This is a genomic window from Knoellia aerolata DSM 18566 (genome assembly GCF_000768695.1).
Classification (GTDB): Bacteria; Actinomycetota; Actinomycetes; order Actinomycetales; family Dermatophilaceae; genus Knoellia; species Knoellia aerolata.
On sequence record NZ_AVPL01000034.1, the window covers coordinates 1 to 40,824 of the forward strand.

The 40,824-nt window shown below is 71.4% G+C and carries 41 protein-coding genes and 1 tRNA gene; 19 read left to right on the top strand and 23 right to left on the bottom strand.

The window, feature by feature from the left end; all coding sequences use genetic code 11:
* Window positions 1-5: 5 nt before the first annotated feature.
* The 7 genes from N801_RS12215 to N801_RS12240 all read right to left on the bottom strand — a co-directional run bounded on the left by N801_RS12215 (window position 6) and on the right by N801_RS12240 (window position 5,933).
* Window positions 6-389 (bottom strand): hypothetical protein, encoded by a 384-nt coding sequence (locus N801_RS12215; RefSeq protein ID WP_035938170.1) that lies wholly within the window; start codon window positions 387-389, stop codon window positions 6-8.
* 446 nt (window positions 390-835) lie between these two features.
* On the bottom strand, window positions 836-1,036 hold the full coding sequence (locus tag N801_RS21780) for an excisionase family DNA-binding protein (RefSeq protein WP_084108849.1): 201 nt from the start codon (window positions 1,034-1,036) through the stop codon (window positions 836-838).
* 662 nt (window positions 1,037-1,698) lie between these two features.
* On the bottom strand, window positions 1,699-2,805 hold the full coding sequence (locus N801_RS12220) for an IS110 family RNA-guided transposase (protein WP_035938171.1): 1,107 nt from the start codon (window positions 2,803-2,805) through the stop codon (window positions 1,699-1,701).
* A 613-nt stretch (window positions 2,806-3,418) separates the two neighbouring features.
* A tRNA-Val gene (locus tag N801_RS12225) sits at window positions 3,419-3,492 on the bottom strand.
* An 80-nt stretch (window positions 3,493-3,572) separates the two neighbouring features.
* Window positions 3,573-4,007, bottom strand: a complete 435-nt coding sequence (locus N801_RS12230; protein WP_035938173.1) for a TIGR02611 family protein — start codon at window positions 4,005-4,007, stop codon at window positions 3,573-3,575.
* Window positions 4,004-4,849, bottom strand: a complete 846-nt coding sequence (locus N801_RS12235) for an aminotransferase class IV (RefSeq protein ID WP_211254727.1) — start codon at window positions 4,847-4,849, stop codon at window positions 4,004-4,006. Before N801_RS12235 ends, N801_RS12230 begins: the two co-directional genes overlap by 4 nt.
* A 52-nt stretch (window positions 4,850-4,901) precedes the next feature.
* On the bottom strand, window positions 4,902-5,933 hold the full coding sequence (locus tag N801_RS12240) for a chorismate-binding protein (RefSeq protein WP_084108851.1): 1,032 nt from the start codon (window positions 5,931-5,933) through the stop codon (window positions 4,902-4,904).
* A 47-nt stretch (window positions 5,934-5,980) separates the two neighbouring features.
* Here N801_RS12240 and N801_RS12245 point away from each other — a divergent pair, with 47 nt between their 5' ends.
* The 7 genes from N801_RS12245 (at window position 5,981) to N801_RS12275 (ending at window position 12,845) form a co-directional block, all read left to right on the top strand.
* Window positions 5,981-7,015, top strand: a complete 1,035-nt coding sequence (locus N801_RS12245) for a class I adenylate-forming enzyme family protein (protein WP_052112938.1) — start codon at window positions 5,981-5,983, stop codon at window positions 7,013-7,015.
* Window positions 7,012-8,151 (top strand): thiolase family protein, encoded by a 1,140-nt coding sequence (locus N801_RS12250; RefSeq protein ID WP_035938175.1) that lies wholly within the window; start codon window positions 7,012-7,014, stop codon window positions 8,149-8,151. Before N801_RS12245 ends, N801_RS12250 begins: the two co-directional genes overlap by 4 nt.
* Before the next feature lie 39 nt (window positions 8,152-8,190).
* Complete coding sequence (locus N801_RS12255) at window positions 8,191-8,682, top strand: DUF6328 family protein (RefSeq protein WP_035938177.1); 492 nt, start codon at window positions 8,191-8,193, stop codon at window positions 8,680-8,682.
* Between the two features lie 118 nt (window positions 8,683-8,800).
* Complete coding sequence (locus N801_RS12260; protein ID WP_211254728.1) at window positions 8,801-10,399, top strand: M28 family metallopeptidase; 1,599 nt, start codon at window positions 8,801-8,803, stop codon at window positions 10,397-10,399.
* Between the two features lie 123 nt (window positions 10,400-10,522).
* The gene (locus N801_RS12265) at window positions 10,523-10,972 is read left to right on the top strand and encodes a pyridoxamine 5'-phosphate oxidase family protein (protein WP_035938179.1); all 450 of its coding nucleotides are present in this window, start codon (window positions 10,523-10,525) and stop codon (window positions 10,970-10,972) included.
* Window positions 10,969-12,279, top strand: a complete 1,311-nt coding sequence (locus N801_RS12270) for an acetyl-CoA hydrolase/transferase family protein (protein ID WP_084108856.1) — start codon at window positions 10,969-10,971, stop codon at window positions 12,277-12,279. Before N801_RS12265 ends, N801_RS12270 begins: the two co-directional genes overlap by 4 nt.
* Window positions 12,258-12,845 (top strand): CBS domain-containing protein, encoded by a 588-nt coding sequence (locus N801_RS12275; RefSeq protein WP_035938181.1) that lies wholly within the window; start codon window positions 12,258-12,260, stop codon window positions 12,843-12,845. The genes N801_RS12270 and N801_RS12275 overlap by 22 nt, the downstream gene beginning before the upstream one ends.
* A gap of 91 nt (window positions 12,846-12,936) precedes the next feature.
* On the opposite strand, the gene N801_RS12280 is transcribed toward N801_RS12275, so the two are convergent.
* The 5 genes from N801_RS12280 to N801_RS12300 form a co-directional block, all read right to left on the bottom strand.
* The gene (locus N801_RS12280; protein ID WP_035938183.1) at window positions 12,937-13,368 is read right to left on the bottom strand and encodes a pyridoxamine 5'-phosphate oxidase family protein; all 432 of its coding nucleotides are present in this window, start codon (window positions 13,366-13,368) and stop codon (window positions 12,937-12,939) included.
* Window positions 13,365-14,258 (bottom strand): universal stress protein, encoded by an 894-nt coding sequence (locus tag N801_RS12285; protein WP_035938185.1) that lies wholly within the window; start codon window positions 14,256-14,258, stop codon window positions 13,365-13,367. The genes N801_RS12280 and N801_RS12285 overlap by 4 nt, the downstream gene beginning before the upstream one ends.
* Window positions 14,259-14,336: 78 nt before the next feature.
* The gene (locus tag N801_RS12290; protein WP_035938187.1) at window positions 14,337-14,981 is read right to left on the bottom strand and encodes a response regulator; all 645 of its coding nucleotides are present in this window, start codon (window positions 14,979-14,981) and stop codon (window positions 14,337-14,339) included.
* A gap of 43 nt (window positions 14,982-15,024) precedes the next feature.
* Window positions 15,025-15,975: a universal stress protein gene (locus tag N801_RS12295; RefSeq protein WP_084108859.1), complete on the bottom strand. Its 951-nt coding sequence runs from the start codon at window positions 15,973-15,975 to the stop codon at window positions 15,025-15,027.
* A gap of 32 nt (window positions 15,976-16,007) precedes the next feature.
* Window positions 16,008-17,720, bottom strand: a complete 1,713-nt coding sequence (locus N801_RS12300; RefSeq protein WP_084108862.1) for a GAF domain-containing sensor histidine kinase — start codon at window positions 17,718-17,720, stop codon at window positions 16,008-16,010.
* A gap of 207 nt (window positions 17,721-17,927) precedes the next feature.
* Here N801_RS12300 and N801_RS12305 point away from each other — a divergent pair, with 207 nt between their 5' ends.
* Together N801_RS12305 and N801_RS12310 are read left to right on the top strand one after the other, a co-directional pair.
* Window positions 17,928-18,968: a zinc-dependent alcohol dehydrogenase family protein gene (locus N801_RS12305; RefSeq protein ID WP_035938194.1), complete on the top strand. Its 1,041-nt coding sequence runs from the start codon at window positions 17,928-17,930 to the stop codon at window positions 18,966-18,968.
* Window positions 18,965-19,285, top strand: coding sequence for a hypothetical protein (locus N801_RS12310; protein ID WP_035938196.1), 321 nt, complete (start codon window positions 18,965-18,967; stop codon window positions 19,283-19,285). Before N801_RS12305 ends, N801_RS12310 begins: the two co-directional genes overlap by 4 nt.
* Before the next feature lie 9 nt (window positions 19,286-19,294).
* Here N801_RS12310 and N801_RS12315 read toward each other — a convergent pair whose 3' ends face one another.
* From N801_RS12315 to N801_RS12325, 3 genes are read right to left on the bottom strand one after another with little or no spacing between them, the layout of a single operon-like run.
* Entirely contained in the window at window positions 19,295-19,930 is a 636-nt protein-coding gene (locus N801_RS12315; protein WP_035938234.1) for a hypothetical protein, read from the bottom strand.
* Window positions 19,927-21,660 carry a SulP family inorganic anion transporter gene (locus tag N801_RS12320; protein ID WP_052112940.1) on the bottom strand — a complete coding sequence of 578 codons (1,734 nt, stop codon included), beginning with the start codon at window positions 21,658-21,660 and terminating at the stop codon, window positions 19,927-19,929. The genes N801_RS12315 and N801_RS12320 overlap by 4 nt, the downstream gene beginning before the upstream one ends.
* A 27-nt stretch (window positions 21,661-21,687) precedes the next feature.
* Window positions 21,688-23,394, bottom strand: coding sequence for a formate--tetrahydrofolate ligase (locus N801_RS12325; RefSeq protein ID WP_035938197.1), 1,707 nt, complete (start codon window positions 23,392-23,394; stop codon window positions 21,688-21,690).
* Between the two features lie 206 nt (window positions 23,395-23,600).
* Between N801_RS12325 and N801_RS12330 the strand changes: the two genes are divergently transcribed.
* The 4 genes from N801_RS12330 (at window position 23,601) to N801_RS12345 (ending at window position 26,797) form a co-directional block, all read left to right on the top strand.
* Window positions 23,601-24,500, top strand: coding sequence for an SDR family oxidoreductase (locus tag N801_RS12330; RefSeq protein ID WP_035938198.1), 900 nt, complete (start codon window positions 23,601-23,603; stop codon window positions 24,498-24,500).
* 142 nt (window positions 24,501-24,642) lie between these two features.
* Window positions 24,643-25,920, top strand: coding sequence for a type III sulfide quinone reductase, selenoprotein subtype (sqr, locus tag N801_RS12335; RefSeq protein WP_052112942.1), 1,278 nt, complete (start codon window positions 24,643-24,645; stop codon window positions 25,918-25,920).
* A 5-nt stretch (window positions 25,921-25,925) separates the two neighbouring features.
* Entirely contained in the window at window positions 25,926-26,240 is a 315-nt protein-coding gene (locus tag N801_RS12340) for a TusE/DsrC/DsvC family sulfur relay protein (RefSeq protein ID WP_035938199.1), read from the top strand.
* 41 nt (window positions 26,241-26,281) lie between these two features.
* Entirely contained in the window at window positions 26,282-26,797 is a 516-nt protein-coding gene (locus N801_RS12345) for a DsrE/DsrF/DrsH-like family protein (RefSeq protein WP_035938200.1), read from the top strand.
* Between the two features lie 20 nt (window positions 26,798-26,817).
* On the opposite strand, the gene ppk2 is transcribed toward N801_RS12345, so the two are convergent.
* Both ppk2 and N801_RS12355 read right to left on the bottom strand, forming a co-directional pair.
* The gene (ppk2, locus tag N801_RS12350; RefSeq protein WP_035938203.1) at window positions 26,818-27,630 is read right to left on the bottom strand and encodes a polyphosphate kinase 2; all 813 of its coding nucleotides are present in this window, start codon (window positions 27,628-27,630) and stop codon (window positions 26,818-26,820) included.
* 20 nt (window positions 27,631-27,650) lie between these two features.
* Entirely contained in the window at window positions 27,651-28,112 is a 462-nt protein-coding gene (locus tag N801_RS12355) for an SRPBCC family protein (RefSeq protein WP_035938205.1), read from the bottom strand.
* Window positions 28,113-28,295: 183 nt separating this feature from the next.
* On the opposite strand from N801_RS12355, the gene N801_RS12360 reads away from it, so the two are divergent.
* The 4 genes from N801_RS12360 (at window position 28,296) to N801_RS12375 (ending at window position 35,295) form a co-directional block, all read left to right on the top strand.
* On the top strand, window positions 28,296-29,933 hold the full coding sequence (locus tag N801_RS12360; protein WP_211254729.1) for a M28 family metallopeptidase: 1,638 nt from the start codon (window positions 28,296-28,298) through the stop codon (window positions 29,931-29,933).
* Between the two features lie 135 nt (window positions 29,934-30,068).
* Complete coding sequence (locus tag N801_RS12365; protein WP_035938208.1) at window positions 30,069-30,428, top strand: hypothetical protein; 360 nt, start codon at window positions 30,069-30,071, stop codon at window positions 30,426-30,428.
* A 5-nt stretch (window positions 30,429-30,433) separates the two neighbouring features.
* Window positions 30,434-33,043 carry a PEP/pyruvate-binding domain-containing protein gene (locus tag N801_RS12370; RefSeq protein ID WP_035938211.1) on the top strand — a complete coding sequence of 870 codons (2,610 nt, stop codon included), beginning with the start codon at window positions 30,434-30,436 and terminating at the stop codon, window positions 33,041-33,043.
* Window positions 33,040-35,295 (top strand): alkaline phosphatase D family protein, encoded by a 2,256-nt coding sequence (locus N801_RS12375; protein ID WP_035938213.1) that lies wholly within the window; start codon window positions 33,040-33,042, stop codon window positions 35,293-35,295. Before N801_RS12370 ends, N801_RS12375 begins: the two co-directional genes overlap by 4 nt.
* A gap of 75 nt (window positions 35,296-35,370) precedes the next feature.
* Here N801_RS12375 and N801_RS12380 read toward each other — a convergent pair whose 3' ends face one another.
* Window positions 35,371-36,369, bottom strand: coding sequence for a zinc-dependent alcohol dehydrogenase family protein (locus N801_RS12380; RefSeq protein WP_035938215.1), 999 nt, complete (start codon window positions 36,367-36,369; stop codon window positions 35,371-35,373).
* A 152-nt stretch (window positions 36,370-36,521) separates the two neighbouring features.
* Window positions 36,522-36,938: an ANTAR domain-containing protein gene (locus N801_RS19830; protein WP_052112944.1), complete on the bottom strand. Its 417-nt coding sequence runs from the start codon at window positions 36,936-36,938 to the stop codon at window positions 36,522-36,524.
* Between the two features lie 468 nt (window positions 36,939-37,406).
* Here N801_RS19830 and N801_RS12390 point away from each other — a divergent pair, with 468 nt between their 5' ends.
* Window positions 37,407-37,733 carry a hypothetical protein gene (locus tag N801_RS12390; RefSeq protein WP_035938216.1) on the top strand — a complete coding sequence of 109 codons (327 nt, stop codon included), beginning with the start codon at window positions 37,407-37,409 and terminating at the stop codon, window positions 37,731-37,733.
* Between the two features lie 96 nt (window positions 37,734-37,829).
* Window positions 37,830-38,270 carry a hypothetical protein gene (locus N801_RS12395; RefSeq protein ID WP_035938217.1) on the top strand — a complete coding sequence of 147 codons (441 nt, stop codon included), beginning with the start codon at window positions 37,830-37,832 and terminating at the stop codon, window positions 38,268-38,270.
* A 98-nt stretch (window positions 38,271-38,368) separates the two neighbouring features.
* Here N801_RS12395 and N801_RS21895 read toward each other — a convergent pair whose 3' ends face one another.
* The 4 genes from N801_RS21895 to N801_RS12410 form a co-directional block, all read right to left on the bottom strand.
* Entirely contained in the window at window positions 38,369-38,479 is a 111-nt protein-coding gene (locus tag N801_RS21895; RefSeq protein ID WP_156996746.1) for a PLDc N-terminal domain-containing protein, read from the bottom strand.
* A gap of 395 nt (window positions 38,480-38,874) precedes the next feature.
* Entirely contained in the window at window positions 38,875-39,633 is a 759-nt protein-coding gene (locus N801_RS12400) for a F510_1955 family glycosylhydrolase (RefSeq protein WP_245618427.1), read from the bottom strand.
* Window positions 39,634-39,806: 173 nt separating this feature from the next.
* Window positions 39,807-40,418: a DUF305 domain-containing protein gene (locus tag N801_RS12405; protein WP_035938219.1), complete on the bottom strand. Its 612-nt coding sequence runs from the start codon at window positions 40,416-40,418 to the stop codon at window positions 39,807-39,809.
* Window positions 40,419-40,624: 206 nt separating this feature from the next.
* On the bottom strand, window positions 40,625-40,824 hold a 200-nt coding region (locus N801_RS12410; RefSeq protein ID WP_035938221.1), incomplete at its 5' end, for an SHOCT domain-containing protein.

Consider the following 40,824-nt stretch of genomic DNA (forward strand, 5'->3'; position numbering starts at 1 on the left):
GGTTGTCACCTATTGGTGCAGCAGTCCCGCTTGCCCTCAAGCGTGTCTTCAGTCACGAAGAAGTTGGAGTCAGTCTTGACGACTTTGTAGGTGAAGCGCTGTCTGTCCCGACGGCCCGGAGCAACCTGCGAATCTCCGTTCTCATCCACGAAGTTGATAGCGCTGACATCCACGCACGCCGTCACCACATAGGTCGTGGCGGCCGTTGAGCTCGCCGACACGTCACTTACTGCAGCCGTGCCCGTCTGGGTCCAACCCTTGGCCGCATATGTGCTCAACGCAATCTGCCGTTGGGACCTCGCCTGATCACGGGCCACTGGATCGAGAAGGTTGGGGCTTTTCTCCGGGTGCGCAGCGAGGTCGTCGAACACAGCCCAGTACTTCACCACCACCTCTCCAGCGAGGCGTTCGTCCCGCGCCTGTGGAGTCTCGCTCCGGGCCGGCGAGGGCGAAAGACTGCCCGCGGTGCTTGAGGATGCTGTCGACGGCGAAGCCCCGGAAGGGGAAGAGTCCGCCGGGGTCTGCTCGGCGCTGCAGGCCGTCACGCACGCGACGGCCAGAAAAGCAGCAATGGCGGCAGCCGGCACCCGCCTTACCGTGCGAACAACATGACCCGTCATCGGGGCCTCCCCAAACGATCCCGCCAGCCTGGTGTCACCCCAGGTGCATCTACCGTGGCACACGATCTCGCGATCGTCACGCCTTGATCTGGCCTGTGGAGAGCTGACGACGCCGGAGTCGACCTGTGGACAGAACGATCCGCGCGGCCTTAGCGGTTCACGAGACGGTCTCCGCACGTGGCACTGCAGATCCGCGCTACGCCGGCCGCTATCGATCACCGTCGCGAGAACCCGGTCGGGATGGGGACCAGCAACCGATCGACATCACCGGGATCAACGCGGATCAGGCGCCCGGTCCGGTAAGCGGCCAGCTGCCCCCCTGCGATTCGTCGGCGCAGCGTCCGGATGCTGACGCCAGTTCGGTCCGAAGCATGGGCTAGGGATTCGTACGAGCGGTGCTGGGTTGTCTGGTTCATGTGGCACCTCCTACACACCTACGCCACTGCGGAACGGTTTGCGGGCCACTCCTGGCGCTTGGACTCGCAACTCGCGCTTTTCGTGCCTGTGGCAAGAGCACCCCATGGTCCCTTGCGAGGCGCCTCCGTTCTCCGGCCGAGCCGCTCCGATGTACAGCACTCGTTGTGAAGGCCTTCGTCAGGCACGGCAGCCCGGGTGCCAAGCGAGTCATTCGAGCAACGAAACTGGCGAGGCTGCTCCCCGCTCATCACCCGAAACGGACAGCCCGGCTAACCTCACGGGGCCATTCGACGCCTGCCCGCTTGGAGCCTTGAACCAGCACCTGGGTCCTGTGAAGGATAGGCGAATGGGCCGGGGCCACCACGCCTGATATGTAGCGGTTCCTGTCAAGTGGGCAGGGTGAAGCGGGGTCCTTCCTGGCCGGGAAGGACCCCGCTTCTCGTTCACGGGTGGTGTGCCGGGAGAGAGCGTGTCAGGCGACGCGCGGTCAGTCTGATATTCGCGGGTTGGGTACCGCAGGGCCCTGGTTTCGGCTGGAGAGGCTGAGCTGGTCTGAGGTCGAGCGTGCCCCCGGGTGGGGGTGCTCACAGGCGATTCGCGGGTCCTCTCCTCGCGCTGCTGCTCGGACACCGTGGGTGTCTCGTGAACGGGCTTGGGTGGGTCAGTGGTCCATGACGGCCAGGGACCAGCACCAGCCGGCGAGCTCGCGGGCGATGGCGGTGTTGGCGACGGTGTGCCGCTTCTTGTGGGCGGTCAGGATGTCCCAGCGCCGGTGCAGCCGCCGGTTCCCGGCGTCGCCGCGCGCGGCTGCTGTGGCCGGGGCCAGAGCCCACCGGTCCTGCATGGTCTTGCCGGGCTGGTAGAGCGGCTTGTGGTGCCAGGCGGCTTCGATCAGCAGCCGCCGGGCGTGGCTGTTGCCGGTCTTGGTGATCCCACCCTGCATCCGGGAGGCGCCGGAGGACGACTCGGACGGGACGAGCCCAAGGTAGGACCCGATCGTGGCGCCGGTCAGCCGCTGCAAGTCACCGATCTCCACGGCCAGGGCGAACCCGGTGGTGGTCGAGATCCCGCGCAGGCACCCCAGCCGTCGGGTCACGGCCGTGAACTCGCTGTCCGCGGCCTGTTCGGTGATCATCGCGTCGAGCCGGTCCCGGCGGGCCAGGGCGTGACCCACGGCGTCGTAGGCGTCGTCGAACGCCGCCAACGTCCCGGACCCGGCGAGCGGGAGGTGGTCCTTGCGGGTCCGTCGCAGCCACGCGTCGTGCTTGCCGGTCCACGCCTGGCCGCCGTCGTACACGTGCCCGTGCCGCAGCAGCAGCTTGGACAGTCGGTGCCGCCCGGCCATCAGCACCATCCGGGCGTCTTCCCGGGCCCGGACCAGGTCCCGCGCCGACTCGGCCGCCACGGTCGGGATCGTGACCGCGACGATGTCGTCGTTGCGGGCCAACCGGGCCAACAACAGCGCGTCGCGCCGGTCGGTCTTGACCCGGTCCCCGGCCGGCCGCAGCAGCTTCGAGGGCGCCGCGACCTGGCAGCGATGCCCGGCCGCGAGCACCGCCCGCGCCAGCCCGTACCCCGTCGGGCCCGCCTCGTAGGTCACCAGGACCGGGCCATGGTCAACGGCGAGCTCGTCGACGAACGCGACAATCTGCTCGGTCACCGGCGAGATCGACCGCTCAATCAACTCACCCGTGACCGAGTCGATCGCCGCCGCCCGCACCGATCGTGCGTGAACATCCAAGCCAACACTCGTACGATCTATGAACACCGGGGCCTCCTATGCATGTCGGCACCGGCCAGCCACTCTGGTCGGTGATCCACGAATCACTGCATACGCGAGGCCCCGGCCTCAAGACCCGGACCCGCGACCCTCATAGGGTCTGAGGCAGCCGGGCTGAGGGAGGCCAGCCCATCTGTGTGTGTCCCCTGCCGCGCCAACCACACAGGGTGACGTCAGGTGCGCGAGGGCGCCGCGCACCTGACGTCGCCGTCGGTCCGCTCGCGAGAAGAGACAGACGCGTTCGGGATCACGCGCCACGGCGACACCCTTGGCGCCTGACGCCGTCATGCCGCTGGCCGGGGGCGTCCCCTCGGCTGGGACGTCGCTCCGGACGTTCCTGACCCAGACCTCGACCCGGCTTCTCGCGCCACAAGGCACCAGACCGGTTCCGGGTCGTGCCAGCTCCCGATCGCTCCCTAACAGGGGATGCTCCCCGGTGGGCCATTGGGCCCTCGGCGGCTCCCAACAGCCGGTTGTCGGCCTTCCAGGGAGCCCGTTTCACGGTCAAAACGAGCCAGCGATCCGACACGTATCCGACACGTTTGGGATCCGACACGACGCAAAAACCGCGTCTCCGCAGGTCAGAGGATGTTTCTGCTAGTGGACGTGAAGGGACTCGAACCCCTGACCTCTCGCGTGTGAGGCGAGCGCTCTAACCAGCTGAGCTACACGTCCGTGCCCGCTCGTGAGCGGGCGGACCGAGGATACCCGGCGGGTCTCCCGGGAGCGAAATCCGGTCCCGCCGACCCCCCGGGTCAGATCCGCGCGGTGTTGCGCATCCAGCTCTCGAGACCGTCCGGGAAGAAGCCGGGGATGCCCGAGAAGTGGAACGTCAGCCACAGCACGGTGGCGATGAAGGCGATGCCGACAACGCCGACGAGCGCCTTGACCACGGGGTTCTGTCGCTTGACCCACTCCTCCCAGAGGCGAAGGTGCCGCTTGACGAACTCCAGAACGCGCTGCGCCCGCTCGAACTCGGTGGACCAGATGGCGAGGCCGGCGATGACGATGAGCCAACCCGGCCCGGGGAAGGGGATGAGCAGCAACCCGCCGCACACGACGACGAGACCGACGACGAAGACGCCGATGCGGTACACCCTGGCGGTCGCGGGGTTCGCCCGGATCCGACGACGCCACGCCCAGTCGTCCTTGGTGGCCACGGCCGCCTCCCGGTCGAGGTTCTGGCTCACGGGTCCATCCCGAGGTCGGCCTCGGCCGTGCGCCAGATCTCGACCATGCGTGCGGTGACCGGGCCGACGGCGAGCTGCCGGTCGTCGACGAGGTGAACTCCCTGGACGTCGCGCGACGAGTTCGTGATGATGACCTCGTCGGCGGTGCTCAGCACCTCGAACGGCATCGCCTCCTCGACGACCTCGAGCCCCGCCTCGCGGCACCACTCGATGGCCAGCTCGCGGGTGATGCCGGCGAGGCAGCCGCTGTCGAGGGGCGGCGTGCGCAGGACACCATCGGTGACGACGAACACGTTGGACGCCGTGCCCTCGCAGAGCTCACCGCGGGTGTTGGCGAGCAGGGCCTCCTCCGCCCCGTGGGAGCGCGCATAGGTCACGGCGATGACGTTCTCGGCGTAGGACGTGGTCTTGAGACCGACGGTGGCCGCGCGTTCGTTGCGCACCCACGGCACCGTGACGACCGCCGCGGACGGCGCGTGGGCCGCCGACGGCGTGGCGGCGACGATGACCGTCGCGGGCGAGTCGTGCCGGTCGGAGCCCAGCGGGCCCGCACCACCGGTGACGGTGATCCGCACCCGACCGAACCCGATCGGCTCCCCGGAGGACAGCACCTCCTTGACCCCCTGGCTCACCCACGCGTCGTCGACCGGCGGAAGGCCCAGCCCCGCCAGCGTGCGTCCGAGCCGGCGCAGGTGCCGCGTCAGGGCAAAGGCCTCACCGTCCACCACCTTGCAGGTCTCGAAGGCCCCGTCGCCCACGGTCAGCCCGTGGTCCAGCGCCCGCACCGACGGCACGTCGGGTCCGACGAGCTGACCATCCACCCACAACCGGATCGCGTTCATGGGTCCACCATCCCAGATGCACCTCCGTGGCCCCATGAGGACATCCCCTGAGTCAGCCCCGAGCCGTCCCGCGCGCGAGCGAGAGGAGGCGGCTGGCCTTGAGCTCGGTCTCGGCCAGCTCACCCTGCGGGTCGGACGCCCACGTGATCGCCGCCCCCGTGCCGAACCTCAGCATCCGCCGCCCGGCGCCGTCCCGCTCCACCCAGAAGGTCCGGATGCCCACCGCCAGCAGCGCCTCGTCCCGGTCGGCGTCGATCCACCCGATCGCCCCGCAGTACGGTCCGCGCGCCTCCGGCTCGAGGTCGGCGATCGCCTGCAGCGCCGTGTGTTTGGGCGTGCCCGACACCGACCCGGGCGGGAAGGACGCGTCGAGCAGCTCGCGCCAGCCCATCCCGTCGCGCAGCACCCCGGTCACGTCCGACACGAGGTGGACGAGCCCGGGGTGCGCCTCCAACCGGCACAGGTGGTCGACGCGGACGGTGCCCGGACGACACACGTGCTGGAGGTCGTTGCGGACGAGGTCGACGATCATGACGTTCTCCGCGTAGTCCTTGGGCAGCAGCCGGTCGGCCGTCACGGCCGTGCCCTTGATCGGGCTCGACGTGACCGTCCGCCCCCGCCGCACGAGGTAGACCTCGGGGGACGCGCAGGCGATCTCCAGCCCCGCCTCGGGGATCTCGATCGTCGCGGCGTACGGCGCCGGGTTGCCCCGGGCCAGGACGTCGCCGAGGTCCCGCACCGACAGGCCCTCCGGGATCTCGCTGCCGAGGATGCGGCAGAGGTTGACCTGGTAGACCGTGCCGCGCGCGATGCGCTCGCGCACCTCCTCGACACCCTCGACGTATGCCGTGTCGCCCAGGCTCGCGCTCCACTCACCGGAGGCGCCGGGCCAGGTCGACGACGAGGTGGTCGGGCCGGGGCCGCGGGTCACCGACGACATGCGCACGGCGGTGAGATCCCCCTCGAAGGTCAGGACCACCGCCCAGAAGCCGGAGTCGACGTCGTCGATGTCGTGCGTGACGGCATCGACGCCGCTCGCCTCGATGACTCCCCCGTCCAGGGAGCTGAACCTCGCCCACGCCACGGCCCGATGCTAGGGGGCGGACGATCCGGGTGTGAGACGGTGTCGCCGTGCGTGAGACCCCGGCCCGCGACGTCCTGAGGACGCTGGGCCTGCTGCGGGAGTCGGACGGCCGCGCCTGGCTGGAGCTGCAGACCTCCGGCACCACGGACCGGCCGCGCACCGTCGTGCGGTCCCTCGCCTCGTGGGAGGACAGCTTCGACCACCTCAGCCGCCTCACCGGCGTGACGTCCGCGGACCGCGTCCTCGTCCCGGCGCCGCCCACCGGGTCGATGTTCGCCTTCGCGCTCGCGCACACCGCGCACCTCGGTGCGGAGGCCGTGAACCTCCCGCAGTGGAGCCCGCGTGGGGCCGTGGCCGCGTTGCGCACCTGCACCGTCGCCCACCTCACCCCGGCGATGCTCGCCGGACTCGCCGGCAGGGACCTCGGACGCCTCCGCACCGTGGTGTGTGCGGGCTCGGCGCTCCCCGCGCCGGTCCGCGAACGCGCGCACGAGGCCGGCCTGCGGGTCGTCGACTACTACGGCTCGGCCGAGCTGAGCTTCGTCGCCATCCGCTCCGGTGCCCGGCTCGCTCCCTTCCCGCAGGTCGAGGTCGAGGTCCGCGACGGCGTCGTCTGGGCCCGCAGCCCGTGGCTCTGCCAGGGCTACGCCCCGGGCCAGTCCGGTCCGCTGCGGCGCGACCGGGACGGGTGGGCGACCGTCGGCGACCGGGGCCGTCTCGACGACGACGGCGGACTGCATGTCGTCGGCCGGGACGACACCGTGACCACGGGCGGGGTGAGCGTGCCCTGCTCCGACGTCGAGGCCGTCCTCCGGTCCATCGACGGGATCACCGACGCCGTCGTCGTCGGCACCCCGCACCCCGGGCTCGGCGAGCTCGTCGAGGCCGTCGTCGTCGCGCCGGCCGCGTTCGACCTCGCGTCGGCGCAGTCGCGGGCCACCGAGCGGCTCGCCCCCACCCACCTCCCCCGTCGCTGGCACGTGTGGACCGACCTGCCACTCACCCCCGTCGGCAAGGTCGACCGCCCCGAGGTCAGGCGCCGTCTCGTGGCCGCTCGCGAGGCCGGGGTGCTCCCGTCGTGATCGACCCCAGGACTCCGGTGATCGTCGCGGCCCGGCGCACCCCGATCGGGACCGCCGGGCTGGCGCTGCGGAACGTCGACGCGGTCGGACTGGCGCACCCGGTGCTCCGGACGGTCGCCGACGACGTGCTCGCCGGCGGGCCGGCACAGGTGGTGCTCGGCAACTGCATGGGTCCTGGTGGCAACATCGCCCGGGTGGCCTCGCTCGCCGCCGGCTTCGGCGTCGGTGTCCCTGCCATGACCGTCGACCTCCAGTGCGGCAGTGGGCTGGCCGCCATCACCACCGCCTGTGCGCTGGTCAGATCGGGGTCGGCGGACACCGTCGTCGCCGGAGGAGTCGAGAGCGCGAGCACGGCACCGTGGCGGATGTGGCCGCCGGCAGACGGTGCCGCACCACGGCGATACACCCGTGCCCCCTTCTCCCCCGCAGAGATCGGCGACCCGGAGATGGGCGCGGCGGCTGATGACCTGGCCCGGAGCTCGGGCATCAGCCGCGAACGGCAGGACGCGTATGCCGTCCGCTCCCACACGCGCGCCGCCGCCGCCCGGGCGGCCGGCAGGTTCGACGACGAGATCGTCGCGCTGCCCCAGCTCGACCACGACGAACGCGTGCGCGACACGCTGCGTACCTCGACCCTCGCTCGCCTCCCGGCGGCGTTCTCCGCCGGTGGCACCGTCACCGCGGGCAACGCGTGCGGCATCAACGACGGCGCAGCGGCCGTGACGATCGTGAGCGAGGCACGCAGGCGCGCCGACGGCATACCGGGTCTGGCCTGCCTCGACTGGGAGATGGTCGGCTGCGACCCCAACCTGCCCGGCCTCGGTCCGGTCCCGGCGATACGAAACCTGTTGCACCGCAACGCGATCCAGCAGGACGACGTCGGCGTCATCGAGATCAACGAGGCCTTCGCGGCGCAGGTGCTCGCCTGCTGCGATGGCCTGGGGATCGACGAGCAGCGGGTCTGCGTCGAGGGTGGCGCACTGGCGCTGGGACACCCGTGGGGCGCGTCCGGCGCGGTCCTCGCCGTGCGGATGTTCAGCCAGATGGTGCGGGTGGACGGTGCGGAGCTCGGGGTCGCCGCCATCGCCGTGGGTGGCGGGCAGGGCGTCGCGTTGCTCCTGCAACGCGTCGGCTGACCGGGAGTGTGGGTGGGCGCCACTGGGTAACCTCGGCGCATGGAGGCAGCGCAGCCCAACGAGGACCGTCACGAGACCGAGACCGAGCGGCTCGACCGCAACTGGGACGAGCTCCTCCAAGAGCTGCGCGTCACCCAGACCGGGGTCCAGATCCTCGCCGGCTTCCTGCTCACCCTGCCCTTCCAGCAGCGCTTCTCGACGCTGGACGACGGTCAGCGCGCGGCGTACCTCGTCTCGCTGGCGGCGGCCGTCCTCGCGACCGCACTGCTGGTCGCCCCGGTCAGCGCACACCGGATGTTGTTCCGGCAGAGGGCAAAGCGAGAGCTGGTCGCCTTCGCGGACGCTGCCGCTCGCATCGGCCTGGTGGCCCTCGCGGTGAGCATCGTCGCCGCGACCTTCCTCATCTTCGACGTCGTCGTCGGAGGGGGCGCGGGCGTCACGGCGGCCTCGGCGACCCTCGCGGTCTTCCTCGTGAGCTGGGTCGTCGTGCCGCTGGTCGTGCGTTCACGGCTGTCCCGGTCGGAGTCCTGAGCCGACGGACGGGGCGGACGGACCAGGCCCTCTGCGCCCTTCCCCGGGCGCGACCCCGGGTCTAGTCTGCGGAAATCCGGCCGGATCCGGGCGCCGGACAGACCCCCGGGAGTACATCGTGAGATCGAGATCCGTCCTCGCCGTCGCTGCCAGTGCTGCGTTGGCCACCACCCTCGTGGCGTCCGTCGGGACTCAGGCCACGGCGGCACCGAACCCCAACTCCCCCGCCAAGCTCACCAAGGCGGTCACCCTCGACGGCCTCCTCTCGCACCTCGAGGCGCTGCAGGACATCTCCGACGAGTTCGGAGACCGCGCCGCGGGCCGACCCGGCTACGACGCCTCCGTGGACTACGTCGTCGAGCAGCTGACGGCCGCGGGCTACACGCCGGAGGTGCAGGCATTCCAGTTCGACTACTTCGAGGAGAACTCGGAGCTGTTCCGGACCAACCCGGACAGGACCTTCGTCAACGAGGTCGACTTCCTCCGCAACACGTTCGACTCCGGCACACCGGAGGGGACGGCGACCGGCGTCCTCTTCCCGGTCGACCTGAGACTCGACGCCCCCACCCTGCCGCCCAGCACGTCGACCAGCGGGTGCGAGGCATCCGACTTCACGGGGATGCCCACGGGAGCGATCGCCCTGGTGCAGCGCGGAACCTGCGGGTTCAACGTCAAGGTCCTCAACGCGCAGGCCGCCGGCGCCGCCGGTGTCGTCGTCATGAACGAGGGTCAGCCCGGGCGGACCGGACTCCTCAACATGATCGGCGACGCCACCGGCCTGACCATCCCGGCCGTCTTCACGACCTACGCGGTCGGCGCCGAGCTGGCCACCACCCCGGGTCAGTCCGTGACGGTGACCGTGGACTTCGCCGCGGAGGAGCGGACGGCCTACAACGTCCTCGCCCAGACGGCGGCCGGCAACACGTCGAACGTCGTCATGGCCGGCGCCCACCTCGACAGCGTCCAGGGCGGCGCCGGGATCAACGACAACGGCTCGGGCAGCGCTGCCCTGCTGGAGACGGCGATCCAGATGGCGAAGGTCAAGCCCAACAACGCCGTGCGCTTCGCGTGGTGGGGCGCCGAGGAGTCGGGCCTGCTCGGGTCCGAGCACTACGTCGCCGAGCTCAGCGATGCTGAGGCGGACGACATCGCCCTCTACCTCAACTTCGACATGGTGGCCTCGCCGAACTACATGTTCGGCATCTACGACGGTGACAACTCCGGCGGCACCGCCGCTCCGGGCTTCATCCCCGTCGGCTCGGCCGAGATCGAGGACGTCTTCGAGGCCTTCTACGACAGCCGTGGGCTCCCGTCCCAGGACTCCGAGTTCTCGGGCCGGTCGGACTACGGTCCGTTCATCGCCGTCGGCATCCCGGCGGGTGGCCTCTTCACCGGGGCCGAGGGTGTGAAGACGGCAGCCGAGGCAGCCCTCTACGGTGGCGTTCCGGGCGCGGCGTACGACCCGTGCTACCACCAGTTCTGCGACAACCTCACCGGTGAGGGACAGGACGCGGCGCTGTACGCCGCGCTCGAGGCGGACTACGACCTGGTCGGCAACGTCAACACCGAGGCGCTCGACGTCAACGCCGACGCGATCGCCACGGCGGTGATCACCTTCGCGTTCGACACCTCGAGCGTCAACGGGGTGCGGGTGCCCGGGAAGTCGCACGGCGCCGGTCGCAGCGTCGACGCGTTCAGGGACAGGTTCGCCGGCTGACGGGTCCCATCGAGATCGACCACAGGGGCGCACCCGGTGCCGCACCGCCGGGTGCGCCCCTCGACGCGCTCCCGGGCCCTTGGTCCCTGTCCTCTCAGGCGCCGGTGCACGACGGTGGGGTCCATGGACAACGAGACGGGACCCGCACCCGAGCAGGACGAGCCGACGCCCATTCGGGAGACGACCGTCAGCGAGTCGTGGGCGCTGTTGCGGGAGGCCGTGATCGGTCGTCTCGCGGTCATCCACGACGGCGCTCCCGACATCTTCCCGGTCAACTTCGCCGTCGACCACGGGACCGTGGTGCTCCGTACCGCCGGCGGGACCAAGCACGACGCTGCCAGGAACCACCCGGTCGCCTTCGAGGTGGACGGCTACGACGCGGGGAGCGGCGAGGCCTGGAGCGTCGTCGTGCGGGGCCACGCGGTCGAGGTGCGGGACGTGGACGAGTCGATCGAGATCCTCAACCTGCTGGACCCCTGGCAGAAGGGTCCCAAGCCCCACCTCCTGCGCCTCGTCCCTGTCACCCTCACCGGCCGTCGGTTCCCGGTCAGTGGAGGCGTGCGGCACCCGTGAGCCATCCCACCACGACGTCTGACGTCACCACCGCCCTTCGGGACAGGGCGCGTCGCCTCGACCGACCCCTGCGCGTCGTGGTCGGGGGGAACGCCTCCGTCCCCTGGACCCTGCTGCGCCTCCTCGACGAGGGCGTGACGGAGTTCGAGCTGTTCATGCTCAACGCTCCACGCGGCATCCCCACGCGAGCGGGGGTCCGGCTCGTCACGCCGTTCGTGGGTCCCGGCATGCGGGGGCAGCCGGGCCTGTCCTACCTGCCGGCGCGCCTCTCGCACGTCCCGACGCTGATGTCCCGGCGCTTCGTCCCGGACGTCGTCCTCGTCACCGTGTCGGCTCCCGACGGCGTCGGCGCCTTCTCGCTCGGCGCCGAGGTCAACATCCTCCCTGCCGCGATCGAGGCGTGCCGTGCCTCCGACGGCCTCGTCCTCGCCGAGTCACGGGCCGACATGCCGTTCACGTTCGGCGACGCCGAGCTCGGCGCGCACGACCTGGACGCCGTCCTCCTCGACGTGCACCCGCCGGCCGGCAACGGTCACGTCGCGGTCCCCGTGTCCCCGGAGGTCGACCGCATCGGTGAGCACGTGGCCGTGCGGGTGGGGTCCGGCGCGACCCTCCAGCTCGGCATCGGCGCCATCCCGGACGCCGTCGTCCCCCGCCTCACCGACCGGCGGCGCCTCGGCGTCTGGAGCGAGATGGTTTCGGACGGCATCCTCCACCTCGACGACGCGGGGTCGCTCCACCCCGACCGCGAGGTCGTCGCGTCCTTCGCCGTCGGCGGACCACGCCTCATGTCCTGGCTGCACGGGAACCCGCGGGTGCGGATGCTGCGGACCGAGGTCGTCAACGACCCCGGGCACATCGCGGCCAACCCCGCCATGACGAGCATCAACACCGCCCTGAGCGTCGACCTCTTCGACCAGGCCAACGGCAGCCATATCGGCTCCCGCCTGCACTCCGGCTTCGGCGGGCAGTGCGACTTCGTCGTCGGAGCGATGGACTCCCCCGGCGGCCAGGCGATCCTCGCCGTGCGGTCGTGGCACCCGCGTGCCGACGTGTCGGCCATCGTCGGCCTGCTCGAGGGACCGGTGACGTCGTTCCAGCACACCGCCGTCGTCACCGAGCAGGGCTGCGCTGACATCATGGGGTGGGACGCCCAGGCCCAGGCACGCCACCTCATCGAGCATGCTGCTCACCCGTCGGTCCGTGCCGAGCTCTGGGAGGAAGCCCGTGACCTCGGGCTCGGCGAGGCGCAGCCCGCCTCAGGAACAGGAAAGGCAGGCCACGCATGCTCGTCGCCGACGTCATGACCTCCCCCGCCCTCAGCCTCCCCCTGGGGGCTCCTCTCGAGGAGGCCATCGCGATCCTGGGCCGCTCACGGATCAGCTCGCTGCCGGTCGTCGACGAGCACGGCGTCGTCGTGGGCATCGTCTCCGAGGGCGACGTCCTGCGCGACCAGCTGCCGCGCGACCCGCGGGCACACCTGCGCGCGTCCTTGCCGACCCTGGCCCGCGACCGCACGGTGGACGACCTCATGACCGCCGACCCGAGGTGCGTGACGTCGGCGACGGACAGCTCGGAGGTCGCCCAGACCCTCGCGGCCAAGGGCTGGAAGAGCATGCCGGTGGTCGACGACGGCGGGCACCTCGTCGGCGTCGTCAGTCGCAGCGACATCCTGCGGGCGATGGCCGTGCCCGACGTCGAGCTCGTCGCGGCCATCCAGCAGGCCCTGGCCGAGGCCGGGTTGCCCGAGGTGACCGCGAGCGTCACGGGTGGGCACGTCACCGTGCACCCGGACCGCAGCGACCTCGGCCCGGCCGCGATGGCGGTGGCCGCCACGGTCCCGGGGATCCGCAGCGTCCAGCTCGCTCCCTGAGCGTCCAGCTCGCTCCCTGAGCGACCGACTCACCGCCGGGCCTGCGCGGTCCTCGGTGGCCTGTGCCGGCCTGCGCCGGCCTGCGCCATCCTCAGTGCGGAAGGAGCTCGCGCCCGGAGATCTGATCGGGCCGGACGCGGACCCAGACCGAGTCGGTCCGGTCGCCCACGGGCCACGGCGCGGTGTCGAGAGCCTCGAGCTCGTGCACGAGGTCGTCCTCGTCCACCAGGGAGGCGACCCCCGTGAGGGTCACGCTCCAGCCGGTGACCGTGGCGCGGTCGTACTCGTCGACCTCGAAGCCCACCGGATCGTGGTCCGACGCCGCCTCGATCTTCGAGCCGCCGCTGGTGCGGAAGTAGACGTCCACCCCGTGCACGAGGTGGTGCACGGGCAGCACGACCACCTCGCCGGCGACGATGAACCCCAGCCGGCCGATCCCCGCCGAGGCGAGCCGGTCCAGGCACTCCTCGGTGCTCATGACCCGCAGGCCGCTGTGGTCGGTGGGGGCGTCGACGTCACTCACGGCGCCACCGCCGACAGTGCGTGGACGACGGCGATCGGGCACGGGCGGTCGCGGTGCAGGAGCCCCTGGCTGACCGAGCCGAGGAGCAGCCCGACGAACCCGCCGTGACCACGGCTGCCGACGACGATGAGCTGGGCACCCTCGGACTCAGCCAGCACGGCCTCCACCGGGAGAGACCGGCGCAGGACGGTGCGCACCTCCACCTCGGGGAACTTCGCGGACCACCCGGCGAGGGCGACGTCGAGCCGCCCGCGGTGCAGGTGCTCCAGCTCGGCGACCCGCTCCTCGCTCAGCCACGGGGCGTCGAAGGTCTGGGGAACGTCGACCCACCAGGAGTGCACGGCGGTCACCGACGCGCCGAGGGCAGCCGCCCGCTCGAAGGCGAAGCCGACCGCCGGGTCGTTCGCGGACGAGCCGTCCACGGCGACGACGATGGGCGCCTGCGGCGACACGTCGAAGTCCTTGTCGACGACGACCACGGGGCAGGACGCGTGGGCTGCCACCTGCGACGAGGTGGAGCCCGAGAAGGCCTCTCCCAACGCCGACTGCCGGCGCCGTCCCACGACGACGAGCTCGGCCTCGCGGGAGGCGTCGACGAGGAACGAGGCGGGCGTGCCCGCCACGGACTCCACGACGACGGCCCGCTCCGGAGCCATTCCCGCCACGCGCTCGCGCGCTTCGTCGACGAGCTCGCTGTCGAACTCCTCCGGCCAGGGGGTCGTCAGCCCGTAGCCGGCCGCGACGGGGTAGAGCATCCCGCGGGCCACGAGGACGTGCAGCGGCAGGTCTCGGCGCGTGGCCTCCGCGACGGCCCAGGCGAAGGCCGCGTCACCGGGCGGCGACCCGTCGAATCCCACGACGACGGGGCGTGCGCTGGCAGGGGTGTTCATGGGTCCTCCTGTGCTGAAGGTCTGGTCCTCCGAGCGTGCCGCGAGCGAGGGTGACGGCACAGGGCCCTTGGTCCCGGCTCAGTGCTGGCGCTCGCCCCGCCGTTCCTTGCTGGCCATGTAGACCGCGGCTTGGGTGCGACGTTCCATGCCGAGCTTGGCGAGGACGGACGTGACGTAGTTCTTGACCGTCTTCTCGGCCAGCCCCAGCGCTTCGCCGATCTGGCGGTTCGTGAGGCCCTCCGCGATGTGCTGCAGGATGCGCCGCTCCTGGGGGGACAGCGCGGTGAGGCGAGGGTCGTCGACGTCGTGGCCCCACTGGGCACGCAGCCGCGACACCACGGCGTCGTCGAGCAGGCTCTCACCGGAGGCCACGCGCCGGATGGAGTCCACGAGGCGACTGCCGCGGATGTCCTTGAGGAGGTAGCCGGCGGCCCCGGCCAGGACCGCCGAGCGCAGGGCCTCGTCGTCGTCGAAGGACGTCAGCACGATGCCGGCCACCGACGGGTCGACCGAGCGGACGTCACGGCACACGTCGATGCCGGAGCCGTCCGGCAGCCGGGCGTCGAGGATCATGACGTGCGGTCGGAGCGCGGGGATGCGCCGGGTGGCCTCCTGGGCACTGCCCGACTCCCCCACCACCTCGAGGTCGTCCTCGACCTCGAGCAGCTCACGCAGTCCACGCCGGACCACCTCGTGGTCGTCCAGCAGGAAGACCTTGATCATCTCCACACCCTTCGTCGGCTCCGACCACCCTAGACGTGAGGTGTCAGATTCCACTGTCCCGCACGACGGCGACCGGCAGATCGGCCTCCCGCAGGATGGCTCTGCTCACCGAGCCGAGCTCGAGCCCGGCGAAGCCTCCCTGTCCTCGCGACCCCACCACGAGCAGGCCCGCGCCCTCCGACTCCTCGAGCAGCACCTCCTGGGCGAGGCCGTGCGGTGCGCGCGTCACGACGCGGACGTCGGGAAACCACCCGTCGACGAGGAGGACGGCCTCCTGCAGGCTGTCCGCGGCCCGGCCGGACGCACCGTCGGACAGCCTGGCCGCCGCAGTGCGCGAGTCCGGCCAGAGGTCGGCCATCCAGGGCTCCTGACGGGGGCCGGACCAGGCGGAGACGACCACCAGCTCCGCCCCGGTCGCGGACGCCGCGGACGCCGCGAACTTCAGCGCTCGCGTCGACGGCTGCGACGTGTCGACCCCGACGACCACAGGCCGACCGGGCCCGATCTCCTCCGTCGAGGAACCTTGCACCACGGTGACCGGGCACCGGGCGTGCATGCCCAGGGCGAAGGACACCGATCCGAGGCTGGTGTCGGCCCTCGACACGCGCCGACCGACCACGACGAGGTCGGCGGACTGCGACATCGCGACGAGCTCGGCCGCGGGGCTGCCCACCGCTCCCAGCGCCCGCGTCTCGAGGTCCGGGTGTCGTCGACGGGCCTCGTCCGCGCCACGTTGGGCGATGCGCTGGGCGGCACGCCCGAGCACGTCGGGTGTGGGGGTGAGGGACACGGACGACCACGTGAGCGCGGGCGGCGGGCTCACGGCATACACGACCACGAGGGCGGCGCCTCGCGCGCTCGCCCAGTCGGCAGCCCATCGCAGCGCCGAGCCGGCCTCCGCCGACTCGTCGTAGCCCACGACGACGGGTCCGTACATCGGACGTCGCCGGGCGCCCTGCAGGGTCGCGCCCTCCTCGGGGCGGGGAATGGTCATGCGACGAGCCTCACCCGGGCACCGGTGCACGACTAGGGAACTAGGTCCCGGGCCCCTCCACGCTCCAACGGGACGCACCACACGAGCGACGTCCCGGAGGGGACCTGGGCCTCCAGCGTGAACGTGCCGCCACGGTTCTGCGCCCGCCGCGCGAGGTTGGCCAGGCCCGAACGGACCGCGTCGGACGGCAGTCCGCGTCCGTCGTCGGCCACGACCACCCGCACGTCGTCACCCACCTCGACGGACACGTGGGCCGAGCTCGCGGAGGCGTGGCGCGCGACGTTGCTCAGGGCCTCGCGCACGACCGCCAGCAGGTCGGCGGAGACCGAGTCGGGGATGTCGGCCATGCGACCGGAGAGACGGAGCTCGGGCGCGAAGCCCAGGGTGACGGCGGCGTCGCCGCACACCGTCGCGATCTCGGCGCTGAGCGGCCTGGCCCCGGGGACCCGGTGCAGTGCGAAGATCGCGTGCCGAATGTCCTTGATGGCGGCGTCGAGCTCGTCCACCGCCGACTCGAGCTTGCGCCGGACGTGGGGTTCGCTCATCGGTGCGGCCGACTGGAGGGACATGCCGGTCGCGAACAGTCGCTGGATGACGTTGTCGTGCATGTCCCGGGCGATGCGTTCGCGGTCCTCGAACAGCTCCGAGCGCGCGCGCTCCGACCGTGCGCTGGCCGCCCCCAGCGAGACCGCCAGGCCCCGGCCGAAGTCGGCGAGGTGGGTGAGGTGACCCGACTGCTCACCCTCGGCCCAGTCGACCACGAGGATCCCGAGTGGCGTCCTGCCCAGCGCGAGGGGAACGTGGGCCCGGGTGGCCCGGGTGCCGCGTGCCACCAGTCGCGGCGGCTCGAGGAGCGCCGCACGCAGCTCGGCGTCCTGAACCGGCTCCCTCGCCGCCGGTAGGTCGCCGTCAGGGGCGGGGCCGTTCGTCGTCGCGGCCACGACGAGCTCGGACTCGTCACTCAGGGCGATGAGGCACGCGGACGCTCCGGTGAGGTCCTGGATCCCCACGACCACCTCGGCCAGGACCTCTCCCTGCGGGCGGCCGGCGAGAAGGGACTGGGTGGCGTTGCCGATGACCTCGCCCCACAGCTGCTGGATGCGCACGCCGTCGTAGAGGCGGGCGTTGTCGATGGCGACCCCGGCAGCGGCCGCCAGCGCCCCGAGGATCGCCTCGTCGTCCTCACTGAACTCGGGGCCCGTCCGCTTGTCGGTGAGGTAGAGGTTGCCGAACACCTGGTCGCGGATGCGCACCGGCGCCCCGAGGAAGCTCGTCATCGGTGGGTGGTGCGGTGGGAAGCCGTAGGAGTCCGGGTGCTCGCCGATGTTGCGCACGCGCTGGGGCTTCGGGCTCTCGATGATGAGTCCGAGGAGCCCGTGGCCACGCGGCAGCGGGCCGATCGCCTCCCGCTCGTCGTCGGTGAGTCCGTGGGTGACGAACTCGACCAGGTCCTCGCCACCCGGACCGAGCACCCCGAGCGCACCGTAGGTCGCGTCGACGAGCTCGCACGCGACGACGACGATGCGGTGGAGCACCTCGGCCAGGTCGAGGTTGGAGCTGACGGCGAGGACGGCGTCGAGCAGCGAGCTGAGACGCTCCTGGGACTCGCGCGCGGAGCTGGCCCGCCCTCTCAGCTCCTCGACGAGGTCGTCGAGGTCGAGGGACGACAAGGGCCAGCGGGGGGCCTCGGTCGGTACGTCTGCTGCCGCCCGGGCCGCAGGACCCCGCGGCGGTTCGGCTGCCATGTGGCGATCGTAGGCGCACGGCGGACCGCGGTGTCGCAGCTCCGCAGGATCGGCGATCCCCCACCGACCGCGCCGGGATGTCGGCCACCGCGGTCGGGACGGCGCCTCCCGCCGTCCCGGGACTTCGGACCCTGTCTCGCTCGGTCCAGCCAGCCGTCGAATGGACGTGGGTGACAACACGGTCACCCCGCGACGAAGGGAACGCTCATGAAGGCACTCGTCTACCACGGCCCCGGGCAGAAGGCGTGGGAGGAGGTACCGGACCCCACCGTGCAGGCCGACACGGACGCGATCGTGCGCGTGGACGCCGTGACCATCTGCGGCACCGACCTGCACATCCTCAAGGGTGACGTCCCGGCGGTCACGGACGGCCGGACTCTCGGCCATGAGGCGGTCGGCACGGTCACCGAGGTCGGCGCAGGCGTCAAGAACGTCGCCGTCGGCGACCGCGTCCTGGTCTCGTGCATCACCGCGTGCGGCTCGTGCCGGTTCTGCCGTGAGGGCAGCTACGGCCAGTGCCTCGGCGGTGGCGGCTGGATCCTCGGCCACCTCGTCGACGGCACCCAGGCCGAGTACGTCCGGGTCCCGTTCGCCGACACCTCGACCTTCAAGATCCCCGACGGGGTGAGCGACGAGGAGGTGCTCATGCTGGCGGACATCGGACCCACGGGCTACGAGGTCGGGGTGCTCAACGGCCGGGTCTCCCCCGGTGACACCGTCGTCGTCGTGGGCGCCGGTCCGATCGGTCTGTCGGTGATCATGGGTGCCCAGCTCTTCAGCCCGGCCCACATCGTCGCCGTCGACCTCGCCGACTCGCGGCTCGAGGCGGCCAAGCAGTTCGGTGCCGACGTGACGGTCAACCCGTCGCGCGACGACGCGGGCGAGGTCGTGCGAGCGCTCACCGACGGGCTCGGCGCCGACGTCGCCGTCGAGGCGGTCGGCATCCCCGAGTCGTTCGAGCAGTGCACCGCACTCGTGCGGCCGGGAGGCACCGTCGCCAACGTCGGCGTCCACGGCGCACCCGCCACGCTCCACCTCGAGGACCTCTGGATCAAGAACGTGACGATCACGACGGGCCTGGTGGACACGTACTCCACGCCCACCCTGCTCAAGCTCGTGGCGCGCCACCAGATCGACCTGGGCCGCTTCGTCACCCACCGGTTCCCAATGTCGAGCTTCCTCGAGGCCTACGACGTCTTCTCCGCGGCCTCGGAGACCCGGGCCCTCAAGGTGGTCCTCACTCGATGAGGCGCACCACACGGTGGGCGGGTCTCGCGCTCGCCCTCCTCGTGCTGCTGGCGGCGTGCGCCGCCGGCGGCAACGAGGGCGCCGGCACGGCGAGCGGCCAGCCGGGCTTCTGGCTGGGGCTGTGGCACGGCGTCATCAGTCCGATCACCTTCCTCGTCTCCCTGTTCCGTGACGACGTCGGGATCTACGAGGTCGCCAACTCCGGTGGCTGGTACGACTTCGGGTTCCTCTTCGGCGCCTCCATCGCCTTCGGCGGGTCCGCGCGGTCCGGCGGGGCCGCCCGCCGCCGAGGCGCGTCCCGCGGTCGCGGGCAGTGACGGCTCCGGTCAGCCGAGCCGCGCGCCGGGACGCGGCACGACGGCTCGGTCGACGAGGCGCTGAGCCGCGCGCCCGGTGAGGACGGCCACCGTGGTGGCCATGCCCAGGGCGGCGACGAGGCCGACGAGCACGGCCAGCGCCACGCCCTGCCCGGGTCGCCACAGCGGTGTCGCGACGAGCATGAAGACGGCGAGGCCGACCAACCAGGCACCGGCCGTCGTGAGGATCCAGGTCCAGCCGCGGGTCACGTGCCGTCGCAGCTCGAGCCACTGCGCTGTCCCCAGCGAGCCGAGCAGGACGATGCCCCCGACGACGGCCGCCGCCACGAGCAGGGCGGTCGGCGCGTCCGTCCCGGCCCATCCCGTCGAGGACGGCAGCATGCCCACCAGGTAGGCGAGCGACGCCGCGCCGGCAGTCAGCAGCGCGAACCTCCGGACGTCCAGTCCGGGGAGAGCAGACGAGAGGACGTGCGCCTGCGCGGCACCGAGCAGCAGGCCCTCCACCGCTCCCGCCGAGACGAGGGCGGGCAGGGCGACCCGCGTCGGCGAGCCCGCGGTGAGCACGCCGACGACGGCTGGCGCGCCGAAGCCCGCCATCTCCCCGGCGATGGTCCAGGCGACCCAGCGGCGCACGAGCGGGCTCATCGTGGGCTTCCGGCGCCGGCGGGCGGCTCCGGATGCGCGGCCGACCACGCGGCATACCCGTCGACGGCGAACGGCAGCGTCATGAAGACCCGCTCCCTCCCCACTCTCGCGACAAGGCCGGTCCGCTCGAGCTCCTCGCGCAGGTCCTGCTTGACCCGGGCCAGGGCGAGAACCACTCCTCGCCGCTCCAGCTCGACCCGGAGCATCTCGAGCGCGTCGGCGGCGGTGATGTCCACGGTGACGTTCGCCTCCATGTTGAGCAGCAGCCACCGCGCCGGTGTCGGAGCCCGGTCGACCGCGTCGATCGCCCGGGTCACGAAGTCGTCGGCGTTGGCGAAGAACAGCGGCGAGTCGTAGCGGTAGACGACGAGCCCGGGCACCGTCGTCGCGGTCGGGTAGTCGTCGATGTCGTGCATGCCCGCCACCCCGGGGACGTGGCCGAGGATCCCGTCGTGGGGTCTGGTCACCCGGTGGAGGAGGTCGAGCAGGGACAGGACGATGGCGACGAGGACTCCGGGCAGGATGCCGACGACGAGGACGGCAGCCGTCGTGCCCACGGCGAGCGCGCCCTCGGTGCGCCGGAACGCGAAGATGCGGCGGAAGAGGGGGACGTCCACGAGCCGGATCCCCGCGTACACCACGAGCGCTCCCAAAGCTGCGGACGGGAAGGCCGCCAGCACCGGGTTGAGGACGAGCACGGCGACGACGACGCTCGCCAGCGCCACGAGGGCGTTGAGCTGGGTTCGGCCACCGGCCGAGTCCACGATCGCCGTGCGGCTCCCGCTGCTGCTCACCGGGAACCCCTGCGTCGCCGCCACGGCGAGGTTGACGGTGCCGAGTGCCAGGAGCTCCTGCTTGGCGTCGAGGGTCGAGTCGTGGCGCTCACCGAACGCTCGCCCGGTGAGCACGTTGTCGGTGAAGGCGACGACGGCGATGCCGAGCGCCGCAGGGAGCAGCGTGCGCACGTCGGCGAGGGAGAGCTCGGGCACGCTCAGCGACGGGAGCCCCCGAGGAACGGGTCCGACCACGTCGATCCCCCGTGAGCCGAGGTCGAGCACGGCGACGGCGCCGGCGGAGAGCACGACCGCGAGCAGCGGACCCGGCGCCCGGGGCCACAGGCGGTTCGTCAGGAGGAGCAGCGCGAGCACGATGGCGGCGAGGACCACCGTCGGCCCGTGGACGTCGCCCAGCTGACGCAGCACCGAACCCACCTCCTCCGCCGCGGTGTCGCCCGTCACCTCGAGGCCCGTCACGGTGTCGAGCTGGCTCACGACCATGAGCGCGGCCACGCCCGCCATGTAGCCGGCCAGCACGGGCCTCGAGAGCAGCTCCGCGAGGAAGCCGAGGCGCAACGCCCAGGCGATGAGGCAGATCACCCCGACCATTCCGGCGAGGGCTGCCGCCAGCGCGGCGTGTCGCTCGGGGCTGCCCGCGGCGACGCTCCCGAGCGCGACCGCGGTCATGAGCGCAGTGGTCGACTCGGGTCCGACGGACAGCTGCCTGGAGGAGCCGAGGAGGGTGTAGAGGACCATCGACACGCACGCCGCCCAGAGACCCACGACGGCAGGCAGACCGGCCACGCCGGCATACGCCATCACCTGGGGGACGAGGTATGCCGCGACTGTCACGCCCGCGAGCACGTCCCCGCGCAGCCAGGTCCGGTCGTAGCTCCTCAGCGTCGCCAGGCCGGGCGCGGTCGACCCGGCACGCCGGCCGTCACGTCCCGCCACCGCTCCCTCCCGTCGCTCGGTCGCGGCTCAGAAGAGCCCGACGACCTGGCCGTCGGCGTCGAGGTCGATGGACGCCGCCGCGGGGTGCTTCGGGAGTCCCGGCATCGTGCGCATCTCGCCGCTGATGGCGTAGACGTAGCCGGCGCCGGCCGCGACCCGGACCTCACGCACCGGCATCCGCCACCCGCGCGGGTCCCCCCGGAGGGAGGGGTCGGACGAGATCGACAGGTGCGTCTTGGCGATGACGACGGGGAAGGCTCCGTACCCGAGGACCTCGAAGCGCGCGAGGTCCTTCGCGGCCGCGTCGGAGAAGTCGACGCCGTCGGCGCCGTAGACCCGGGTCGCGACGGCCTCGATCTTGTCCCGCAGCGGCTCGTCGAGCTCGTAGGTGTGGCGCAGCTGGTGGGGGTCGTCGCAGGCCTCTGCGACGACCGCCGCGAGGTCGGTCGCGCCCTTGCCGCCGTCGAGGACGTGCGTCGACACCGCGACGCGCGCGCCCTCCGACTCGGCCAGGTCCGTGATGACGGCCAGCTCGGAGTCGTGGTCGGTGGGGAACGCGTTGACCGCCACGACCGGGGACACCCCGAAGGACCGGACGATCTCGATGTGCCGACGCAGGTTGGCCGCACCGGCCCGGACCGCGTCGGGGTCCTCGAGCAGCATCTCGGGGGGAAGGGGGCGGCCGGCGACGACCCGGAACCGGCCCGAGTGCGCCTTGAGCGAGCGCACCGTCGCGACGAGCACCGCCGCGTCCGGCAGGAGCCCCGAGACCCGGCACTTGAGGTTGAAGAACCGCTCCGCGCCCATGTCCGACCCGAACCCGGCCTCGGTGAGGAGGTAGTCCCCGGTGTGGATCCCGATGCGGTCGGCGATGACGGACGAGTTCCCGGTGGCGATGTTGCCGAACGGCCCCGTGTGGATGAGGACCGGGGTGTTCTCGGTCGTCTGCAGGAGGTTCGGCATGAGCGCGTCCTTGAGGATGACCGCCATCGCACCGGCGGCGTGGAGGTCCTCCGCGGTGACGGGATGCCCGGTCGTCGTGAACCCCACGACGATGCGCCCGAGCCGGCCGCGCAGGTCGGTGAGCGAGGTGGACAGCGCGAGCACGGCCATCACCTCACTGGCAGCGGTGATGTCGAAACCGGACTGCCGGGGCACCCCGTCGATCCGGGCGCCGAGCCCCTCGACGATGCCGCGCAGCGCCCGGTCGTTGACGTCGAGCACCCGGCGCCACGAGATGCTCCTCGTGTCGACGTCGAGCTCGTTGCCGTGGTGCAGGTGGTTGTCCAGCATGGCCGACAGGAGGTTGTGGGCGGCCGTCACCGCGTGGAAGTCGCCGGTGAGGTGGAGGTTGAGCGTCTCCATCGGGAGGACCTGGCTGAAGCCCGCTCCGGCCGCACCACCCTTGATCCCGAACGTCGGGCCCATCGACGGCTGGCGCAGGGCGAGGGTGGCCCGGTGGCCGAGCTGGCTGAGCCCTTGGGCGAGGCCGACCGCCGTCGTCGTCTTGCCCTCGCCGAGCGGCGTCGGCGTGATCGCGGTGATGACGACGTAGCGCGCCCGCGGCTTCCCGGCGAGGTCCTGCTCGGCGGCCAGGTCGATCTTGGCGACGTGCCGGCCGTAGGGCTGCAGCCGGTCCAGCGGGATCCCGGCGGACTCGGCCACGGTGGTGATGGGTTCGAGGTGGGCGGCACGGGCGATGGCGAGGTCCGAGGGCGGTGCGGTCGTGGTCATGCAGCCACCGTCCTCCTTCTCGTCCGGGTTGTCTCGGGCCAAAGGGCCCGGGTCTCCCCACGGCACGATCCGGGGGTCCCGGCTCTGCGGAAGACCTTCCCGTCGATGCGACACCGGGTCTACCGTGGTCTGCATGTGGCCCCGACGGCACACCCTCGACGGCCGGCTCAGCGCGTGAACGCACTCGCGAGGAGTCGGGATCGCCGATGATCCTCGTCGTGGGCGCCACCGGTGACCTGGGCCATCGCATCGCGGACCGTCTCCGCTCCGACGGACAGCCCGTCCGCTGCCTGGTCCGTGCCGGTTCCGACGCCTCCACCCTTCGGGCGTCGGGCGCCGAGATCGTCACGGGAGACCTCACCGATCGCGCGTCCCTGCAGGCGGCCTGCCGCGGGGTCGACACGGTCGTCGCCAGTGCCACGGCCATCGGCCGCCGGCTGGAAGGCGCCAAGGGACCCACCATCCGCGAGGTGGACGAGGTGGGCATGCGGCATCTCGTCGACGCGGCGGAGGACGCGAACGTCCGACGTTTCGTCTACGTCTCGTATGCCGGCCTCGACGACTCCCTCGGTACGCCCCTCGAGCGAGCCAAGCGGGCCACCGAGGCCAGGCTTCACACCTCCTGGATGCAACGCGTGGTCGTGCGACCCGATGCCTTCCAGGAGGTGCACCTGGCACCCCTGGGTCGGTTCGACGTGGCCGCGGGCAAGGTCGCCACCTTCGGCAAGGGCGACACGAAGAGGAGATGGGTCGCCACCGACGACGTCGCGGCCCTCATCGCCGCCGTGGTGACGGAGCCCCACCCGCCGCAGCTCATCGAGTTCGGCGGGCCCGAGGCCCTGAGCCGCAACGATGCCGTCGCCCTCGCCGAACAGGCGTCCGGCAGGTCGATGAAGGTCAGACGGGCCCCCATCGGGGTGGCACGTCTCCTCATGAAGGTGCTCGCCCGCCGCAACGACGCGATGGCGAGCATCCTCGGCACCGGGGTGATGATGGACCGCAGCGAGGTCAGGTGGGACGACGGGCCGCTGCGCGAACGCGGCATCACGCCGCGCCCGGCCAGCGACTGGATCACCGAGCAGGCGGCACACTCCGGACCGGCCTGAACCGGGGGCGGCGTCGAACGCCAGGCGCGCCATGCACCCACCCCACCACCGCTGCACCCACATCTCGGGACCAAGTGCCCTGCGCCGTCCCCGCCCCGGCTCCTAACGTCGTCCGTGGAGGAAGACCCAAGGAGCGAGACACGTGAGACGACTGCTGGTACTCGGTGGAGGCACTGCCGGGACGATGATCGTGAACAAGCTGCGGCGGCGGCTGCCGGCCTCGGAGTGGGAGATCACGGTGGTCGACCGTGACGACGACCACCGCTACCAGCCCGGCTACCTGTTCCTGCCGTTCGGCACCTACTCCCCGGACCAGGTCGTGAGGAAGCGGCACGCGTTCATCCCCGACGGGGTCGAGCTCGTCTTCGGCGAGATCGACCGTGTGGACGCCGACTCGGCCTCGGTCCACCTCGAGGACGGGCGCACGCTCCCCTACGACTACCTCGTCATCGCCACCGGGACGACGCCGCGACCGGACCAGACCCCCGGGATGCTCGGGGAGCAGTGGCGCCGGAGCGTGTTCGACTTCTACTCCTTCGAGGGAGCCTCGGCGCTCGCCGCCGCGCTGCCGGCCTTCGACCACGGGCGCCTCGTCGTCCACATCACCGAGATGCCCATCAAGTGCCCCGTCGCCCCCCTGGAGTTCGCCTTCCTCGCGGACTCGTGGCTGCGGGACCGCGGCATCCGCGACCGGGTCGAGCTCGTCTACGTGACACCCCTCTCGGGGGCGTTCACCCAGCCGATCGCCTCCCAGCACCTGGGCGACATGCTCGAGGAGCGCAAGATCCTCGTCGAGTCCGACTTCATGGTCGAGAGGGTCGACAACGAACGCAAGGCGCTCGTCTCCTACGACGAGCGTGAGGTGCCCTTCGACCTGCTCGTGACGATCCCGCTCAACATGGGTGCCGACTTCGTCGCGCGATCGGGCCTGGGTGACGAGCTGAACTACGTCCCCGTCGACAAGCACACGCTCCAGTCGACGGCGCACGCCAACGTGTTCGCCGTCGGCGACGCATCCGACATCCCGGCGTCCAAGGCCGGGTCGGTGGCGCACTTCTCGGTCGAGATCTTCGTCGACAACTTCCTCGAGCTCATCGACGGCAAGCCGATGACCGGGGCCTTCGACGGACACGCCAACTGCTTCGTCGAGTCCGGTGACGGCAAGGGGCTGCTCATCGACTTCAACTACGACACCCAGCCCCTCACCGGCCGGTACCCCCTGCCGGTCGTCGGGCCGATGGGCCTGCTCAAGGAGACCCGAGCCAACCACCTCGGCAAGCTGGCGTTCCGCTGGATCTACTGGAACGTCCTCCTGCCGGGACGCCCGCTCCCCCTCCCTGCCCTGATGTCCATGGCCGGCAAGGTCGTCCCCGCAGACGACGCCGGGGGCCCCCGATCCGCCCCGCCAGAAGAGGAGTGAGCACGATGCCCGTCACGACCATCGACAACCGCCAGGTGCACGTCAACGAGGAGGGCTTCCTCACCGATCCCGCCGAGTGGGACGAGGCGATGGGCAAGGCACTGGCGAGCCAGATCGGGATCGACCTCGGCGACGAGCACTGGAAGGCGATCCGCTTCCTCCGCGAGGACTTCGCCGCCCGCGGGGAGACGCCCACGCTGCGACGCGTGACGGTCGCGGGCGGCATACCGACGAAGCAGCTGTTCCAGCTCTTCCCGCAGAAGCCGGCCAAGAAGATGGCCTACGTCGCCGGTCTCCCCAAGCCGCACGGATGCGTCTGAGCGCTCCGGCTCCCACGACCCACGTACAGGAAGGTTTCGTCATGACCACCACCGACAGTGCGCCGGCCATCGTCCCGAGCTTCGACACCCCGTCGAGCGAGGGTCGCAAGCTGGCGATCATCTGCTCCAAGGGCAGCCTCGACATGGCCTACCCGGGCCTCATCCTCGCCAACGCGGCCCTGGGTGAGGGGGTGGAGACGCACATGTTCTTCACCTTCTGGGGCTTCGACATGATCAACAAGAAGACGATGGGCGACCTCAAGTTCACCCCGCTGGGCAACACCGCCACTCACATGCCGCAGGGGCTGGGCGGGATTCCCGGGATCACCCACATGGCCACGTCCAAGCTCAAGAAGTCGATCGCCGACCTCGACGTCCCCGAGGTCCCCGAGTTCCTCGAACAGATCGTCGCCTCCGGAGGTCACCTCTGGGCCTGCCGGATGTCGGCGGACATGAACCACCTGACCGAGGAGGACCTCTACGACGAGGTCGAGGCCATCATCAGCGCCAGCGACTTCATCGAGAAGACCGAAGGCGCCCAGCTGCTCTTCATCTGAGCCGGCCGGCTCCGTCGGCCTCAGCCCAGGCTGGCGCTGTGGTCCGGGACGTAGGTCGTGTGCTCGCGCGGCGGACGCTGGTAGCCCTGTGGGGGTGGGCGATCCGGGAGCGCGAGCGCCGGCAGCGGCACGTCGACGTACGGGATCGTGGACAGCAGGTGGGCGATCATGTTGAGCCGAGCCCGCTTCTTGGAGTCCGACTCGACGACGTACCAGGGCGCCTCGGGGATGTCGGTGTGCACCATCATCTCGTCCTTGGCGCGGGAGTAGTCCTCCCACCGCGTGATCGACTCGAGGTCCATCGGGGAGAGCTTCCACTGCCGCATCGGGTCGTTGAGCCGAGAAGCGAAGCGGCGCTGCTGCTCGGAGTCGCTCACGGAGAACCAGTACTTGCGCAGCATGATCCCGTCCTCCACGAGCAGGCGCTCGAAGATCGGGCACTGGTGCAGGAACCGCCGGTGCTCGTGGGGCGTGCAAAAGCCCATGACCCACTCGACCCCGGCGCGGTTGTACCAGGAGCGGTCGAAGAGGGTGATCTCTCCCCCGGCAGGAAGGTGCTCGACGTAGCGCTGGAAGTACCACTGGCTCCGCTCCCGCTCGGTCGGCGTCGGCAGGGCCACGATGCGGGTGTTGCGCGGGCTGAGGTACTCGGTGATCCGCTTGACCGTGCCGCCCTTCCCCGCAGCGTCACGCCCCTCGAAGACCACCACGACGCGCTGGTTCTCGGCCTTGACCCACTCCTGCGCCCTGACCAGCTCGGCCTGGAGCCGGATGAGCTCTGCCTCGTAGACGCGGTTGGGTATCGACGCCCGCGGATGTTCGTCCTGTCCCATGGAGCGATCGTAGGCGCACGTCAGTCGGTGACGAGCTCCTCGATCCGCGCCAGCGTCCGTTCCATGTTGCGCTTCGTCGACCCGGCCATCCGCCGGACGGCGGGACGCCCCGGCCAGGCCTCGGTGCTGATGTCCCACGTCTCCCTGACGAGAGTGCCGCCGTCGACCGGCTCGAGCTCGTAGCGCCACGTCCGGCCGGTGAACAGGTGGTTGAGCGGGAAGGGCGCCAGGGTGCGCCACGCGATCCGCCGGTCCTCGTCCAGCTCCACGACCTCGTTGCGCGTCGAGTAGCTCGCCCCCAGCTTCATGTCCATCCCGAACGTGTCGCCGAGCCGGAGCCGACGCCCGCCCGAACGTGCCCGCTGGACGGTCCCGGACCCGTCGATGTCGAGGTGGCGTGCGGGGTCCACCAGCAGGTCGAAGATCTTGTCGGCAGGGGCGGCGATGAGGCGCTCGACGCTCACTCGGTCACGGTCGGTCATGTCCACAGGGTAGGCGTGGACCCGGCGTGGACCGTCGGCGCACCGGATCCACGCGGAACCGGCACTCCGAGGGGGTCGGCCTGTGGGCCACGTCACATCGGACTATGGCGTGCTGGCCCGTGGCACCCCTAGCGTCGGTCAGCAGAGTCCAGCCACGGCTCACCCACAACGAAGTGGATGGTCATGACCGAACCTCGTCCGGCACGGAAGAACACGCTGCGGCTCACGGCGATCGCCGCCGTCGCAGCGCTCACGACGGCACTGACACCCCAGTCCGGCACGGCGGCACCCGCTGCGTCGTGCGACAACCGAAGCAACAACACCTACCAGAAGCTCCTCGAGTGCGTGACCCTCGACGGTGTGCGCGCCCACCAGGAGGCCTTCCAGAAGATCGCCGACAACAGCACCGACCCGGTCTATCCCGGCACGCGGGCAGCCGGAACGGACGGCTACGCCGACAGCGTCGACTACGTCGCCGGCCTGCTGCGCGACGCGGGCTACGAGGTCACGCTCGACCCGGTCGACATCACCTTCAACTTCCCGGCAGTCCTGCGTCAGCTCACCCCGGCGCCAGAGGCGGAGTACCCGACGGGCGTCTTCACCGGCAGCGGCTCGGGTGAGGTGCAGGGCAACGTCATCCCGGTGGACGTCGACCTCACACCTGAGGGTGGGTCGACGAGCGGGTGCGAGGCCGCCGACTTCGCCGGACTCGACTTCAGCGGCGACAACGACATCGCGCTCATCCAGCGCGGCACGTGCTTCTTCGGGACCAAGGCGTACTACGCCGAGCAGGCGGGCGCCGAGGCCGTCATCATCATGAACGAGGGCAACACCCCGGAGCGGTCGGGCCTGATCGTGGCTGACGGCACCAGCGTGGACGAGCCCATCCCGGGCGCCCCGGGTCCGGTCACCCACGGGATCCCCGTCGTGGGGGCGAGCTTCGCCGACGGTGCCCTGCTCGCGAGGGCCGGCTCCACGGCATACGTCCAGGTGCTGCCGGCGGAGACGCGCACCGACTACAACGTCATCGCGGAGCTGCCGGGCAAGAACACGGACAACGTCGTGATGGCCGGCGCCCACCTCGACAGCGTCGTCGAGGGCCCCGGCATCAACGACAACGGCTCGGGATCCGCGGCGCTGCTCGAGACGGCACTGATGATGGCGAACCTCAACCCGGAGAACACCTTGCGCTTCGCCTGGTGGGCAGGCGAGGAACAGGGCCTCGTCGGTTCGGCGGACTACGTCGCCGGGCTGTCCGAGGCGGAGCGGGACCGCATCGCCCTCTACATGAACTACGACATGGTCGGCTCCCCCAACTACATCTTCATGGTGTACGACGCCGACGAGTCGACGTTCGAGGCCCCCGTTCCCGTGCCGGCCGGTTCCGAGGCGATCGAGGACGTCTACGAGGCGTACTACACGAAGATCGGTGAACCGTACGAGGACACCGAGTTCTCGGGTCGCAGCGACTACGAGGCCTTCATCCTCGCCGGCATCCCGTCCAGCGGGCTCTTCACCGGCGCCGAGGAGATCAAGACCCCGGAGCAGGAAAGGATCTGGGGCGGCGAGGCCGGGGAGCAGTTCGACCCCTGCTACCACGAGGCCTGCGACACCCTCGGGAACGTCGACCTGCACGCCCTGGAGGTCAACAGCGACCTCATCGCGTTCGCGATGCTGACGTTCGCGTACTCCACCGACTCGGTGAACGGCGTGGACGGCAAGAAGGTCCCCGGCCCGGCGTTCACCCTGCCGGAGCCGGCAGGACCGGAGGGCACCTTCGCCGGCGAGGACGGCGGCCTGGCGCACGGCGCGACCGGCTAGGCGCGCGCCACGCTGACGGATGGGGACGGTCCTGACGGGTCGTCCCCATCCGTCGGCCACCGTGAGCCGGAGCGCGCCGTGCCACAGGACCTTCGGCCCTGACCTGCGGCCGCGCGGAGATGACACCGTCGTCACATGTCCACCCGCGTGGAACGTGTCCTGCTCCTGACGATCGCCGGGGTCGCGGCCGTCGGCCTGGTGGACGCGGCCCTGGTGCGCGAGCCCGACCTCGTCGTCCTGTTCGCGGGGGTCGTCGTCCTCTGCTTCGTGTGGTTCCTGCTCGTCCCACCGTCTCGGCGCCGGCTGACGACCAGGGCCGACCTGTTCGCCTGGCTGCAGGCCCGGTCCGACCTCACCGGCGAACCCGTGGGACGCATCGCGGACCGCGCCCTCGCGACCTACCGCCGCCAGCTCGAGGGTGTGGGGACGCAGCCACAGTCGGGCTCCACGGGCGTCGACGCACCGACGGTGCCCTCGGCAGCGCGTGAGGGATGAGTGGTGTGACGCGGCCCCTCGTCCTGCCCCTCGGAGGCGGCGGACTCCCACCGGGCCTGGTCGGGGGCAAGGGCGCCTGGCTCGACCGCGTGATCGCGGAGGGCTTCCCCGTCCCGCCGTGCGCTGTCCTGACGACGGAGTGCTACGACGCCGTCGCGCGCCAGGAGCCCATCGCGGACCTGCTCGGTCGGCGGCAGGTCCGCTCCTCCTCGCCGGACCGGTCCGCCACCGAGGAGCGACTGCTGGACGACGCCTTCCTCGCCGCCCCCCTGCCGGCCCACGTGACGGACGCGATCCGCGACGCCGTGGCCCTCGTCACCGCTGGCGGGGCGACGCGGCTCGCGGTCCGGTCGTCCGCCACGGCGGAGGACATGGGGACCATGTCGTTCGCGGGGCAGTACCGCTCCTACCTCGACGTCGGCACCGAACGCGAGCTGATCAGGGCCGTACGCCTGGTGTGGGCCTCGCTGTGGCAGCCCGCCCCCACGGCATACCGACGGTTCCAGGGGGTCGACGAGGCCGGGCTGGCCATGGCCGTCGTGCTCATGCCGATGGTTCCAGCCGAGTGCGCGGGCGTCGCCTTCTCGCTCGACCCGGAGGTGCCCGACTCCGTTCGGGTCGAGGCCGTGGCCGGCCTCGGCGAGGGACTGGTCTCCGGGAGCGTCACGCCGCAGGTGACGCGCATCCCCCGACTCGAGGCCTGCGGACCCCGCCACGCCGACGACACGCTCGAGGTGCAGGTGGCCAGGCTCACGCTTCGGGTGGAGGCGGCTCTGGGCCAACCCCAGGACATCGAATGGGCCTGGGACGGAAGCATGCTCACCCTGCTGCAGGCCCGACCGATCGCCATCGTGACCAGGCGGCGGGACGACGGCTTCGACACGCCGACGCCGGACGGTGCGCGGTGGACGACGGCGGGAATCGCCGAGACGCTGCCCGGGGTGCTGCCACCCCTGCGGTGGGCGACCGCCGGTTTCATCCTCGAGGAGGCCTTCCGGCGACTCTTCGACGAGCTCGAGGTCCTGCCCGAGCTCCCGCCGCCGGCGACGATCATCGGTCGGTTCAGGGCGCGCGCGGCCCTCAGCCTCGACGTCCTCGAGCAGATGGCGACCGCCATCCCGGGGGGCAGGCCCGAGGACGTGGAGCGTCAGTACTTCGGTCTCGCGACCGGGGACCGGCCCGTCACGGTCAGCACCCCCGCGAACGAGTCCCGGTGGCGCACGGCACGCCACGACCTCGCCATGCTCAGCCTGCGGCGCCGGTCCAGCCGCGAGGCGGAGATCGTCATGGCCGCCACGTCGCCGGTGGTCAGGGCCGACACGTCGGGCACCGCCACGCTCGAGGCGGTGCTGCGCCTCCGCCACCGGCTGCTCGACCTCGCCGGGAGAGCGATGGCGGCGGAGGTGGCGGTGGCCGCGTCGGCGACCGCGTCCTACCGTCACCTGGAGTCCTGGCTGCTCCGCCGATTCGACCAGCCCGAGGCGGAACGGTGGGCCCAGCGGCTCACCGCCCACCGCGGATCCGCCGAGTGGTGGCGGCCGTCGGCCGCCGAGGTCGCTGCACTGTCGCGGGATGACCTGCTCCCCCACGACGCCGTGGGCTGGGACGTCGCGCGCGAGAGGCTGCTCGCCACTCCGAGGGGCGCGGCGCTGCACGACGCCCTGCTCGAGGCGGCCCGGTGCGCCGGGTCGATGGCCGTGTTCGGGGGGCCGTGCTGGGACGAGGACCTGGACCACATGTGGGACCTCGTGTGGACGGCGTCCCAGGTCGGAGCCCAGCACCCGACGGGCGACGCGGCCCGGCGCAGGGAGATCCTGTGGGACGAGTTCACCCGCGTCCTGAGTGCGGTGCCCTCGGGCCCGTCCCCTCCCGGCCAGCTGGTCGACCGGCGGCTCCTCACCGCCCGACGGCTCGTCGACGTCGCGGTCGAGCTGCTCGACCGGCGTGAGTCGACGAAGACGGCGACCCTGGCCCTCGGGGGGCAGCTCCGACGGGTGCACCTCGAGCTGGGTCGGCGCCTGACGGTGGACGACCGCCTCGACCGACCCGAGGACGTCGAGCTCCTCGACGAGGGCGAGCTGCACGCGGCCCTGGCTGGCCGCTGCCCCAGTCGTGCCGAGCTCGGACGTCGCCGTCGGTGGCTCGAGCAGTGCGCCGCCGAGGAGCCGCTGCCGGAGCGCTTCCGGGGGCGACCGACGGCGCAACGGGTGGTGCGGCCGACGGGAACCGAGCTCCACGGCTGGGCGGCGGGAGCCGGCGTGTTCACCGGGGTCGCACGCGTGGTCCGGGAGCCCACGGACGAGCTCCACGAGGGCGAGGTCCTCGTGGCCACGTCCACGGACGCCTCATGGTCCCCACTGTTCATGCGCGCGGGCGCCATCGCCGTCGAACGGGGGGGACCCCTCTCCCACGCGGCCATCGTGGCGCGCGAGCTGGGCATCCCGGCGGTGCTCAACGTCCCCGGTCTCGTCGCGTCCTTCGACGACGACGGTGCCGCCGTCGTGACCGTCGACGGCGACCGTGGCCTGGTCGCCATCCTCGACGCTGATGCCGGTGGGGGCCCTGACGAGGCGCGGGTGGCAGGACGCAGGCTCGACAGGACGTCCGCACCATGACGCCGGCCCCCGAGGCAGCGGTGATCGTTCCGGCGATCCTCGGAGTCGGCCTGGTCTTCTCCGCCGGGGCGGTGGTGCACGACACCTTCTCCCGGGTCCACGGGCAACGATGGCTCGAGCGGATCGCAGCGCTGAACGGCCGCGCCACCGGCGTGACCGCCCTGCAGGGCATGGAGGGCGCGGCCCAGGACCGCGGGGGCCTGCGACGCAGACGGACGTATGCCGTGTGGGGCGCGTCCGCCCTGGGTCTGGCGATCTACGTCGCCATCGGTGCGGTCGGGAACTTCGTGGGGCTCACCCCGTGGTCGGAGGGAGTCGCCTGGGTGCTCGCGCTTCTCCTGGCCTGCTCCGCGGGCTTCGGCGTGGTGGGTGTGGCGTCACTGGCGGTCGCCGTGCGGTTCCGGAGACCACCACCGTGGGCCCGTCGCGTGGTCGGTCTCACCCCGATGACCACCGTCCCCCGGTCCCCTTCCCCGGGGCCCCGCCTGAGGGTCAGGCCCGCTGGCGTTCGCCTGCTGGGGCCTCACCCGGTCGGCGACCGTGTGGTGGCCGTGGCTCGCTTCGTGGCGACCGTCTGGGGCCTGTGCGCCACGTCGCTGTTCGGCTTCCTCGCGACGCGGGGTCTGATCCCGCAGGCGGACACGGGGCTGACGGTCGAGGCCGACCTCGTGGTGCCGGTGCAGGTGGGCCTGCTCGTGGCGTTCGGCCTCGGCACGCTCGTGGCGCGCCGAGCCGAGATGGTCGGCGCCACCGTCATGGCCGTCGCCGGCGCAGGACTCGCGATCCTCGCCGGCATCCAGTACCCACCGGCGGTGGGTGTGGGCGTGGGCATCGTCTTCTTCGTCCCCGCCTTCCTGCGGTGGCTCGCGTGGCAACGAGACCGCGAAGCCGTCCACATCCGTCGGCTCCTCGTCGTCACCGTCCTTCTCGTGGGCGGGGTCTGGTTCGGCGCGGACCGGGTGTACGCGCGCTACTTCGGGCCCGCCCACCCGGAGACGACGGCCTCCGCCCTGCCTTCCTCGGCGGTCGAGTGGGTCTGGGCCGGGGGGACCAGCCCGCACCAGACGACCGTCGTCGCGAAGCTCCGGTCAGCCCATGGACGGGTTCGGGTTGCCCTGGCTGAGGCATCCGACCTCGGCGATGCGCGGTTCTCCGCTCCGGAGAGCGTGGACCCGGGCGACCGGTCCATCGTCCGCGCGACGTTCGAGGGGCTGCGTCCCGACACCACGTACCACTACGCGGTTGAGGCCGACGGACGGCTCGACCTCGTGCGGCGCGGGCAGCTCCGGACGTTCCCCGACGGAGCCGGCAGCTTCGGCGTGGCCTTCAGCAGCTGCGCCGTCACGGGTTCCAACGGGGCGGTGTTCGACGCGATCCGGGACCAGCGGCCCCTTGCCTACCTCGCGATCGGCGACATCCACTACGCCAACATCGTCGAGAACGACCGGTCCCTTTTCCGGAAGGCCCTGGACCGGACGCTCGCCAGCACGGCCCAGAGCGCCCTGTACCGCTCGACCTCCGTCGGGTACGTCTGGGACGACCACGACTATGCCGGCAACGACGCGAACGAGACCGCGCGTACCCGACCCGCCGCCCAGGCGGTCTACCGGGAGTACGTGCCCCACTACCCCCTGACCGGTGACGCCGACGGGGGCCCGGTCTTCCAGGCCTTCTCCATCGGCCGAGTGCGATTCCTCCTCACCGACACCCGCTCGACACGGACGCCGCAGGCCGCGGCCGACGACGCGTCGAAGTTCCTGCTCGGCAGGGAGCAGGAACGGTGGCTCGTCGACGAGCTCGCACGGGCCCGGGACCGCGACGGCATTGTCGTGTGGGTCAACCCGAACCCCTGGGTGGCCGGGGCCAGCCAGGGCGCGGACGACTGGGGCGGCTACACCACCCAGCGTTCGCGGCTCGCCGACGTCGTCGCCTCGTACGGGCTCACCGACCGTCTCGTCATGCTGGGCGGCGACGCACACATGCTCGCGCTCGACGACGGAACCCACAGCCAGTACTCCACGATGGTCACGAAGGGCTTTCCCGTCCTGCACGCCGGGCCGTTGGACCGACCACCGAGCCCCAAGGGCGGGCCCTACACCGACGGACCCTTCCTCGAGGCAGGCCAGTTCGGGATGCTGCGGGTGCGAGACGACGGTGGCGAGACGATCACCGTCGGACTCTCGGGCCACACCTGGAACCACCGGACGCTCGTCGACCGGTCGTTCACCCTGCGTGCCCAGGCCTCGCCGTGAGGAGCTTCACTCTGGCACGGCCGGGCCCACCCACCACGGCGTCGGTCTCCACCTCGGCTCGCCCTCGGCTCAGCCTCAGCCGACGGACAGCACGGCCACGCCGGTGACGTCCCCGGCTGCCAGGTCCGTCAGTGCCCGGTCCGCGGCCTCGAACGGATAGGTCGTGACGTCCGCGCGAACCGACAGGGCGGCTGCCAGGCGGAACAGCTCATCGCCGTCGGCACGGGTGTTCGCCGTGACCGACGTGAGCCGCTTCTCGTGGAACAGGTGCCTCTGGTAGTCGAGTCGTGGAACATCGCTCAGGTGGATGCCCGCGAGAACCACCGTGCCACCTCGCTCCACCGCCTCGAGCGCGTGCGGTACGAGCTCCCCCGCCGGCGCGAAGATGATCGCCGAGTCGAGCGGGACCGGAGGGGGTGCGTCGGCGCCGCCGGCCGAGGCAGCGCCCAGGGACAGGGCCAGGCGCCGTGCGCCGGACCCGCGGGTCATCACGTGCACCTCAGCGCTCTGCGCGAGGGCGACCTGAGCGGTGAGGTGCGCGCTCGCCCCGAACCCGTAGATGCCCAACCGACCACCCGGGGGCAGCTCCGACCTCACGAGGGAGCGGTAGCCGATGATGCCTGCGCAGAGCAGGGGGGCCGCCTGCTCGCTCGGGAGAGCGTCCGGGACGCGGTAGGCGAACGCAGCGGGGACGGTGACCAGCTCGGCATACCCACCGTCCGCGTCCCAGCCCGTGAAGGTCGCCTCGGGGCACAGGTTCTCCGCGCCGCGCCGGCACCAACGACATCGGCCGCAGGTACTCCTCAACCAGGCGACCCCCACGCGGTCGCCCGGCGAGAACCGCGAGACATCCGCCCCGGCGTCGACCACCGTCCCCACCGCCTCGTGGCCGGGGACGACCGCAGGTCGGTGCACCGGCAGGTCCCCGTCGGCGACGTGGAGGTCGGTCCGACACACGCCGCACACCTCGACCCGGACGAGGAGCTCACCGATGCCGGGTGTCGGGGTCCCCCGTCGGGTGAGCCGAATCCGGTCGACACGACCCGCCCCACCCGTGGTCTCCCATGCGCGCACCGCCCCTCACCGACCCTGTCTGCCCGGCGTCCTGCCGGCGCCCCCGGCGCTCGTCGTGCTCATGGTCCGAGCCAACCCGACCCCCGGGGTGAAGGCAACGGCCCAAGGTCCCCCTGTCTAGCAGCTCGAGGGGACGTGCGCCGGGGCGCGGGTCACAGCTCCGGGAGGGGGCTCACGTCCCCCGTGCGGACGACTTCCTCGGCCACGAGGCGCAGCTTGACGTTGGTGTTCTGGCTGGCCCTGCCCAGAGTCCGGAAGGCGACGTCCTCGCTCACCCTGCGGTTGGCCATGACGATGCCGACAGCCGACCCGATGAGGCGTGCCGACCGCAGTGCCTGCTCCAGGTTCGCCGCGTGCTTGCGGCTCAGCGAGCCCTCCGCCTGCAGCTCGGCGATGAGCTCCTCGTGGATGTCGACCCGTTCCTCGAGCCGGTCCACCCGGGCGTTCTGTGCCCCTGCCCGCTCGTCGCTGGCCGAGGCGCGGACCTCGGCCTCGTCCGCGCGCTCACGGAGGGTGTCGAGATCGGGCTCGTGCGCCTCGTCCTCGATGCGGGGCTGTTTGGCGACCATGAGTTCAGTATGCGTCCGCCGCACCGTTGCCGGCAGCCAACGTCATGATCAGGAGTGACGTCATCACTCGACGGTCGCGGCGTGAATGGCCGAAGCGCCCCCCGGGCACTGACCGCCCTGAGGGCGGGTCTGGCTGGGAGGCGCTCCGTCATGCCTGGGGCTGGCCTGCCTCTGCCCGACTGTTTCACGCACGGTGACCCCGGCCCACCGGATGAGGATCCACCCTCGACGCCTTCCGCGCAACCGGTGGGCGATCCGGCCGTCGCCGAGCCTCGCGAACCCGACCCGACCTGAGCCCGCCGGTGGTTAACGCCCCGCCTGACCTGCGGGTTCGCGGGTTCGGGTTCCGTGCGCTCACCGTGCCGGGATTCGGGCTGCTTCCCCTTGTCAGGCCAGGTGACCCGCCGCCATCATCGAAGGGAGCACGCTGCGTGCTCGGTGTCGGACGAGGGACCGAGGTGGAGGGCCATGACTGAGGCGACCGGACTGCGTGTGGATGAGCTGAAGCCCCACCTGAAGGCGATTCTCGACGAGGTCAGACGCGCGGGGCCGGGGGCGTCACGAGACGCACGCGACCTGATCGACGCGGAGTTCCTCGAGGCCCGCCGGGCCGAGTACGGCGGGGACACGGCGTCCAGCAGCTCCGACTCCGTGGCGATGTCGTGCGCCGGCCTGTACACGCTGTCGGCGGTTGCCCTGCAGATCTACCACGACACCGATGACGTGCACTACCTGCTGGACGCCGCGGACTACTACCTTGCCGCGAAGGCTCAGGGGTGCAACGGCCACGACTGACCAAGAGCCCTGCCGCCCGAGGCGGACGGATGGCGACACGTCCTCACCGGTGCGGGTCATCGGTGATGGACGCGGATCCGCGGCTACGGTTCGCGGATGAGCAACCTGAGCGCTGTCGGCGACCGAGACTCGTGGCGATGCTGGCTGTGCGACGAGCCGGTGGACCCCCACGCCTCGGTCAACTCGGATCGCGGTCCCAGTGTCGACGGCGGCGGCGCGAAGCCCAAGAAGGCCGCGACAGTCACGGAACGGCTCGCGCATCGTGCCTGCAACACCCGCAAGGGTGCGGTGCGGCCGGTCGTGCCGTGGTCACCGCAGCTCTTCGTCGTCGACCCCGCCCCGATCGTGGCGACCGTCGAGCGCCTCCGACGCAAGGGCGGGCGCGAGGTGGTGGCGCGCTGTCCGAGCCGCACGGACGCCGACGAGGGCGCCGCGTGGCTGCTCGACCGGTTGTCGCGTTTCGCCCCCGATCTGGCCGTCACGACGCAGGTCGAGTCGGCCGGTGGGCAGTTCCTCCTGGTGCTGCGCAGCGTGTGAGGCCTCCGGCATCCTGCCGCCCCGGCTCTGGTCTGATGCATGGTGGACGAGCGGGTGGGTCGTCCTGAGGGACACGGGCGGTCTCGCTGAGGCGTCGTTCAGTGGGTTCGACGGCGCCCGAACACGAAGTAGGCGCAGGGCCCGGTGACGTTCACGAACGTCACACAGCCCCAGAGCCAGCGATCCGGTCGGGCGAGTGCGCTCTCCATTCCTCACCACTGGCATCGGTGGGCGTCAGGGCCACGCACGGTCGGGACGCCACGAAGGCACGCAGCGCCTCCTCACTCCGAAGGTCACCCCATCCGAGCACCCAGCTCATGAACCGAAGCCTGAGCGGGTGGCGTTCACGGAACTGCTCACCGACGGCCACGGCTTCGTCCTCTGTCAGGAACCGGTGCGCAGGGGTGAAGCGGTCACGACCGATGTCGACCCGGGCCCCAGGTCGTGCACGCAGGTTCCGCACCCAGTCCACACCCGGGTGTCACTGCACGACAGGGTCGATGGTCCCGTGCGCGATCGACCCTGGGCAGCGCACTGGCGGCGCACGTGATGCCGCTCCAGTGCTCGCTGTTCGTGCGCCGGCGGGATCGGAGTACGGGAATGTTCAGCCAGAGATGGGAGTGAACCTCGTCCCGTCCCGGGAGCTCAGGACCTCGGTGCCGGTGACGACGAGGATCTCGAGTCCCGCCGTCGTCATGCTGGCGCTCATCGCCTGCGGCGGCGCGACCCTGGCACCCGTCAACCGCCAGGTCTGGGCGCCGTCGGTGCTGATCGCCACGGCCCCATCGGAGGTGACACCCGCAGCCGTCTGGTCGTCACCCCAGCTGACCTGCAGCAGCGGTGGGGCGCCCGCCACCGGCGTCCAGGTGACTCCTTGGTCCTTCGAGAGCAGGAGTCCGTCCCGGGTCGTCGCGAGAACGGACTCGCCCGCAGGGTTGGAAGCGAGCGTCCGCGGCTCCCCCGAGATCGACGCGGTCGACCACGTCCGGCGGTCGGTCGTGCGCCGGAGCTGTCCGTCGAACGCCAGGAGGGTGCCGCCAGCCGGCGTGAGCGTGTGGAAGTCCGACTGCCCGCCACGGGAGAGCACCGTCCACGTGGTACCACTGTCGGTGCTCTCGATCAGCCCCATCGGCTGCGGCAGCTCTCGGACGGTGTTCGGGTGGCCGGAGGCGTAGTAGTGACCCGGCCCCGCAACCGCGAACCCCATGAGGTCGATGCTCGGGCCGACCTTCGTCGGGCCGCTGGGGCCGAAGCGGTACAGGCCCTCGTGAGTTGCCAGGAGCAGCGTCCCGTCACCGGGATCCCGGCCCACACCGTGGACGTGTGCGGCCGGTAGTGCTGCACCCTTCACACCAGCCGACACGCTGGGGTCGTTCGCGACGCCCGGGACCACCGCGGCAGGAGCGTCCGCCCCGCCCGCATCGGACGCGCACCCGCCCAGCAGAGCGGCAGCGGCCGCCACGGCAACGATCGCGAGAACTCCTCGACGCGGGGGCCGTGTCGTGCGAGGCACTCTGCCATCGAGACCCATGGCCGTCATGACGTCCCGCTGATCAGGGAGGTCATGGTGGCGATCTCCTGCTTCTGGCCAGCAACGATGGCCTGGGCCAGCTCCTTGACCTCCGGGTTGCCGGTCGTCGTGAGAACGTCCTGCGCCATGACGACCGCGCCCTCGTGGTGCTCGACCATCATCGTGAGCCACATCTCGTTGAACGTCGGGCCACTGGCAGCGGAGAGGTCCTTCATGTCTCCGTCGGCCATCATGCCGGCGCCGCCGTCGTGCCCCCCATGACCTTCCTCCGCCGTCATGGGGGCCCTCCACTCCTGGAGCCACGTCGTCATGGTCTCGATCTCCGGACCCTGCGCCGCCTTGATCTGCTGTGCCAGTTCCGTCACCGCTGGGGAAGCCCCGTTCTGCAGAGCCCGGTCTGCCATCTCGACGGCCTGTTGGTGGTGCGGGATCATCATCTGCGCGAACATGACGTCGCCCTTCCGGCCTGCCTCAGGTGTCTCGGACGTGCTCGATGTCGTTGAGCCCGTCCCACCGGCCGCGCCGGACCCGGCTTGGTCCGTTCCGCAGGCGCTGAGGGTCAGGACGGCCGCGATGCCGAGTCCGGCAAGGGTGGGGTACCGCTGGGTGACGTGCACGAGAGCTTGCTCCTTGGTCGCGTTGGTCGATCATCGTGGTGCGCACCCGAGGAAAGGGACTCGTGGGCGCACCGGTGTCCACCATGCGGTGCGACGAGGGGCCTCTTGGCCTGGATTCCCTGAAGGTTCGATGAAGATCCTGGTCCGAGCACCTGAGCACGACGTCCGCGGTCTCGGAGGGTGTGGGTTCATCAGGCCGGGTGGCGTCAGTGCGCCGAGCGGAGCGCCACCTGGCGGGCGTGGTACTCGTCGGTGTCGATCTCGCCGCGGGCGAACCGCTGGTCGAGGATGCGGTGGGCGTCGTCGTCGTCCCTCCGGACCTGGTTCGAATCGCCGCGTACACCCCTGAAGAGGGCCACGAGAGCGACCACCACCAACGCCCAGAAGGCGATGGCCGTCAGGCTCA

Excerpts from the sequence above, each read along its gene's own strand:
- N801_RS21895 (WP_156996746.1), bottom strand. The coding sequence starts at position 38,479 with ATGGAGAGCGCACTCGCCCGACCGGATCGCTGGCTCTGGGGCTGTGTG.
- N801_RS12305 (WP_035938194.1), top strand. The coding sequence starts at position 17,928 with ATGAAGGCACTCGTCTACCACGGCCCCGGGCAGAAGGCGTGGGAGGAG.
- N801_RS12355 (WP_035938205.1), bottom strand. The coding sequence starts at position 28,112 with ATGACCGACCGTGACCGAGTGAGCGTCGAGCGCCTCATCGCCGCCCCT.
- N801_RS12390 (WP_035938216.1), top strand. The coding sequence starts at position 37,407 with ATGACTGAGGCGACCGGACTGCGTGTGGATGAGCTGAAGCCCCACCTG.
- ppk2 (WP_035938203.1), bottom strand. The coding sequence starts at position 27,630 with ATGGGACAGGACGAACATCCGCGGGCGTCGATACCCAACCGCGTCTAC.
- N801_RS12275 (WP_035938181.1), top strand. The coding sequence starts at position 12,258 with ATGCTCGTCGCCGACGTCATGACCTCCCCCGCCCTCAGCCTCCCCCTG.
- N801_RS12365 (WP_035938208.1), top strand. The coding sequence starts at position 30,069 with ATGTCCACCCGCGTGGAACGTGTCCTGCTCCTGACGATCGCCGGGGTC.
- N801_RS12375 (WP_035938213.1), top strand. The coding sequence starts at position 33,040 with ATGACGCCGGCCCCCGAGGCAGCGGTGATCGTTCCGGCGATCCTCGGA.
- N801_RS12360 (WP_211254729.1), top strand. The coding sequence starts at position 28,296 with ATGACCGAACCTCGTCCGGCACGGAAGAACACGCTGCGGCTCACGGCG.
- N801_RS12310 (WP_035938196.1), top strand. The coding sequence starts at position 18,965 with ATGAGGCGCACCACACGGTGGGCGGGTCTCGCGCTCGCCCTCCTCGTG.
- N801_RS12345 (WP_035938200.1), top strand. The coding sequence starts at position 26,282 with ATGACCACCACCGACAGTGCGCCGGCCATCGTCCCGAGCTTCGACACC.
- N801_RS12315 (WP_035938234.1), bottom strand. The coding sequence starts at position 19,930 with ATGAGCCCGCTCGTGCGCCGCTGGGTCGCCTGGACCATCGCCGGGGAG.
- N801_RS19830 (WP_052112944.1), bottom strand. The coding sequence starts at position 36,938 with ATGGTCGCCAAACAGCCCCGCATCGAGGACGAGGCGCACGAGCCCGAT.
- N801_RS21780 (WP_084108849.1), bottom strand. The coding sequence starts at position 1,036 with ATGAACCAGACAACCCAGCACCGCTCGTACGAATCCCTAGCCCATGCT.
- N801_RS12235 (WP_211254727.1), bottom strand. The coding sequence starts at position 4,849 with ATGAACGCGATCCGGTTGTGGGTGGATGGTCAGCTCGTCGGACCCGAC.
- N801_RS12340 (WP_035938199.1), top strand. The coding sequence starts at position 25,926 with ATGCCCGTCACGACCATCGACAACCGCCAGGTGCACGTCAACGAGGAG.
- N801_RS12330 (WP_035938198.1), top strand. The coding sequence starts at position 23,601 with ATGATCCTCGTCGTGGGCGCCACCGGTGACCTGGGCCATCGCATCGCG.
- N801_RS12265 (WP_035938179.1), top strand. The coding sequence starts at position 10,523 with ATGGACAACGAGACGGGACCCGCACCCGAGCAGGACGAGCCGACGCCC.
- N801_RS12255 (WP_035938177.1), top strand. The coding sequence starts at position 8,191 with ATGGAGGCAGCGCAGCCCAACGAGGACCGTCACGAGACCGAGACCGAG.
- N801_RS12395 (WP_035938217.1), top strand. The coding sequence starts at position 37,830 with ATGAGCAACCTGAGCGCTGTCGGCGACCGAGACTCGTGGCGATGCTGG.
- N801_RS12300 (WP_084108862.1), bottom strand. The coding sequence starts at position 17,720 with ATGGCAGCCGAACCGCCGCGGGGTCCTGCGGCCCGGGCGGCAGCAGAC.
- N801_RS12325 (WP_035938197.1), bottom strand. The coding sequence starts at position 23,394 with ATGACCACGACCGCACCGCCCTCGGACCTCGCCATCGCCCGTGCCGCC.
- N801_RS12290 (WP_035938187.1), bottom strand. The coding sequence starts at position 14,981 with ATGATCAAGGTCTTCCTGCTGGACGACCACGAGGTGGTCCGGCGTGGA.
- N801_RS12285 (WP_035938185.1), bottom strand. The coding sequence starts at position 14,258 with ATGAACACCCCTGCCAGCGCACGCCCCGTCGTCGTGGGATTCGACGGG.
- N801_RS12295 (WP_084108859.1), bottom strand. The coding sequence starts at position 15,975 with ATGACCATTCCCCGCCCCGAGGAGGGCGCGACCCTGCAGGGCGCCCGG.